The 57,671-nt window shown below is 59.4% G+C and carries 41 protein-coding genes and 1 pseudogene (2 of these 42 only partly in view); 20 read left to right on the forward strand and 22 right to left on the reverse strand.

Going from position 1 to position 57,671, the window contains the following annotated elements; genetic code table 11:
• Positions 1 to 166: the 3' end of a hypothetical protein gene (locus OW493_RS02945; protein ID WP_289863175.1), read on the forward strand. It extends 881 nt beyond the left edge of the window; 166 of the gene's 1,047 nt are visible here — the last part of the coding sequence; its start codon lies beyond the left edge, outside the window; the stop codon is at positions 164 to 166.
• Between the two features lie 392 nt (positions 167 to 558).
• On the opposite strand, the gene OW493_RS02950 is transcribed toward OW493_RS02945, so the two are convergent.
• The 4 genes from OW493_RS02950 to OW493_RS02965 form a co-directional block, all read right to left on the reverse strand.
• Positions 559 to 1,086, reverse strand: a complete 528-nt coding sequence (locus OW493_RS02950; RefSeq protein ID WP_289863176.1) for a flavin reductase family protein — start codon at positions 1,084 to 1,086, stop codon at positions 559 to 561.
• A gap of 273 nt (positions 1,087 to 1,359) precedes the next feature.
• Positions 1,360 to 2,394: a methionine synthase gene (locus OW493_RS02955; RefSeq protein ID WP_107335139.1), complete on the reverse strand. Its 1,035-nt coding sequence runs from the start codon at positions 2,392 to 2,394 to the stop codon at positions 1,360 to 1,362.
• A 97-nt stretch (positions 2,395 to 2,491) separates the two neighbouring features.
• Positions 2,492 to 3,481, reverse strand: a complete 990-nt coding sequence (locus OW493_RS02960) for a DUF1852 domain-containing protein (RefSeq protein ID WP_289863177.1) — start codon at positions 3,479 to 3,481, stop codon at positions 2,492 to 2,494.
• Between the two features lie 549 nt (positions 3,482 to 4,030).
• The gene (locus tag OW493_RS02965) at positions 4,031 to 6,070 is read right to left on the reverse strand and encodes a sigma-54-dependent Fis family transcriptional regulator (RefSeq protein WP_289863178.1); all 2,040 of its coding nucleotides are present in this window, start codon (positions 6,068 to 6,070) and stop codon (positions 4,031 to 4,033) included.
• Positions 6,071 to 6,491: 421 nt separating this feature from the next.
• Here OW493_RS02965 and OW493_RS02970 point away from each other — a divergent pair, with 421 nt between their 5' ends.
• Positions 6,492 to 8,288, forward strand: a complete 1,797-nt coding sequence (locus OW493_RS02970) for an NAD(P)/FAD-dependent oxidoreductase (protein ID WP_289863179.1) — start codon at positions 6,492 to 6,494, stop codon at positions 8,286 to 8,288.
• 84 nt (positions 8,289 to 8,372) lie between these two features.
• A complete protein-coding gene (locus tag OW493_RS02975) occupies positions 8,373 to 9,149 on the forward strand; it encodes an SDR family NAD(P)-dependent oxidoreductase (protein ID WP_289863180.1) in 777 nt (258 codons plus the stop codon).
• A gap of 178 nt (positions 9,150 to 9,327) precedes the next feature.
• Here the strand turns inward: OW493_RS02975 and OW493_RS02980 are convergent, their stop codons facing one another.
• Complete coding sequence (locus tag OW493_RS02980; RefSeq protein ID WP_289863181.1) at positions 9,328 to 9,837, reverse strand: META domain-containing protein; 510 nt, start codon at positions 9,835 to 9,837, stop codon at positions 9,328 to 9,330.
• Positions 9,838 to 10,210: 373 nt separating this feature from the next.
• Here OW493_RS02980 and OW493_RS02985 point away from each other — a divergent pair, with 373 nt between their 5' ends.
• The 10 genes from OW493_RS02985 to OW493_RS03030 all read left to right on the forward strand — a co-directional run bounded on the left by OW493_RS02985 (position 10,211) and on the right by OW493_RS03030 (position 21,516).
• Entirely contained in the window at positions 10,211 to 11,227 is a 1,017-nt protein-coding gene (locus OW493_RS02985; protein ID WP_289863182.1) for a LacI family DNA-binding transcriptional regulator, read from the forward strand.
• 323 nt (positions 11,228 to 11,550) lie between these two features.
• On the forward strand, positions 11,551 to 13,158 hold the full coding sequence (locus tag OW493_RS02990) for a sodium/solute symporter (RefSeq protein ID WP_289863183.1): 1,608 nt from the start codon (positions 11,551 to 11,553) through the stop codon (positions 13,156 to 13,158).
• Positions 13,159 to 13,357: 199 nt separating this feature from the next.
• Positions 13,358 to 14,668 carry a histidinol dehydrogenase gene (gene hisD, locus OW493_RS02995; RefSeq protein WP_289863184.1) on the forward strand — a complete coding sequence of 437 codons (1,311 nt, stop codon included), beginning with the start codon at positions 13,358 to 13,360 and terminating at the stop codon, positions 14,666 to 14,668.
• A gap of 24 nt (positions 14,669 to 14,692) precedes the next feature.
• A complete protein-coding gene (locus OW493_RS03000) occupies positions 14,693 to 15,445 on the forward strand; it encodes an SDR family NAD(P)-dependent oxidoreductase (RefSeq protein WP_289863185.1) in 753 nt (250 codons plus the stop codon).
• Positions 15,446 to 15,465: 20 nt separating this feature from the next.
• The gene (locus tag OW493_RS03005) at positions 15,466 to 16,434 is read left to right on the forward strand and encodes an ester cyclase (RefSeq protein ID WP_289863186.1); all 969 of its coding nucleotides are present in this window, start codon (positions 15,466 to 15,468) and stop codon (positions 16,432 to 16,434) included.
• Positions 16,435 to 16,781: 347 nt separating this feature from the next.
• Positions 16,782 to 17,792 (forward strand): ester cyclase, encoded by a 1,011-nt coding sequence (locus OW493_RS03010; RefSeq protein ID WP_289863187.1) that lies wholly within the window; start codon positions 16,782 to 16,784, stop codon positions 17,790 to 17,792.
• A 147-nt stretch (positions 17,793 to 17,939) separates the two neighbouring features.
• Entirely contained in the window at positions 17,940 to 18,953 is a 1,014-nt protein-coding gene (locus OW493_RS03015) for a cupin domain-containing protein (RefSeq protein ID WP_289863188.1), read from the forward strand.
• 19 nt (positions 18,954 to 18,972) lie between these two features.
• Complete coding sequence (locus tag OW493_RS03020) at positions 18,973 to 19,701, forward strand: alpha/beta fold hydrolase (RefSeq protein WP_289863189.1); 729 nt, start codon at positions 18,973 to 18,975, stop codon at positions 19,699 to 19,701.
• 14 nt (positions 19,702 to 19,715) lie between these two features.
• Positions 19,716 to 20,417, forward strand: a complete 702-nt coding sequence (locus tag OW493_RS03025) for an RraA family protein (RefSeq protein WP_289863190.1) — start codon at positions 19,716 to 19,718, stop codon at positions 20,415 to 20,417.
• A gap of 82 nt (positions 20,418 to 20,499) precedes the next feature.
• Complete coding sequence (locus tag OW493_RS03030) at positions 20,500 to 21,516, forward strand: nuclear transport factor 2 family protein (RefSeq protein ID WP_289863191.1); 1,017 nt, start codon at positions 20,500 to 20,502, stop codon at positions 21,514 to 21,516.
• Here the strand turns inward: OW493_RS03030 and OW493_RS03035 are convergent.
• Positions 21,507 to 21,779, reverse strand: a complete 273-nt coding sequence (locus tag OW493_RS03035; protein WP_354670122.1) for a cupin domain-containing protein — start codon at positions 21,777 to 21,779, stop codon at positions 21,507 to 21,509. The genes OW493_RS03030 and OW493_RS03035 overlap by 10 nt on opposite strands.
• Positions 21,780 to 22,235: 456 nt before the next feature.
• Positions 22,236 to 23,078 carry an AraC family transcriptional regulator gene (locus tag OW493_RS03040; RefSeq protein ID WP_289863192.1) on the reverse strand — a complete coding sequence of 281 codons (843 nt, stop codon included), beginning with the start codon at positions 23,076 to 23,078 and terminating at the stop codon, positions 22,236 to 22,238.
• 191 nt (positions 23,079 to 23,269) lie between these two features.
• Between OW493_RS03040 and OW493_RS03045 the strand changes: the two genes are divergently transcribed.
• The 5 genes from OW493_RS03045 to OW493_RS03065 all read left to right on the forward strand — a co-directional run bounded on the left by OW493_RS03045 (position 23,270) and on the right by OW493_RS03065 (position 28,805).
• Positions 23,270 to 23,806, forward strand: coding sequence for an ester cyclase (locus OW493_RS03045; RefSeq protein WP_289863193.1), 537 nt, complete (start codon positions 23,270 to 23,272; stop codon positions 23,804 to 23,806).
• A 1,081-nt stretch (positions 23,807 to 24,887) separates the two neighbouring features.
• Positions 24,888 to 25,883: an ion transporter gene (locus OW493_RS03050; RefSeq protein WP_289863194.1), complete on the forward strand. Its 996-nt coding sequence runs from the start codon at positions 24,888 to 24,890 to the stop codon at positions 25,881 to 25,883.
• A gap of 143 nt (positions 25,884 to 26,026) precedes the next feature.
• Positions 26,027 to 27,346: an ergothioneine biosynthesis protein EgtB gene (gene egtB / locus OW493_RS03055; RefSeq protein ID WP_289863195.1), complete on the forward strand. Its 1,320-nt coding sequence runs from the start codon at positions 26,027 to 26,029 to the stop codon at positions 27,344 to 27,346.
• Positions 27,347 to 27,437: 91 nt separating this feature from the next.
• Positions 27,438 to 27,779, forward strand: coding sequence for a DUF427 domain-containing protein (locus tag OW493_RS03060; protein ID WP_289863196.1), 342 nt, complete (start codon positions 27,438 to 27,440; stop codon positions 27,777 to 27,779).
• 288 nt (positions 27,780 to 28,067) lie between these two features.
• Positions 28,068 to 28,805, forward strand: a complete 738-nt coding sequence (locus OW493_RS03065; RefSeq protein ID WP_289863197.1) for an NERD domain-containing protein — start codon at positions 28,068 to 28,070, stop codon at positions 28,803 to 28,805.
• A 59-nt stretch (positions 28,806 to 28,864) separates the two neighbouring features.
• Here OW493_RS03065 and OW493_RS03070 read toward each other — a convergent pair whose 3' ends face one another.
• From OW493_RS03070 to OW493_RS03130, 13 genes and pseudogenes are all read right to left on the reverse strand, one after another.
• On the reverse strand, positions 28,865 to 30,157 hold the full coding sequence (locus tag OW493_RS03070) for a type II toxin-antitoxin system HipA family toxin (RefSeq protein WP_289863198.1): 1,293 nt from the start codon (positions 30,155 to 30,157) through the stop codon (positions 28,865 to 28,867).
• Complete coding sequence (locus tag OW493_RS03075) at positions 30,154 to 30,396, reverse strand: helix-turn-helix domain-containing protein (RefSeq protein ID WP_213115137.1); 243 nt, start codon at positions 30,394 to 30,396, stop codon at positions 30,154 to 30,156. The genes OW493_RS03070 and OW493_RS03075 overlap by 4 nt, the downstream gene beginning before the upstream one ends.
• 446 nt (positions 30,397 to 30,842) lie before the next feature.
• Positions 30,843 to 33,455 carry a site-specific integrase gene (locus OW493_RS03080; protein WP_289863199.1) on the reverse strand — a complete coding sequence of 871 codons (2,613 nt, stop codon included), beginning with the start codon at positions 33,453 to 33,455 and terminating at the stop codon, positions 30,843 to 30,845.
• Entirely contained in the window at positions 33,452 to 36,049 is a 2,598-nt protein-coding gene (locus tag OW493_RS03085; RefSeq protein ID WP_289863200.1) for a hypothetical protein, read from the reverse strand. Before OW493_RS03085 ends, OW493_RS03080 begins: the two co-directional genes overlap by 4 nt.
• A gap of 26 nt (positions 36,050 to 36,075) precedes the next feature.
• Positions 36,076 to 36,900 carry a hypothetical protein gene (locus OW493_RS03090; RefSeq protein ID WP_289863201.1) on the reverse strand — a complete coding sequence of 275 codons (825 nt, stop codon included), beginning with the start codon at positions 36,898 to 36,900 and terminating at the stop codon, positions 36,076 to 36,078.
• Between the two features lie 364 nt (positions 36,901 to 37,264).
• Positions 37,265 to 38,212, reverse strand: coding sequence for a site-specific integrase (locus OW493_RS03095; RefSeq protein ID WP_289863202.1), 948 nt, complete (start codon positions 38,210 to 38,212; stop codon positions 37,265 to 37,267).
• A gap of 334 nt (positions 38,213 to 38,546) precedes the next feature.
• Positions 38,547 to 40,112, reverse strand: coding sequence for a DEAD/DEAH box helicase family protein (locus OW493_RS03100; RefSeq protein WP_289863203.1), 1,566 nt, complete (start codon positions 40,110 to 40,112; stop codon positions 38,547 to 38,549).
• Complete coding sequence (locus tag OW493_RS03105; protein WP_289863204.1) at positions 40,109 to 40,654, reverse strand: hypothetical protein; 546 nt, start codon at positions 40,652 to 40,654, stop codon at positions 40,109 to 40,111. The genes OW493_RS03100 and OW493_RS03105 overlap by 4 nt, the downstream gene beginning before the upstream one ends.
• Positions 40,655 to 41,516: 862 nt before the next feature.
• A pseudogene (locus OW493_RS17200) lies at positions 41,517 to 42,174 on the reverse strand (FAD-dependent oxidoreductase).
• A gap of 164 nt (positions 42,175 to 42,338) precedes the next feature.
• Positions 42,339 to 42,698 carry a hypothetical protein gene (locus OW493_RS03115; protein ID WP_084208949.1) on the reverse strand — a complete coding sequence of 120 codons (360 nt, stop codon included), beginning with the start codon at positions 42,696 to 42,698 and terminating at the stop codon, positions 42,339 to 42,341.
• A gap of 45 nt (positions 42,699 to 42,743) precedes the next feature.
• Positions 42,744 to 51,332 (reverse strand): glucoamylase family protein, encoded by an 8,589-nt coding sequence (locus tag OW493_RS03120; protein ID WP_289863206.1) that lies wholly within the window; start codon positions 51,330 to 51,332, stop codon positions 42,744 to 42,746.
• A gap of 168 nt (positions 51,333 to 51,500) precedes the next feature.
• Complete coding sequence (locus OW493_RS03125) at positions 51,501 to 52,259, reverse strand: Crp/Fnr family transcriptional regulator (RefSeq protein WP_289863207.1); 759 nt, start codon at positions 52,257 to 52,259, stop codon at positions 51,501 to 51,503.
• A 170-nt stretch (positions 52,260 to 52,429) separates the two neighbouring features.
• Positions 52,430 to 53,428, reverse strand: a complete 999-nt coding sequence (locus OW493_RS03130; RefSeq protein ID WP_289863208.1) for a helix-turn-helix domain-containing protein — start codon at positions 53,426 to 53,428, stop codon at positions 52,430 to 52,432.
• A 291-nt stretch (positions 53,429 to 53,719) separates the two neighbouring features.
• Here OW493_RS03130 and OW493_RS03135 point away from each other — a divergent pair, with 291 nt between their 5' ends.
• Positions 53,720 to 54,793 (forward strand): phosphotransferase, encoded by a 1,074-nt coding sequence (locus tag OW493_RS03135; RefSeq protein ID WP_289863209.1) that lies wholly within the window; start codon positions 53,720 to 53,722, stop codon positions 54,791 to 54,793.
• Entirely contained in the window at positions 54,793 to 56,127 is a 1,335-nt protein-coding gene (locus tag OW493_RS03140) for an aspartate aminotransferase family protein (RefSeq protein ID WP_289863210.1), read from the forward strand. The genes OW493_RS03135 and OW493_RS03140 overlap by 1 nt, the downstream gene beginning before the upstream one ends.
• 190 nt (positions 56,128 to 56,317) lie before the next feature.
• Here the strand turns inward: OW493_RS03140 and OW493_RS03145 are convergent, their stop codons facing one another.
• The gene (locus tag OW493_RS03145; protein ID WP_084208943.1) at positions 56,318 to 57,310 is read right to left on the reverse strand and encodes a nucleoid-associated protein; all 993 of its coding nucleotides are present in this window, start codon (positions 57,308 to 57,310) and stop codon (positions 56,318 to 56,320) included.
• Between the two features lie 80 nt (positions 57,311 to 57,390).
• Positions 57,391 to 57,671: the 3' end of a LacI family DNA-binding transcriptional regulator gene (locus OW493_RS03150; RefSeq protein ID WP_289863211.1), read on the reverse strand. 775 nt of this gene lie beyond the right edge of the window; only the last 281 of its 1,056 coding nucleotides appear in the window; the start codon falls outside the window, past its right edge — the gene reads right to left on this strand; the stop codon is at positions 57,391 to 57,393.

Below are 57,671 nucleotides of genomic sequence, written 5' to 3' on the forward strand. Positions count from 1 at the left end.
TGTTAAAGATGAGTACCAAGATATTTTTATGACTGAAGTAGTAGGTGTCTTATACGGCAATATGTTGGACTATTATGGTCTTGATGAAAAAGCAAGATCAATTAGATTAGAGATACCTGCCCCTAACATAAGCGATTTTATTTATAGAAGTAATGTGGCTCGATAATGACAGCTTGGCCGAAGGTTCTGAGCGCAATACCTTACAGAGAAACTCAGGTGTTGCACTCAGAACCTTCGGCCAAGGGCAAAATATTATTGGGTGCGTTCTAGATAGTGGTATTTATCGAACGCGTTGCGATATAACTCACGAACAACATATCCTAAGTGATATAGCGCTCTTGCATCGGCTCAATCCTACATTACGATGCGCATGAATCTGGTATCGTTGCGTCTGGGCCAGTTGTTGGGAGCTCCTGCTCTGCTGCACTTTGGTCAGTAAAGTAAGAGGGTATCGGTGTTGGTCCTCTCGCTTCTAGCGGACGAACCAAAGTGTTTTGCTTTTTCTATGAATCCAAGATATAGACCTAGTTTAGGGTGCACACTGAATTCTATAAAATGTCACTCTATTACAGCTAAATCCCCGTACTTCCCTTTGAAATACAACAATGGCTGCGCCGTCCCCGCAACATCCAGATTCAGTCCTTTCACTTCCCCGATCACGATCAGGTGATCACCAGCGGGGTGCTCTGCGTGAATCTTGCAGTCGAGCCAGTGCAGGCTGTCATTGATGACCGGGTTGCCGAGGGGGGAGAGCTGCCAGTCGATGCCTTGCCATTTATCCGCGCCGCGCATGGCGAACTGGTTGGAGATATGGCTTTGTTCGCTGGAGAGGATGTTGACGGCGAAGCGCTCTGCCTGGCGGATCTTCGGGTAGCTGAACGAGCTTGCCTTGACGCTGAAGGAGACCAGCGGCGGATTCATCGAGACGCTGTAGAACGACTGGCAGGTGAAGCCGATCGGTTCGTCGTCGACCTGGGTGGTGATGATCGTGATGCCGGAGGCGAAGTGGCCGAGGGCTTCACGGAAACTGGCGGGGTCGATAGGTGTGTCTGAATGGATGTCAGCTTTGGTGTCGGGGAGTGACATGGCAAATCCTGGGAGAGTGGGGAGGTGGTAATGATCAGCCGTCGGGTAGGGGCTGCAGCGATAGCGCGGAACTGGGTGCTTGAGTGACAAAGGTGAGAGTGATGAAAAAATGGCCGTCGTGAATCCTTCACGATGGCCATTTTTGTTTGCGGCGATATCAGCCGCAGCTGCTTTTACTCTTGAGCACTATCGTCGGGCCAACTCGGTTCGGAACTAGCCTGGCGCTATCTGTCAGTGCTGTGTCCTAGCCCGTGCTCTGTCTCGGCCAAGCGATCAGCGCTGCGCTTCGAGTTCCTTGCGCACGATGGCGGCGCCGGCGCTGAGTGCCTGCAGCTTGCCGCGGGCGACTTCACGGGAGAGCGGGGCCATGCCGCAGTTGGTGCAGGGGTAGAGCTTGTCGGCATCCACGAACTGCAGCGCCTTGCGCAGGGTCTCGGCGACTTCTTCCGGTGTCTCGATGGTGTTGTTGGCAACGTCGATGGCACCGACCATGACCTTCTTGCCACGGATCAGCTCGATCAGCTCCATCGGCACGTGAGAGTTATGACACTCCAGCGAGACGATATCGATGTTGGATTGCTGGAGCTTGGGGAAGGCTTCTTCGTACTGACGCCATTCGGAGCCCAGGGTGTTCTTCCAGTCGGTGTTGGCCTTGATGCCGTAGCCGTAACAGATGTGGATGGCGGTCTCGCACTTGAGGCCTTCGATCGCGCGCTCCAGCGTGGCGATGCCCCACTCATTCACTTCATCGAAGAACACGTTGAAGGCCGGTTCATCGAACTGGATGATGTCGACGCCCGCCGCTTCAAGTTCCTTGGCTTCCTCGTTGAGGATCTTGGCGAATTCCCATGCCAGCTTCTCGCGGCTCTTGTAATGGCCATCGAAGAGGGTGTCGACCATGGTCATCGGCCCCGGCAGTGCCCACTTGATCGGTTGGTCGGTCTGCGAGCGCAGGAACTTGGCATCTTCGACGAACACCGGCTTCTGGCGGGAGACCGGGCCGACCACGGACGGCACGCTGGCCTCGTAACGATCACGGATCTTGACGGTTTCGCGCTTCTCGAAATCCACACCATTCAGGTGCTCGATGAAGGTGGTGACGAAGTGCTGACGCGATTGCTCGCCATCGCTGACGATGTCGATCCCGGCGTGTTGCTGCTCCTGCAGGGAGACGCGCAGGGCATCCTGCTTGCCCGCGACCAGTGCCTCACCTTCGAGCTTCCAGGGGGACCAGAGGACCTCCGGTTCGGCGAGCCAGGACGGTTTCGGCAGGCTGCCAGCGGTGGAGGTCGGGAGTAATCTCGTCATGATGAATAACCTTGTCCTTGGAATGGTTCAGATAGTGAATGTCGTTCGTCGATCAGCGCGCGCTGTTTGCGGATCAGTGAGCTGACCAATGATGAATTTATCGGTTGGCGGACCAGTTGGCTGACCACTGCTCGAGCAGGTTCTGGTAAGGCTTGATGAAGCTCTCTTCCACGAACTTGCCCTGCTCGATAGCCAGCTGACTGCGCTCTTCGCGGTCGTACACGATGCGCGTCAGTGAATGGTCCTGCTGCTTAAGGCTCGCCTGATAGGATTTGCCGGCCACGGAGTTGGCGTTGTAGACCTCGGGACGATAGATCTTCTGGAAGGTATCCATGGTGCTGATGGTGCTGATCAGTTCCAGATTGCTGTAATCGTTGAGCAGGTCGCCGGTGTGATAGAAGGCCAGCGGCGCAACGCTGCCCGGCGGCATGAAGTAGCGCACCTTCAGGCCCATCTTGCTGAAGTAGGCATCGGTCAGGGAATAATCGTCCTGGCGATATTCCACCCCGAGGATCGGGTGCACGTTCTCGGTCTGCTGATAGGTCTTGGTGGTGGAGACGCTGATGCAGATGACCGGCGGCTTCTTGAAGCATTCCTTGTAGGTGGGGGAACCCACGAAGGCCTGGAACAGATTGCCGTGCAGTACGCCGAATTGCTCCGGCACGCTGAAGGACTCCTTGCCCTTGTTGTGCTCCAGCAGACGCACGCTGAAGTCATAATCGCGCACATAGGACGAGAAGTTGTTGCCGGTCACGCCGTTAATGCGCTGATTCGTCTGGTGGTCGACGATGGTGGTCTGCAGGATCTCGATGATCGGCAGGGCGTTGTCGGAACGCGCGGCATCGAGATTCAGCTCGACGGAGATGATGTCCAGCTCGACGGAGTAACGATCGCCCTTGGGGTTGTCCCAGTTGGCCAGCGCATTGAATCGGTTGTTGATCATGTTCAGCGTGCTGCGCAGGTTCTGCTGACGGCTCTCACCACGCGCCAGGTTGGCGAAGTTGGTGGTCAGGCGGGTGTTTTCCGCCGGAACGTAGTTCTCGTCGAAGCGCAGACTCTTGATGCTGAAACCGAATTCGTTGCTCATGGCCGTTCACCTTGATCCTGAGAGAGAAAAATTCACTGTGTCGTCGACATCTTCCCGTGATCTTTCAGGCGTCTCTCGAGCGGGTTGCTCTCTGTGAGAATGCATCCATGCCGGGAGAGGCACGCTGCTCGCCATCACGTTCCGTGTGAAGGCTCTGGCGGCGGTGAAGTGCAGCGCCATGGGAAGTCTTCATCAACGATCTGATGCAGGTGAGTATCCATTTCCCAGCTCCATGAGACAAACTGGATTTTTTAATGTTCAAGTTGAGTGAAATTCATGGTGGTGGCGGGCGTCATGTTTGCCGCTGAAAAACAGGCGAATCGAGCGGGGTAGGCGAGCTCAGTACGTGAGTAACGTGAGCCGCAGAGACGTTGACGTGAGGAGTGGGTAAGAAGGGAAAGAGGGGTAAGAGGGGAAAGAATGGAAAGCACAAGCTAGCCCAAACTTCCGCTCGGGCCAGCGTGTGTGGCAGGTACCTGACGCTTCAGAGCACGACATCCTCATGCACTCTTCATGCTCTTCACACTCGGCTATTAAGATGCAGTGGGTTCATGAGGCGAGCGGCTGATGATTAGGTGACACCAGGCCATGGCGGCGCATGCGGCGGTAGATAGTAGGCCGCGAGACGCCGAGTTGGCGGGCGACCTGGCTGACGTTCCAATCCGTGTGGCGCAACAGCTCGAGCAATTCGCCTGCCTCTGTCCCAGCCTCCGCAGATGCGAACGTTGGAGAGCCAGTGCTTGAGGAACCGCTGGATGCAACGGGGGAGAAAGCGGCAAGTGGACTGGTTGTCCCGCGGGCGCTGCCGGTGTTGGCCTGGCAGGCCTCCGGCAGATCATGCAGGGTAATTTCATCGCCTTCCGCGGTGGCCATCGCAAAGGCAATTGCATTGCGCAGTTGGCGTATGTTGCCCGGCCAGTGATGACTCAACAGCGCACTGATGGCATCGGCGCGGAGATGGAGTGCTTGGTCACGTTCAGCTTGCAGCTCCGCATGCAGCTTGCGAATGAGGTAGTGGCGGTCGGCGCGCTCACGTAGCGCGGGCAGCAGGAGTTCGGCGCCGTTGAGTCGGTAGTAGAGGTCTTCGCGGAATTGCCCGCTGGCGATCAGCTCCATGACATCACGATGCGTGGCAGTGATGACGCGAATATCCACCTTGATGGGCGTCTCGGCCCCCAGTGGCGACACCTCCCGCTCGGCGAGGACGCGCAGCAGGCGTGATTGGAGCGGCAGCGGCATGTCACCGATCTCATCCAGGAACAGTGTGCCACCGTCGGCCTGTTGGATCAGGCCACGCATGCCCTTGGGCCTTCCTCCCGTGAAGGCGCCCGGCAGATAGCCGAAGAGTTCACTTTCAATCAGCGATTCCGGAATGGCAGCGCAGTTCACCGCCACGAAGGGCGCCTTGGCGCGTGGCCCACTGTCATGCAGTGCCCGCGCCAACACTTCCTTACCGGTCCCCGTCTCACCACGAATCAGGATGCTCACATTCTCATGGCGCATGCGCCGCGCCAGCTTGAGCAGCCGGTGCATGGAAGGGTCATCTCCCGCGAGCTGGTCTAGCTCGGGCACCGGGTCATCCTGCTGACTGACGGTGGGGAGGGCCCGCACCGGATAGCCGCGTGGCTCGATCAGCGTCACGAAGACGATGGCGTCATCCGCCCGCAGACGGAAGGCGCGAATCTGATCCAGGCTGGCGTGCGGAATGCTCAACAGCTCATTGAGCTCCCCATCGAACAGTTGCGTGACGGCGGGCAGGGTAGAAACCGTCCACGGTGGCCAGCGCGCCAGATGCGCATCGATCAGGCGTCGGCCTTCGTGATTGGCAGCGATTACCTTGCCATCTTCCTGAATGGCAAACAGGCCACGACCATTCAGGTGCACGAATTCCCGCGCCGTGTCGAAGCGCAGGATCAGGCAATCCCGATAGCGATGCAGGAAGTAGGCATCCTCGATCATGCGGGCATGCAGGGTGACCAGGGAGAGGGCAAAGGTCTGGCTCTCTTGCGGGCGGGGCGACTTCAGCGCCGAGATGTCGAGGGCAGCGATTACACGCCCCTGGGGATCGGTGATGGGGGCCGCCGTACAGGTCAGGTCGATGTGGGTAGCATCGAAGTGCTCACGCTGATGGCAGGTGACGGCTGCGCCATCGTGCAGACAGGTGCCCGCCGCCGAGGTGCCGGCATAGCGCTCGTTCCAGTCCGAGCCGAGGTAGAGACCGGCGCGCCGCAGATCACTCAATTGATCACGCTGACCGCGAAAATCCACCGCGATACCGCGTTGATCCGTGAGGATCAGCGCATAGCCATGTTGTGCGATCTGGCTATAGAGCCGCTCCACCCCGGCACGCGCCACGTGCAGCAGCTCATCCGCCGATTCCTGGTGATCGCGCAGTGCCTGCTGAGTAAGAACACGGACCGGGCGAGGGCGGCTGGGGTCGAGCTGATATTTCTCCAGACAGCGCTGCCAGGAGCGACGGATGACATCTCGCTGAGCCTTGGGGAATACGTCGCGGCCTTCGCCCAGTTGCATCAGGGTCTGGATATGCTGCCGCTTGTCGGACGGCATCGTGTCGAGTTGGCGGATCATGGCTGCCTCGGCGCTGGCCGTCTCGAGACGGCTCTTTTGGTTGTGGCGATGGCGCTTGTGAAAGTGACTATGGCGCTTGTGAAAGTGGCAAGCGCAGTTGTCACGACAGGGACCATAGCAAAAGCGGCGTGTGCTCCTTCAAGCGTATGCGGTGTGGCGGGAGCGTCAATCGCCCTATCCTGCATCCTTGGTCGGGGCGTTACAGGTGTAACGCGACGTGTCAGGCGTACGGCGTCCAGTTGTCACGAAGAAGGTAAAACGCCCAGCGAGACGATGAGGGTGGTGATGCGGTAGTGGCGAATATTTGTCATGCACGACAGGTGCTTACGAGCATTGTCTGTCGTGCATGACAAAGCTGGCATGCTTGATGCCTTGGATGGAGGGCGTGACTACAACATCCAACAACACGCGGAGAGACGCCATGACCGCACGCACGCCAACTCAGATCGCTCAGCAATGGCTCGATGATTTCGAGTCCTCCCTGACTCAGCGCGATATCGCCCGGGTTCTCTCGTTGTTTGGCGAGGAATGCTACTGGCGCGATTTGATCGCCTTCACCTGGAATCTCAAAACGTCGGAGGGCAAGGACGAGATCCAGTCGATGCTCGCGGCAACCCTCGAGCATGTCGCTCCCTCCCGCTGGCAACTAGATGGTGAGGCCAGTGAGGCCGGCGGCATCGTCGAAGCCTGGTTCACCTTCGAGACCGCCGATGCACGCGGCAAGGGCTTGTTGCGCCTGAAGGAAGGGCGCTGTTGGACGCTGTTGACCGCCATGCGCGAACTCAAGGAATTCCCTGAGCCGCTGGGCATGCAACGCCCCAAGGGCGCCGAGCATGGAGCCAACAAGCAGCGTGAGACCTGGCTTGAGTCGCGTCAGCGCGAAGAGGCTGAACTGGGCTACGAGCGCCAGCCGTATTGCGTGATCATCGGTGGTGGTCAGGGCGGCATCGGGCTGGCGGCAAGGCTTCGACAGATGGATGTGCCGACCATCGTGATCGACAAGAATCCGCGTGCGGGCGATGCCTGGCGCAATCGCTACAAGTCCCTGTGTCTGCATGATCCGGTGTGGTACGACCACATGCCTTACATCCCCTTCCCGGCAAACTGGCCGGTCTTCGCGCCCAAGGACAAGGTCGCGGACTGGCTGGAGATGTACACCAAGATCATGGAGCTCAATTACTGGAACTCCACGGCCTGTGAGAGTGCGCATTTCGATGAGGCGAGCGGCGAGTGGGTGGTCGAGGTGGTGCGCGACGGCAAGCCCGTGACTTTGCGGCCCAAACAGTTGGTACTGGCCACGGGCATGTCGGGCATGCCCAACGTGCCGCACTTCCCGGGGGCCGAAACCTTCGAAGGCGAGCAGCAACATTCCAGCCAGCACCCGGGACCGGATGCCTATCGTGGCAAGAAGGTGGTCGTGGTGGGGGCCAACAATTCCGCTCACGATATCTGCGCCGCGCTGTGGGAGCACGACGCGGACGTGACCATGCTGCAGCGCTCCTCCACGCATGTGGTGAAGTCCAACTCGCTGATGGAAGAGGCGCTGGGGCCGCTCTATTCCGAGCAGGCGGTGCAAAACGGCATCGACCACCACAAGGCGGACCTGATCTTTGCCTCGATTCCCTACCGGATACTGCCCGACTTCCAGCGCCCGATCTTCGAGGCGATCCGCAAGCGCGACGCCGACTACTACCGCCGGTTGGAGGCGGCGGGGTTCCTGCTCGATTTCGGCGATGACGACTCGGGCCTGTTCCTGAAATACCTGCGCCGCGGCTCCGGCTACTACATCGATGTGGGCGCCTGTGATCTGGTCGCCAATGGTGACATCAAGTTGCGCAGTGGCGTCGTCATCGAGCGCATCAATCCGCGCTCGGTCACTCTGACCGATGGCTCGGAATTGCCCGCCGATCTGATTGTCTATGCCACCGGCTACGGCTCGATGAATGGCTGGGCGGCAAGAATCATTTCGCAGGAGGTTGCTGACAAGGTCGGCAAATGCTGGGGCATGGGCTCCGATACGCTCAAGGACCCCGGTCCCTGGGAGGGGGAGCTGCGCAACATGTGGAAGCCGACCCAGCAGCAGGCATTGTGGTTCCACGGCGGCAACCTGCACCAGTCCCGCCACTATTCCCAGTATCTGGCGCTGCAGCTCAAGGCGCGGCTCGAGGGTATCCCGACGCCGGTCTACGGCCTTCAGGAAGTCCACCACCTGAGCTGAGGCCGGTGGCGCTGGGTAGTGTTCCAGCGTCATGGCAGTGGCGCAGTATTTGCAGAATTCAGTGAGAGATTCAGGAGACGACTCATGCAGCTGAACGACAAAATTGCACTGGTGACAGGGGGTGGGCGCGGTATCGGTCAGGGGATCGCCCTGGCATTGGCCAAGGCGGGGGCGGACATAGTGGTGGCGGATCTGGATCTCGCCATCGCCCGCGAGACGGCGGCGAAAGTGGAGGCACTGGGTAGACGGTGTCTGGCGCTACAGGTCGATGTCGCGGATGCGGCGTCCGTGCGGCGCTTGATTGAAGAGGCCGAAGCCGGACTCGGCCCGCTCGATATCGCCGTCAACAATGCCGGCATCATCGGCATCCATTCCATCGATGCGCTGACGGTGGAGGAGTGGGGCCGCGTCATGGACGTCAACGCCCGAGGTACCTTCCTGTGCACTCAAGCCGAGGTCGCCGTGATGCGCGAACGCCGCGTCGGGCGGATCATCAACGTGGCCTCGATGGCCGGCAAGGTCGGCTTCCCTGATCTGTCTCACTATTGCGCTTCGAAGTTCGCGGTCATCGGCTTTACCAATGCCGTTGCCAAGGAAGTTGCGGCGGAAGGCATCACCGTCAATGCGATCTGCCCAGGCGTGGTGGGCACCGGCATGTGGCGGGGCGAGAGCGGGCTCTCTGCACGCTGGAGCGAAGAAGGCGAAAGCGAGCCCGCTGCATGGGAGCGCCTGCAGAAGAGCCTGCTACCCCAAGGAGTCGCCCAGACCCCTGAGGACATGGGGCAGCTGGTGGTCTACCTCGCCCAGGCCGAACACGTGACAGGGCAGGCCATCGCCGTCGATGGTGGCTTCACGCTGTGAGTCAGCAATGAGCCAGCATTGAGTCAGCACAGAGAGCAAGGTTGAGTTCAGTGGCTGACGGCAAGGGATCATCGCATCACACAGCGCCGCCCTCCGGCAACGGAAGGCGGCGCTGTGGTGTCTTCTGTGCAGTGCCTTCAGGCCCACTCACCCTGCGCTGAGCGGCCAGTGATAGGAATCAATAAAGGTGAACGGCCTCCAGGCGGGCGAGCGATGCCCCTTGTTCATCCATCAGCGTCAATGTTTTGCCTTCTATCTGCCACCCCGACACGTCATTGAGTGTCGCGAGGAAATCGCGTTCGAGCGTTGCTACTTCACCGGGGCACGCCATGCGCGTGGTGGCTAGACGGTCGAAGCCGAGTTCTTGCTCGTCATGGTGATATTCACCCATCAGGCGATTGCAGCCGGTGGAACCGGCCACTCGCGAGTTCTGTGTCGAAGCGTCAGGGGTATGCAAGACGATATGGGCTTCACGCTTGCCATCCACCACGGGTGTTGGCTGGTCCTCGAGTGCCACCAGCTTCCAGTAGGTGTTCTCCAGCGGCTCGTCGACGGCTTGAGAGTCGGCGGAGGATTGAGCGCCTGCGCAGCCGCTCAAGGTGAATACTGCGCTCATCACGGCGGCCCATGTCATCACTTGCGCTTGTTTCATGCGAGAGTGCCCTTCATGGATGTTAGGGTTGTTCAAGCTCTTGGTGCGGGGTTGTTGAAACAGATACTGATATGATGCTTCAGGAGCACATCGGGTGCTTGGCGCTCGAATCATGGATGATGTGAGTCGTGATGCTAGGGGTATTGAGCAGAATCTCATATCTATACGATCTCTTGCGGTCATGGGAGAAAGTCTCGACTTGGTCAGTGCAAGCATAGTCTTAATGGACCAGTACAATCTTTGCTTTTCCGGTGCGTGTGCCCATGAAACATGGCTACCGCCATCTCATCGCTGAAGGCCGACCCTGTCTGCCCTCGAAAAGCGGGAAGGGGGGGCTCGAGTAGAGCTTGGCGAAAGGCGTACTGGTAACTGATATGATTGATTACGTATTCCTTGTGAGTTGACGCCTATGAAGAGAAAGCCTGCCATCACATCGCGGGATGTTGCCGAACGTGCTGGAGTATCGCAATCTGCGGTTAGCCGCTGTTTTTCGACCAATGCTAGCATTTCAGAGAAGACCAAGCTGAAAGTATTACAGGCTGCCAAGGAACTTGGTTATCGCCCCAACAGCATCGCACGTTCCTTAATCACTCGTTCATCACGGACGATTGCTCTTGTACTCTCGCATTTGGACAATATGTTTTATCCATTGGTACTGGAGAAAGCCTCGTTGCGCTTCCAGGCTGAGGATTATCACTTACTGTTATTTGTGGTGCCGGAAGAGGGGGACTTCATTGGAGTTATGGACAGGATTCTGCAAAGTCAGGTCGATGGCATTCTAATGATGTCTGCCTCGCTAACATCATCGTTAGCGCAAGAATGTGTCGATACAGGCATCCCCGTAGTATTGATCAACCGCAATGTTGATTTTGCAGGAGTCAGTCAAGTTTATAGTGACAATTATCATGGAGGGTACTGGGTCGGTAGTTATCTGGCCATGGGTGGCCATGAACAGATAGCCTACCTGGCTGGGCTAAAAAGTTCGTCCACTAGTCGCCACCGCTACCAAGGATTAGTTGATGGGCTGGCTTCATTAGGAAAACAATGCCAAGTGATTGTGCAAGGCGATTACGACTTTGAGCAGGCCAGGTCGGCGACACTACAACTATTTTCGGAGCCACCTTATCCTGATGCCATCTTCGCTGCTAGCGATCACATGGCTATCGCAGTGATAGAAACATTGCGACATGATTTGGGTCGACGAGTCCCGGAGGATGTTTCGGTAGTAGGCTTCGACGACACTCCAATAGCTGCTTGGCCGAGTTACCGACTGACTACCGTGCGTCAATCGGTAGATCAAATGGTAGAGGAGGCCACTACATTATTGATCAAGCAGATTCGCCAAGGTGACTTTCGTGCTGTGAGCAGGATGCTGCCGGTAACCCCCATATTGCGAGATAGCGTCCGTCAATTCACTCATGAATAGATCAACGGCCCAGTCTATCGAGGCACCAAACCATCCAGAGGGTCTTGCGGTGAGTCAAAGGTATATTGGGCTGCAATGATTCTGCGTGATAGGCAACAGCTATTGTAGGTCATTCCCGTCTTTCGGGTTAGCCTTTGGTCGAATGATATTGAGTGGTGGTCCTATATAAAACAATGCTAATTTTATGAATGTAAAGTGTTTTTTGGGTTCTGCCCAAACATTTCGATGCTTATTGATATTTCTTCCTTGCTTTGCAAACGTATGCATCGTGTGCCACTTTCTACACATTGCCAATCGACGATAATGACAATGAGGCACTCCGTATGGATGATTTTGGATTACTCAACTGGACGATTTTGATCGTCTATCTCCTTGGTAACCTCTTAATGGGCTCGTTGCTGAGCAAGAAGGTCGACAGCGCTGAAGACTACTACTTGGGCAGCAAGACTATCCCTTGGTGGGCTATTGGCTTGTCGGTGATGGCAACCTATGTCAGTGCGATGTCATTTCTTGGTGGTCCGGCTTGGTCGTACGGTAACGGACTTGGCGTGATGATGATCCAGGTCAACTACCCACTGGTAGTGTTTCTGGTGATCACTCTATTTTTGCCTTTCTTTTACAATAGCGGCGTAGCCTCCATCTACGAGTATCAGGAGCGTCGCTTCGGTCGTAAGGCTCGAGGTGTAATGTCGGTTATCTTCATGATGAGCCAGACATTGTCCTCGGCGGCAGTGCTCTACGCGACGGCGCTGGTGCTGAGCTTCATCACTGGCGTGGATGTCGTCACCGCGATCCTGGTAATCACTTTGATCGCACTGGTTTATACCCTGATGGGGGGAATCAGTGCAGTGATCTGGACCGATGTGCTGCAGGCTGTGATCCTGCTGGTGGGCGCTGCGATCATATTCTATGCATTACTTGATCGCATGCCGGAGTCGCTAGTGACAACGCTAGGTGAGCTTAAAGCCCAAGGTAAAATGAATATCCTGGACTTCACCTTTGACACCCATGTCGAGGCTACCGTCTGGTCTGGAGTCATTGCCATGGTTCTCTACCATGTCACCGTCTATGGCGCCAACCAGATGGTGGTGCAGCGGGCGTTGGCAGCAAGAAATATTGGTGATGCCAAAAAATCCTTTCTTTTCATGGGGTTTACGGCATTTTTCATCTATTTCCTGTTTCTGCTGATGGGCGTGCTCTTCTACAGCTATTACGGCGGTCGCGAATTCGAGAACAGCAACACTATTGTGTTGCAGTTCGCTGCCGACTATGGACTGCCAGGGCTATTGGGAGTTGTCGCTTCTGCGGTAGTGGCTGCTTCGATGTCTAGCCTGGACTCAGCACTTAACTCTTTGGCGACAGTGACCACCCTCGACTTTTACGAGAAGTACTTCAAAAAGGGTGCTTCATCGGCGCACTACCTGAAGGCTTCTCGCTGGTTTACCGTGGTTTGGGCGGTATTGATCATCGTGCCGGCTATCCTTTTCGCTCAAACGGAGGGGTCAGTACTGCAACTACTCACAAAAGTCGGCTCCTATTTTGTCGGTGCCAAGCTGAGCATGTATGCCTTGGGCTTCTTCTCTCGGCATACTACCGAGCGGGGACTGTTGATCGGAGTTGCGGCTGGATTCATGGCAGTCTGGTATGCGGCCACTCAGACTGACGTGGCTTGGCCTTGGTTCTGTGCCATTGGCGCGGTGGTCAATATGCCGGTCGCCATTGTCGCTAGTCTGCTGCTGGATGGCCGTCAGGAAAAGCTCTCGGCTTATACCATTCAGGGCCAGAAGACAATGTTCCGAGAGCAGAGTCTACCAACCAAGGATGGGGGCTGGTACTTGATTCCAGGAAAGGTAGATCGTGTCAGCTGGCTACTTGTAGGGTTCTTTTTGGCCACGTTGCTGTTCCTCTATCTGTTTTCAGTCCTGATCTGACTCTACGTCTGGCCTGCTTGAGAGGGCGGCGGGCCAGATAGATACAAAGAAGTATGCGGGTAGGAGAAAACGTTGTTGCATTCGTATGCATAAAGTGGGTGTTGTAAATGACACCACACCAATAGAGCTGATGCCGATACAGGCTGCGCTAGTGTCGATACCTGTGAACCCCAAATCCTGTTACTTCCGAGGTGAATTCATGATCCGTTATCTCAAGTCCGGTGCCACCATGGATGTTCGTTCTGAGGCCGACCGCAAGGTACGCGATGTCGTCGAGACCACTCTGGCCGATATCGAGGCCCGCGGCGACAGTGCAGTGCGCGAGCTCTCCGAGCGATTCGATGACTGGTCACCGGCGAGCTTTCGTCTGAGCCAGGAGGAAATTGACCAAGCGATTGCCGAGGTCTCGCCTCAGGCGATGGAGGATATCCGTTTCGCCCAGGCTCAAGTGCGTCGCTTCGCCGAGGCCCAGCTCGCGTCCATGCAGACAGTCGAGATCGAGAACAGCCCTGGTGTGATCCTCGGGCACAAGCACGTGCCGATCGAGGCGGTGGGTTGCTACATCCCGGGTGGGGGGTATCCGATGGTGGCCTCGGCTCATATGAGCGTGCTGACCGCCAAGGTCGCCGGTGTCAAGCGGGTAGTCGCCGCCGCACCACCTTACAAAGGAAAGGCACATCCGGCGATCGTCGCTGCCATGCACCTGGCCGGCGCTGACGAGATCCTGGTGCTGGGTGGCGTTCAGGCAGTCGGCGCCATGGCCATCGGCACCGAGAGCATTGACGGTGTCGACATGCTGGTCGGCCCGGGCAATGCCTTCGTCGCCGAGGCCAAGCGTCAGCTGTTCGGTCGTGTCGGCATCGACCTGTTCGCCGGCCCCACCGAGACCCTGGTGATCGCCGATGACAGCGTCGATGGCCTGCTGTGTGCCACCGACCTGCTGGGTCAGGCCGAGCACGGCACCAACTCGCCCTGTGCGCTGCTGACTAATTCCGAGGCCCTGGCCCGCGATACCGAGGCCGCTATCGCCGAGTTGCTCGAGAAGCTACCCACCGCCGATGCCGCCCGTCAGTCCTGGGAGACCTACGGCGAGGTCATCGTCTGCGACAGCCATGAGGAAATGCTTCAGGTCGCCAACGACATGGCCTACGAACATGTCCAGATCATGACCGAGAACGTCGACTGGTACCTCGACAACATGGTCAACTACGGCGCGTTGTTCCTAGGGCCGCGTACCAACGTCGCTTACGGTGACAAGGTGATCGGTACCAACCACACCCTGCCCACCAAGAAGGCAGCGCGTTACACCGGTGGCCTGTGGGTCGGCAAGTTCCTCAAGACCTGCACCTACCAGCGCGTGCTCACCGACGAGGCCTCCGCCCGCATCGGCAGCTACTGCTCGCGGCTCTGTGCCCTCGAAGGCTTCGCCGGTCACGGCGAGCAGGCCAACGAGCGCGTGCGCCGCTACGGCCAGCGCGACGTGCCCTATGCCGGCCAGGTGGAAGCCTGAGGTGGTCCGGTTGAGGAGCCAATCATGACGCTACCCCAGACACCGAGCCAGCGGCTGGATGGCCGCACCGCACTGATCACTGGGGCCAGCAAGGGCCTAGGGCTGGCGGCGGCCTGCGCCCTGGCCCAGGTCGGCGCCAAGGTGATCCTGGTGGCCCGTGACCCCGCGGTCCTCGAGGAAGCGGTGGCGGCGCTGACCGCCGCCGGCTACTCGGCCGAGGCGCTGGTCCTGGATGTCACCGATACCGCGGCGGTGCGCGAGGCGCTCAGCGGCCGACGCATCGATATTCTGGTCAACAATGCCGGCACCAATCGGCCCAAGCCGATCGACGAGATCAGCGAGGGTGACTACGCGGCGGTGATGGACATCAATGTGCGGGCCGCCTACTTCCTGGCCCAGACCGTGATCGCCTCGATGCCGGAGGGCGGCTCAATCATCAACATGTCGTCCCAGATGGGCCACGTGGGCGCCGCCGATCGCAGCCTCTACTGCGCGTCCAAGTCGGCGGTGGAGGGCATGACCCGGGCCATGGCCGTGGAACTCGGCCCCCGTGGCATCCGCGTCAACAGCGTCTGCCCGACCTTCGTCGAGACGCCGATGACCCGGCCGTTCTTCGAGCAGCCGGGCTTTCGCGAGGCGGTGCTGGCGAAGATACCGCTGGGGCGTCTCGGCCGGATCGAGGACATCATGGGCTCGGTGGCCTTCCTCGCCTCGGACGCCGCCGCCCTGGTGACCGGCAGCGCGCTGATGGTCGACGGCGGCTGGACGGCCCACTGAAACCCACAAGGAGACATGGCATGAGCTTGACCGGTTTCGACGCGCAGTTCGTCGATCTGCGTGACTACATCTTCAAGATCACCGAGTGGATCTGGGAGGGGCGCGGCATCGACCTGATCCGCGACTACTACGCCGAGGACTGCCCGGTGAAGACCCCGGGAGGCGCCTTCAGCGGCGTCGAAGGAGTGATCCGCGGTACCCTGGAGACCCTCCAGGAGTTCCCCGACCGCAGCCTGCTCGGTGAGGACGTCATCGACAGCGAGGATGCCCCGGGCACCTACTATTCCTCGCACCGCATCTTCTCCCATATGACCCATGCGGGGGAGGGCGCCTTCGGTGCGCCCACCGGCATGCGGGCCGGCGTCATGACCATCGCCGACTGCCTGTGCCGGGAGAACCGCATCGTCGATGAATGGCTGGTCCGCGACCAGGCCGGCCTGGCCCGGCAGCTGGGGCATTCCCCCGCGGCGCTCGGCGAGGCTCTGGCGGCCAAGGCCGCGCTGCCCGACGCCGAGGCCCTGGTGGAACGCTGGCGGGGCCCCGAGGGGGACCTGGACATCGATGCCCTGGGACCGGTGGCCGTGCGCTATCGGGATCTCTGGCAGCACGCTCGCCTCGAGCGGCTGCGCGACGGCTACGACCGGGCCATCGACGCCAAGGTGCCGGGAGCGCGCACCCTGCGCGGCCACGACGACCTGGAGCGCTTCTGGTTCGGCTACAAGGGCGCCTTCCCCGCGGGGCAGTTCCGCATCCATCACTGGATCGACCGCGAGGACGCTGGCGAGCCGCGCCGGGTGGCGCTGCGCTGGTCGCTCTCGACCACCCATCAGGGCGGCGGCGTCTTCGGGCCGGCCAGCGGCGCCCCGGTGGTGCTGCTCGGCATCACTCATGCCGAACTGCGCGGCGACACCGTGGTGCGCGAATGGCACCAGCTCGACGAGATCGCCATCCACGCCCAGATCGCCCAGCACCGTCAACAAAAGGTCTGATGTCAGGGGCGGTCGGCTAGTGCGACCGCCGGACTAGCGCTGGATGCCGCTGGTGTCTTTACCTCTCACCAGGGGCGATCGCATCGCTCCTGGCCCATCTCGACGTGAGGTGGGTCGTGGTGAGTGGCGGGTCATAAGGCGGCCTCAACTGATTTCGTATTCAACAGGAATTCTGGCGCCAGGTTGTTCTGTTCCCATTACCGAGTATCGGTATAGAGAGCGTGATGGGTGCTCCAGACCGCGAGGGTTGGCGAGAAAACCAGGCTTGGCGGCAAGAATGTGTGCAATGGAGAGGTTGCAGAATGACAACGGATACTCATACCCGGAATAAATCGCTGATTGCCCCGATGCGGGAAGCGATGCGCGATTTTAGCGAGGAAGGCGTGCGGACCGCGCTGGAGGGACTGATCGCCCCGGACGCGGTGGTGCACATGTGCCACCCCTTCGGCGATCTGGCCGGTCCGAAGGCGCTTTACGACAGCTGCTATGCGCCGCTGTTCGATTCCATGCCCGACCTGGAGCGCCGTGACTGGATCGTCATGGGCGGGCGCACCGAACATGGTGGTGACTGGATCGGTTGCGGGGGCCATTACTATGGCACCTTCGTGAAGCCTTGGTTGGATATTCCACCGACCGGCCATTTGACGCACATGCGCTTCCATGAATTTTATCGCTTCGAGGAAGGCCGGGTCGTCGAGATCCAGACCATCTGGGATATCCCGGAGGTAATGATGCAGGCAAAGGCCTGGCCGCTGGCGCCTTCGCTCGGTCTCGAATTCTGCATCCCCGGGCCGGCAACGATGGATGGCGTTGTGCCGGGTCCCTGGGACGAGGAGAAGTCACAGGCCTCCTGCCGTCACATCGTAGAGATGCTGGACCACATGACGAAACACCCCGGCCAGGGCGGGCCGGAAGTGATGGAGATGCCCAGGTTCTGGCATGAGCGGATGAACTGGTACGGGCCGGCCGGCATCGGCACGGGCCGTGGCATCGCCGGTTTTCGAAACTGGCACCAGATTCCCTTCCTGAGCGGCATGCCCGATCGCGGTCAGTATCTGGACGAGATCAACTATCACTTCTTCGGCGATGGCGATTACGCGGCGGTCACCGGCTGGCCCAACATGATGCAGACCGTGACCGACGACGGCTGGTTGGGCATCGCGCCCTCGGGCAAGAAGATCGCCATGCGATCGCTGGATTTCTGGCGATTGGAAGACGGCAAGATCCGGGAAAACTGGGTGACGGTCGATCTGCTGGATGCCTATCGCCAGCTGGGCGTGAACGTCTTCGCGCGTCTGCGCGAATTCAACAAGGCTCGCGTGGTGGGAGAGATCCCCTTCCCCGTAGGCGAGGCCTGACATGACCACTTACCTCGGCACCTCCCGGTGCCGCCTTCATCACTGGGTCGACCTCGAAGGCGTCAGGGTGGCGCCACGCGAATGGCGTCATCTCGACGAGATCGCTATCCACGCCCAGATCGCCCAACACCGACAGCAGGAGGCCTCATGACCTGGACCCTCGACACGCTGCGCCAGCGCCGGGTGCGTTACGACGACCTGGTGCCCTGCCGCAATGCCTTCATCGATACCCGCTCGCCGGGCTCCGATCGCAAGGAAAACTTCACCATCATCGGCCCGGGGGTGGCTGAGAGTTCCGACCAGCACGTGCATATCTCCGAGCCCCACGGCTTCAACGTCGGCGGCGCCCGCCAGCCCGATGGCTGCCTGAACTCCCAGCACTCCCACGAGGGTGCCGAGGTGTTCGTGGTGCACACCGGGCGCTGGCGGCTGTTCTTCGGCCCGGAGCGGGAGGAGGGCACCCTGGACATCGCCCCGGGCGACGTGGTCAGCGTGCCGACCCAGATGTTCCGCGGCTTCGAGAAGCTCGATGCCGGGACCGGCTTCCTGTGGGTGGTGCTGGGCGGTGACGACCCGGGGCGGGTGCGCTGGGCGCCCAGCGTCTTCGACCTGGCCGAGCATCATGGGCTGGTGCTGCTCAAGAGCGGGCGCCTGGTGGACCGTGCTGCCGGCGAGACCATCCCCGAGGACGAGGAGATCGAGACCGCCCCCGACGCCGAAGAGATCGCGCGGCTGGTGACGCCTTCGCCGGAGCGCCTCGCCGAATGCATGGTGCGCCACGAGGCCTTGCGCGGCAACGCTGACGCCGTGCTCGCCGCCCCCGGCGTCGAGGAGTGCGGCGTCATCGCCCCGGCGGCCAGTGGCGACGGCTTCGGGCCGGGGCCGATCAGCGGCTGGTGGCCCCATGGTTTCCAGCTGCGCGTGCTGCGCGTCGCCGAAGGGGCTGTGACCCCGGACTACCACTGCGACGAACCGGAGGTGCTGTTCGTGCAGTCCGGCGGCGTGCGTCTGGTCAGCGAGGCCGGCGAGCTGGCGCTGGGCACCGGCGATACCTTCACCTCGCCCCAAGGCTGGACGCATCGCCTCGAGGCCGATGCCGACGCCGAGGTGGTCGTAGTGCGTGGCGGGGATGCGCCCACCGGCCCGCGTCGCGCTGCCTGAAGAGCAAAGAGGACTACGTATGCATAATGTGACCCGGCGACAGCCGCTGCTGCTGATCCCCGGCACCCTCTGCGACGAGCGGCTGTGGGCACCCCAGGTCGAGGCCCTGGAAGGGCGGGCCGATATTCGGGTGCCGCGCCTCGATGCCAGTGACGATCTGGAAGCCCTGGCCCGAGACATCCTCGATCAGGTGCCCTGGCCACGCTTCAGCGTCGCCGGCCTGTCGATGGGCGGTATCCTGGCACTGGCGCTGATGCGCCTGGCACCGGAGCGCATCGAACGGCTGGCATTGCTCGATACCAACCCCTTCGCCGAGGCTCCCGAGCGCCGGGCACAGCGGGTCGACGACATCGCCCAAGCCGAGGCTCTGGGCATGGCCCGTTATGCCGGCGAGGTGCTGGCGCCGTTGTATCCCGCCGAGGGCGCCGCCGTGGACCCCGAGCACAGTGCTCTGGTGGTGGCCATGGCCGAGCGCGGTGGTCTCGAGACCTTCCGACGCCAGGCCATCGCCCTGCGCGATCGTCCCGACGGCAGCGCCGCGCTTGCGTCCATTTCCGTGCCGACCCTGGTGCTGTGTGGCGACGGCGACCGGCTGTGCCCGGTATCCCGGCACACTTATCTGGCCGATCATATCCCCGGAGCTGAGCTGGTGATCCTTGAGGGGGTCGGCCATCTGAGTACTCTGCAGGCCCCCGAGGCCGTCACCCAGGCGCTGGCGCACTGGCTCGAGCGCTCATCTACCCCCTAGACCCGGAGAGACCCATGGCCCTGAGCCCGGAACTGCTGAACGAACTGCGGCGCTTCGACACTCCCACGGTGGCCAATGCCCTCGACCTGGTGCGTGGCACTCGCAGTGCCGAGGGCTTCAGTCGGCTGCCGCTGGTGGCCGCCGACCCCGGCGCCGCGCCCCTGGTCGGCTATGCTCGCTGTGCGAAGATCCGCGCCCTGACGCCTCCCGAGGAAGACGCCGCGGTCATCCGCGAGCGGCGCCTCGCCTATTACCGCTATGTCGCCGACAGCCCAGCCGATTCGCTGATGGTGATCGAGGACGAGGATGGCGAGGAAGCCGTGGGCGCCTACTGGGGCGAGGTCAACACCTGCCTGCACAAGCGCCTGGGCGTCGATGGCGTGCTCACCAATGGGGTGATTCGTGACCTCGACGACCTGGAACCGGATTTCACCGTGCTGGGCGGCCGAGTCGGCCCCTCTCATGCCTATGTGCGGGTCACCGCCGTCGATGTGCCGGTCAGGGTCTTCGGCCTAGATATCGCCCCCGGCGATCTGATTCATGCCGACAAGCATGGCGCGGTGCGGCTGACCTCGGACGAAGCCCAAACGCTGCCCGAGGCCATCGCCACGATCATTGGCGCCGAACAGGAATTGCTGGATAGCGCCAGAGTGCCCGGCTTCGATTTTGATGCCCTGTTGGAGGCCTGGGAGGCCTTCGAGAAGCGTCGCGTTTAGGCCTCTTCCTCGTCCCTGGCCGCGCTCGGTGGCGCCGATACCGGGTGCGGCCGTCGACTGTTTCCCGATCCCGGAGAATGTCATGACCAACCATCAAGCCAACAAGGCCCTGATTCTCGAGTTCTATCGCGAGCTCGAGGGGGCCGATGCCGAGACGGTCGGCGGCATCGTCGATCGTTATACCTCCGCCGACTACCAATGGCACGGCGTCCATCCCTTCGAGGAGCAGCATGGCGCCGAGGCCGTCACCGATGCCTTCTGGCGGCCTTTCCTCGCCGCCTGGTCGTCGGTTCAGCGGCGCCAGGATGTGTTCTTCGCCGGTACCAACACCCGGGACGGTACCGACTGGGTGGTCAGCATGGGCCACTTCATGGGGCTCAGGGATCGCCCCTGGCTGGGTATCCCGGCGACCCGCAGGATCGGCTTCCTGCGCTATGCAGATTTCCATTGCATCCGTGATGGCAGGATCGTTCGCAGCGGCTTCTTCTGCGACATCATCGACGTGATGCATCAGGCCGGCATCAATCCGCTGCCGCCCCAGACCGGCGCTTCCTTCGTCTACCCCGGCCCGCGGACACATGATGGCCTGTTGTTCGAGGCCCAGGACCCGGCGGCGGGGGAGAAGACCCTGGCGCTGGTCAACCGCATGGTCGACGACCTGACCGCCCTCAACCTGAGCGGCGATGACCTGCCGCCACCGGAGCTGCTGGCGCGCAGCTGGCACGATGACATGATCTGGTATGGCCCCGCGGGCATCGGCGCGACCTACACGATTCCCCGTTACCAGGAACAGCACCAGCTACCGTTTCGCACCGGGCTGACCGGCAAGGTCTTCAATGGCCACGTGACGCGCTTCGCCGAGGGTGACTACGCCGGTTTCTTTGGCTGGCCGAACCTGACCAATACGCCTGTCGGTGGCTTCCTGGGGCTGCCCGGCAGCGACGTTCGCGCCGACATGCGGGTGGTGGACATCTACCGCCGCGAGGGCGACAAGCTGGCCGAGAACTGGGTGCTGATCGACCTGCCATACTGGTTGAAGCAGCAAGGCCTCGACATCCTCGAGCGCACCGCAGGGCTGGTGGGCACCGACTACTCGTAGGTCACCACCAGGAAGGCCAGCAGTTCCTCCTCGCTGTCGTTCTCGATGGTGTGCTCCTGGCCGGCGTGGTAGTGGGCCGAGTCGCCCACGCCCAGTTGGCATTCGTTGTCGCCGGCGATCACTCGGGCGCTTCCCCGAGTGATCGTCAGTTGTTCCCGGGTGCCCTCGAAGTGGGGGGCGCTATATAGCTGCGCCCGGGGCGCGATGCGTAGCTCGTAGAATTCGACGCTTTTCTCCAGCTGCAGTGGTGAAAGGGTGCGAATCCGGCACTCGCGGTCGTGGTGGCCTTGAGTCGCTAGGGCCTGGAGGCGGCTTTGGCGGCCTTCGAAAGGGGCAAGGTGAGGGGAGGGTTAGGTCTTAGCCATCATCTCGAGCAATCCAGGATCTTGACCTAAAGTCTTGTGTCGCCACTCGGTGACAAGTGAGCCGCTAATTGTCTCGGCGGCTTCCTTACCATGCATTCGGAAATCTCGAGTTCTGATCTTTGCCACCCAGGGTTACGGTTAATATTCTCGGCGATGGCAGCATTTAAGGCCACGGCGGCTGAGGCCACTTTGACGCGCCGGCCAAGACTTTGGTCTACATCATGGGGTTGTCCCATGTTCACATGGTCGATGGCCGGGTTACCCAGGAATGGATCACCGTCGACGAGAGGGCAGTCTGGAAGCAGCTGCTGGCTCACGAGATAATCCGGGGCGCCTGAGAGTCGGTCGCCGGCGTCAGCGCAACAGGGTCTGCCGCACCTGGCGTCGGTAGTCGCTGGGGCTCTCGCCAGTCAGCTGCTTGAAGCGCTTGCTGAAGTGGAAAGGGTCGCAGAATCCCAGGCCGGTGGCGATCTCGGCGACGGCCTGATCGCTGTGGACCAGCAACGACATGGCTCTGCGCAGGCGCTGCTGGTCGAGGTACTGCTTCGGACTCTGGCCTAGGGTAGCCTTGAACAGCTCAGTGAAGCGATTGCGGGACAGCGCGCAGCGGGCGGCGAGCTCCTCGACCGTCGGTACCCGATCGACATGCCTGTCGATCAGCGCCAGGGCAGCCTCGAGCCGTTTGAGGGCGGCGAGATGATGCCGGCGTTCCGGGCGTTCCCGAGACACGGCAAGCACTTGCGCGAGGAAGCCGTAGGCTGCGGCCTGGCGGGCCGCTGCCACCTGCAGAGCATCGGTGCCCTGATTCGCTAGAAGGGCGGTTAGAGACGCAGTAGCCCGGGCCACTCCGGTGGCCTCGTCGGAGATGACGGTTGGCACCGTATGGCCGGAAAACACATCGACGGCGTGATGCAGGCTGAAGCTGATATGTAGGCCGTCGGTGACCGTGCCTGCCTCGAAAGACAGGGCGTGGCGCGCCCCAGCGGGCACCAGTAGTACCCTCCCAGGCCTCGCACTGACGCCGCCTCCCTCAGCCCATTCACAGTGATAGGCGCCCTCCACCACATGCAGGACCACCCAGTAGGGAAGCACCCGCCAACCGGTGTTGACGCAATGATCGCTGCGATGGGTCGACCAGTCGATGCGACAGCGCAGGGCGTCGGTCAGGTCAGAAAGGGGCGCTTGGAAGCAGAGCATGGTAGTGGATCTCCTGTCGCGGGCGGGTAGCGGCGAGGCGTCTCGGTTTGGAGCTTTTACCCTAGAATATCAGCCAGTAGGTGCAAAAACACATGCAAGGTGGGCGGCGGGACATGGTGGGCTGGGAAGGGAGTGGGTAAGTTGTTCGGGTTGCTTCGCACTTTATCAATTCATGACCCAAAGGTGTTTTCATGCCCGGCGCACGTCCTCAACAGGCCGCCCTGACGCGGCACAATGACCTCTCCAAAACCGATGAGACTCTAGCCACCATCGATGCCATGGTCGATGGCCTCAACGACCACGACATTGACAACATGGGACGTTTCTTCAGCGATGCCTTCCGCTGGATGGGCAATGCCGGTTGCGGTTTCAAGCTAGGACTGGAAGAGTTTCAGTCCCATTGGCAGCGACCCTTCCAAGCGGCTTTCTCCGACAAGGTGTGCATCGACGAGGCGCGCTTGGCCCAGGGGGAATGGTGTGCCGCCTTCGGTCGCCAAGAGGCTGTGCACAGTGGCGAATTCATGGGCATTGCCCCCACCGGCAAGAGAGTGGTGATCCGCTATATGGATTTTTGGAAGGTGGTGGACGGCAAGATTGTCGATAACTGGGTAATGGTCGATTTTCCGTCGGTCATGCAGCAGCTCGGCGTCGACCCCTTCGGTGGGCACGGCTGGGAGGCGATGGACAGTGCCGCTCGTCCCGAGCGATACGGCGATGAGCTTCTCTGAAGCTGTCCCCGTCTGGGGCCAAGTATTGCCTGGATTGCTGGCCGAGTGGATGGCATATAGTACCTCGCTCGGCATTCCTGCCGGTGGACCGACGGCCCCGTCGCTTTGCGAGTAGGCAAGGTCCCATCCTCACGAGGGTCTACGGCACATGTCATCGTGCCCGGCTCATCGGCGAAGCTGGCCTGGCCGTTAGTGTCTCTACCATGGCGACATGGTCGACTGGAGGCCATACCACAGGCCGTCGGCAGGCCCCCCTCTCATGAAGGGGCGCATCGCGACGAGCGACGAAATCCGCACCTCGCTCGTCCGCCGTACGCCCGCCGGAAGGCGGGTTTTTCTGCCGGGTTGCGCCTCAGGCCCTTGTAGCTTGGGTCCTGCCCCTAGAAAAAATCCTTTTACTACCACCTGAGTTCAGTGCGAGTTCTGGTGAGGAGCGATTTTCACTCTGGGGGCCTCTACGCGTCATGAATCCGAGAGAGTCGTCGTGAATAGCGGGCGCTGCCGACGTAGTAATGAGACGACTTCATGAGCGATACCACGGCAGTGGATATCGCTGACCGGCCGGGCAGTGATCTTGCCGCCGAGAATTTCACTAGGAGCGAGACGCGCCGCCAAGCGTCCTCGATTGATATGTAGGGCCTGCATAGGCGCTTAGGGTATGCCACTATGGCCCTAGATGGCGTAAGTCTAACCATCTGTGCCTGCGAGTTCTTCACCCAGTTGGAGCGGATCCGGCTGCGGCAAGAAGCCCCTACTGAGGATCCTCGCCGGCCTGAAGGCGACCGGTGTTGGCGCTTACGGTAGGCGGGCTTGCCAAGCACATCGGCGGCGCATCTTGGCACGCCTTGATTGCAAAACTGTAATACAAGACCAAGTAGCAGAGCATACACCTAGTCAAGATCGATCAGTTATTCGTAAGTTCCAAGAACTGCCAGCTTAGTTGGCACAATATGGACACCATACCGCTGAACATCCGGCTGTGGGGTCGCTCGTTCCGTGTAACATCTCATACGCTAGGCTGAAAGTGTACCGATGCCAATTGGGTCGGAAGAGTCAACACGAGAGCCCGCAAGGAGTTGTCATGCCAGCCACCCGCACGCCCTCGTCCGCCAGGGAGCGGATACATCTGTGGTGGGATCTATTCATCATCGTGCTCGTGATCGCCAATCTGGCATTGCTGCTGTTCGATAGCCTCTACCTGATTTCCCCGCTGAACACGGCCTTCGAGGCTGTGACACCCGGGTTGCATGCGGCCTATGAGCAGAATATCCACGCCAATTTCCTCTCCATCGACCTAGCGTTCGTCGCCGTCTTCCTGCTCGATGTGCTGGCGGGGTGGGCACTGGCCATCGCGGAGCGGCGCTACCACCGCTGGTTCTTCTATCCCTTCGTACACTGGTATGACGTGCTGGGGTGTATCCCGCTGAGCGGATTCCGCCTGTTGCGTGTGTTGCGTGTGGTCTCGCTGCTGTTCCGTCTGCAACGCCTGGGCTTGATCGATGTTCGCCGCTGGTACCTCTACGGCGTGGCGGCCAAGTATCTCGATATCCTGCTGGAGGAGCTGACGGATCGTATCTCCCTGCGCATGCTCGATAACGTGCAGCAGCAGTTGCGCGACAGCGATAACCTCTCATCCTCGGTGATCGAGCGCGTCGTGGAGCCTCGCAAGCAGGCCTTGATCCAGGAGATCAGTCAGCGCCTCGAGACCATGGCGGGGGATATCTATACCCAGAACCGCGACGATACCCTGCGCTATGTGCGAGGGCTGGTCAGTCGCACCCTGGCCGAGAGCCCGGAGCTCCAGCGGGTGTCACGCCTGCCCATGGGCACCCAGCTGACGAAAGGGCTCGAAAGTTCGCTGTCGGATCTGGCGTGTCACCTTGTCGATGAAGCACTGGTCGGCCTGCGCTCCAAGGAGTTCTCGGCATTGGTGGGGCACCTGGCAGAGAGTGGTTTCGATGCCTGGTCGCGCACTGATCCCAGGACGGAGCAGATCACCGAGCAGGTGCTGATCGACATGTTGGAGCTACTCAAGGAGCGCATCGCCGTGAAGAGCTGGCAGAAGAAATACGAGTGAAGCCAGGTGTGCCTGCATAGCCATATCGCGACTGGCCAGCGTGCATGACAACTCTGTGCGCGGGGCAGCCCTTGAAAGTCGGCCACGACCTCCCGACATCAGTATCTCGGCAATGGATTTGCAACACCCAAAAGGACGTCTCGATGTCATATGCACCGCAACCCTTGAGCGATACTCACGACCTTGCGCAGGCGAAGGCGTGGCTACGTACCTACCAGCGAGTGCGAGCTGCTACCGAGGCGATCTGTGCGCCGCTGCACAAGGAAGACTACATGGTGCAGAGCATGGCGGATGTCAGCCCGCCCAAGTGGCACATCGCCCATGTCAGCTGGTTTTTCGAGGCCTTCATCCTGAAGCCGTTTCAGCCCGGCTATCAGGCGCTCGATCCCGCCTATGATCACCTCTTCAACTCCTACTACGAGACCCATGGCGTGCCGTTCCCGCGCGCCGAGCGTGGCGCAATCTCGCGCCCGACCGTCGACGATGTCTATCGTTATCGCGCACACGTCGATAAGGCCATGCAAGCGCTGCTGGAGAATCCGCCTGAGGAACATCTGCCGGAGATTTTGCGTCGCCTGGAGTTGGGCCTACCGCATGAGCAGCAGCATCAGGAGCTGCTGTTGATGGACATCAAGCACATCCTGGCGCAGAACCCGCTGTGTCCGGCCTATCGGGATGACCTGGCGCCTGGCTTGGCACCGACACCTGAGCAGGAGGTGCCGCCGCTGGGCTGGCTGGCCTATCCAGCCGGGATTCGCGAGATCGGCCATGATGCCTCTAGAGGCGGCTTCGCCTACGACAACGAGATGGGCCGCCACCGTCAGTTTGTCGAAGCGTTCCAAATGGCGGATCGTCCAGTGACCAACGGCGAGTTTCTTGCCTTCATGCATGACGGCGGATACGCCACTCCCGAGCACTGGCTGGCGGATGGCTGGGCGACGGTCAAGGCGGAAGGTTGGCGGGCACCGCTTTACTGGGTCGAGCGTGACGGCGTTTGGCATCACTACACCCTCGGCGGCCTGGTGCCGGTGGATCTGAGCGCGCCGGTCTGCCACGTCAGCTTCTTCGAGGCCGACGCCTACGCCCAGTGGGCGGGCGCGCGTCTGCCGACTGAAGCCGAGTGGGAGACAGTCGCTCAGGATGTCCCCCTGACGGGTAACTTTGTCGATCAGGATCATCTGCAACCAGTCGCCGCCGCGAAAGCCGACGGCATGCTGGGTCAGATGTTCGGCGATGTCTGGGAGTGGACGGGCAGCGCCTATCGTCCGTATCCGGGCTTTCGCAAGTTGCTGGGCAGCCTGGGAGAGTACAACGGCAAGTTCATGTCCGGTCAGATGGTGCTGCGCGGAGGCTGCTGTGCCACGCCGGCAGACCACATCCGCGCGACCTATCGCAACTTCTTCCCGCCCGAGGCGCGCTGGGCATTCTCCGGCTTCCGGCTCGCCAGGGACAGTGGGGCATGATGGGCTGACGCCCTGCATGACGCGCCTCCGAGCACCTTCATCTGCTGCTTTCATCTGCCGCTTCTATCTTCCAACCCGTAAAGGAGTGTTCATGGCCGACAATCCCGAACCGCGTATTACCTTGCACCCGCTATCCTCGCGGGTGCGAATCCTGGTCGGTGAGACAGTGATCGCCGACACTGGCGACGCGCTGGAATTGCGCGAGAAGGGCTATCCGCCGAGGCTCTACTTGCCGCGCGACGATGTGGCGATGGCGAAGCTCTCGGTCTCTCACACCGTCACCCATTGCCCCTTCAAGGGCGACAGCACCTATTACTCCTTGCCCGATCTTCCTGATATCGCCTGGAGTTACGACCAGCCTATCGAGGATATGCAGGTGATCGCCGGGCGATTGGCGTTCGATGCTGACAAGGTCACGTTGGAGATGGAGTGATTCAGGTGAATGAATCGCGGCCAACGTGATTCTCTTGTCGGCGCATAAGGTCCCACCGCGCTCTGCTTCAGAGATAAACCGATAGAGAACAGTGGCTTGGCGTTTGTCAGATAGTTAGAATCCTGCAGTTTGCTGCACCGCGCTCAGCCATCGGGTGCGGTGCAGCCTTATCTTTCCCTTATCCAGACTCAGTACTCCGGTTGGACGAATCACCTCGCTTGATTCCTTTCCGTACAGGCTGCACCAGGAGTCAAGACAGTGGTTGTCCCTTCGAACATTGCGCCAGTGATGAGTGTACTGCTATGCCTCGTGCTGGCCTCCTGCATCAGTCGTTACCTCAAGTCCCCCCGCATGAAAGGCCGCATCGGCGAGTGGCGAGTGCGCTGGATGGCGCGCCGACTCGGCAAGCAGGGCTATCGGGCCTTGCACAATGTCACCCTCAAGACCGCGAACGGCACCACCCAGATCGATCATGTGCTGCTATCGCGTTTCGGCTGCTTCGTGCTGGAAACCAAGAACATGAAAGGCTGGATCTTCGGCAGTGAGCACGAGGCGCACTGGACCCAACAGTTTCCTCGCCAGTCGTTCAGCTTCCAGAACCCGCTACGCCAGAACTACCGGCACCTCAAGGCGCTGGAGACGACGCTTGGCGTGCCATTCGAGCACCTGCATTCGGTGATCATCTTCATCGGCAGGGCCAGGCTCAAAGGTGAGATGCCGTCCAACGTGACGCGCGGCACTGACTTCGTTCCCTTCGTACAGTCGTTCAAGACCCCCGTCTTCAGCGAGGCGCAGGTCGAGGCCATGCATGAGGCGTTGCTGACAGGGCGTCTGGTACCGACTCGGGCGACGCAGCGTGCCCATGTACAGCATCTCAAGCAGCGCAATGATCCACAGGCGAGACGTGAATGCCCGAAATGCGGCAGCCGGATGGTGCTGCGCACTGTCAAATCCGGTGTGCGCGAGGGCCAGCAGTTCTGGGGATGCTCGGCCTATCCGGAGTGTCGTGCTACACAGACGGTGTGATGACTGCCTTCACGGCTCCGAACGAGGCAACATCCAAACTTGAATTTCGCTGACAGGCACTACCATCGCTCGGCACGGCGGCACTGCTTTTGAATGTGTTGACGTTGCTGCTGCAACCTCGTCCAGCCTTTGCCTTCGAGACCGGCTTGCTGTAGCTGCTCCTTGAGGATGACTGAGTCGGATAGATCAGCGAGCGTGGTAACCATCTGTTGAATTTGGCGCTTCACAAACGGATAACTGAATCGGCACTCATCCGAAAAGGTCTGCCAATCGCGCGGTAGCAGCTGCATCGAATTGAACTCCCCGCCGAGGGAGAAGGCCATGTCTGAATCGTAACCGAGCACTATGGTGCCAACGAGGTCATAGGCTGGGGCGATCTGCCAACGACCTCGGGAGTCCTGTAACAAAGACACGTTCTTGGCATGGCCGTCACTGTTGCCAACCAGCACATTGAATATTTGCCAGCGAAGCAGCTGCTGAATGGATGCCGCTGAGGGTCGGCAGGCTTCGCGGACTGTTTGCACGATTTCTCCGAAACGTGGCCCACCGTAAGCCTGGTATTTCTGATTCCGCGACACGCCCATGGCCTGACACAGATCCTCCTGATGCAAACGCTCGACGTGTCCGCTTTCAATACCCAAGCGGTCGTAGCGTTCGACCATCAAGTAAGGATGTCGGCCGGCATAGACCATCGTGGTCCTCGGGCAGGCTATCCCCCCCAAGCGTGCCAGATTGTTCAGATACAGCTCATTCAGAATGACTTGCTCACGCCCTTCGACGGCAAATTTCAGAATATGGGTAGAGGGTTCGATTCCGATAGGTAAGTAGAGTGTATCGTTCCACAGTCGCACAGGAATCTTGTCCTGCGCGCCGGCCAGCGAGAGACGAGGGCGTTTGGCCAGAGCTCCTTCGTTCATCAGGGCATACCGCTCGCGAGCACCTGCCCATTGCGCAAGTCGATCGAGCGGCAACTCGCGGTAGTTGTCATCGAGGGATGACGGTAGGGCGCTTGACGGCGGCATGTGATCGCTCGGAAGGATCGTCAGCGCACCAGCACAATCGCCGCCGATGGTCGCCAGTAGCGAGAAGTCGTCGTCTGGTATACCCAGGCGCTTGATCAGCGCCGCCCGGGCTTGCTCTTCAGGCAGCAAATTTGCGAACCAGTGATGCGCCAGAAGGTCTTGGGGCTGCCAAGCCTTTTGGCTTAGTGGCAAGCTGTACGAAATGGCATGCCCGTTCTGTCGCCAGGTATCGTTGTATTCGAAGCCCATCAGTCGGCCATCCGTGCCGCGCCACAACGTCCCTACATGCTGCGTGTCGCGCCATACGTTCAACGAATCCGGCAATATCATGATTCGGATCCCTCCGGTGGAACAGCGGACAGCTCGATGCCTAGCGTATCAAGTACGATCAATATGCGACCCAACCCGCAGCTGTCACGGCCGTTTTCCAACTCACTCAGAAAGCGAATGCTCAACCCGCAAAGACCTGCGAGGGTTTCAAGATTTAGCCCTTGCTGCTTGCGAGAGCGGCGAATCAACTTGCCAAGCGTTGCGGCATCATGAATGGGAACTGCTAGCGATAGAGGCATGCTAAGACCTTTCACGATAAGAAAGCGGGTTGTTGCAAACAATTTAGTATACTTAAAAATTTCCCTATAGGGATAATTAGTTAGGTATACCGGAGTAGGCCTTAATTTTTCCCTATAGGGAAAATAGTTGGTGTGCGGGTTGCAAGTGCTGCAATTTTTCCCTCTCAGGACAATTGAGGGCGATCAGGTTGTCAAAGTATCAAGGAGATCATCGCACCACGCATGAACTGCTAATGCTCCATCCGTGTGTACAGACTCGGACGGCCCACTGCACCTCCTGATTCATCCCGACCGCCGGGCGTGAGATGGCGCAGGTGGACTCTGAAGTGCAACACCGCAAATGATGGAGGGTGATGCATCGGGGTTGGGCTATCTCTAGCCCGCCGTCCACCTGCGCTTCGGCTTCGATAGGCGACAGCCAGTATGCGAGTATGCGGCCTTCGCCTTCAGCGTCGCTTCATCAGCTCCAGAAGTACCTCACCATGTATCTCACCCAGCACGTGCGTGTAGTGATGTGTCAGTGTTTGAGAGTTGCGGTGCCCGATCAACTTGGCGAGTAACTCGAGACGGTGACCTCGTGCCTTGGCATCTTTTTCCAGTACGTCGTAGACCGCTCGGCGGCAGTTCGCCAGGGCTGGGGGAGTGAAGGACCAATGCCCTCGGCAGGCGGAGGAAAGACGATCCAGGAGCTGAGGGTAGTCGTCGCTGTAGAGGCGAAGTACGAGCCACGAGATCGCGTTGTGCCTCAAGAGGTGAAAATCGAAGTGGATGTCCTCCAGCTTCATTCCGGGCGTGAGTGCACCTCGGAGAGACTGCCGGGCCCATGCCATGAGCGGGGTCAGCAAGCTCTCTCTTGAATAGCCCAGCGGAGAGCTTTCTGGCCCCAGCAAGGCAATGTTCTTCAAACGATGCTGACCAGCAAAGGACTCTCGGCGCCTATCAATCCATTCTTTCACCAGCGTCATCAGTTCTGGAGATATCAGAAGGTGAAGAGGAACGCTGCGACGAGCATTTGCGGTCTTCCCAGCATGGATTTCTACGTAACAGTAGGTGGGGCCGTTATCTCCCGGCTGATTGATGATGACGTCATGCAGTGTCAATGCCATGACTTCTCCAGCTCGCAGGCCCCCGTAGTAGCCAAGGAGGAAGGCGATCAGCCAGCTGCGCCGCAATCCACTCCGTCTTCGAGAGAGCGCCCGGGTCAGATGTTCCGCCTCGTGCGGCATGATCAGATGTGTACGCAATGTACTGATGAAGCGACCTCCCTCACCCTGCACGGGGGGAATACCCGTTAATCGATCGTTACCTTGGCAGAAGCTGATGAACTGATTGAACGTCTGGAAGAAGTTGTGGGACGTCGAAGTGTCCCAGCCTTTCTGAGTCGGTAGCTGTTCGCTGATCGCCTCCATCAGTTCTCCATCCCAGAGCGTCAACCATGGGATATCGGGCAACATCATCAAGGAGGTGGGCGTCAGTCGACTCAGGTAAGTCCTGAGCGTGCTGGCTTTGTTGCCTTGAGTGCTCGATTGATAAGACAGCCATAGCAGTATCCAGAGTGGGTAGCTGTCTTCGCCCAGCATGTGTATCAGCTTCTTCGCGTAGCGAGACGTAATGGCGTCATGCCGCTGGATCGCAGATTCCCCTTTGGGGGTTATCAGACCTTCATGCTCCAGTTCGGTGATATACGCATATAGCTGGTTGCCTGCTTTCACATACCAGTCTGTTGATAGTTGATCCTGCCGGTATCGGGAAGAGGTAGATGGTGACGATTCGTTGCTCCTGTCGCCTCCTCCCATAAGAAGTTCAGGGGTGTGAAGATCGGTCTCGATGTCTTCCGGTTCAGAGACATCCATGGCGCCGGAAGCGCTTGACGTACCGGAGGTAGGGAGGGATGCCGCCGATAAAAAGAGGCTTTCGTCATGCTGCCAAGGAGAACGCCAGCTACACACCGGCAGGGGATAGCGCCGAAGCAGCTGTGACCAGATGGGCGCAGGGCCCAACAATGTCGTGCACCGAAAGGCATGACGAAGCAATGATCGAACACGCTTCAGCGAAGCGGAGGAACCAGTCCTGCGTGGTGCCTGGCTATCTAGTAGCTGTGACAGACCGGTGACCAAGAGCTGATCCAGATGGGCGGCTCGTGCTTCTAATGGACTGTTCAGATCCAGCGTAGCATCCGAGGAGAACCACCATGCATCTGCTCGCTGGGAGGAGGGGGCTGGTGATGGGGCATGGGACTGACGGCAAGCCCTGAGTAGCCTCCTGAGATGATTCGGGATTTTTAGCCGGTAATGGGCTGGATGTGTTCGAGATAGCCCTGGCAGACAGCCGATGAACCAATGGTGGGGGCCGCGCTTGGTGTTCAGGCGTGGCAGATGCTCTGGGCTCAAGTTCAGCAAAGTATGGCGAATCACTTCTTCCTCCATCCCTAGCAGGGTACCCATGCTCAGGGCCAGGAAGAGAAGAGACTGCTCTGGCGTACATTGGTTGGCGGGAATGCTCTGCAGGGCGCGTACCGAATCCAGCACCCGTTGCTGAACCTTGATATCCCGTGATGAGGTAGCCGCGGATGAGGGTCTGACCGGGCGTTTGATACTGGTCGGAATCGTAGCTTCGAAGTCAGGCTCTCGGTTGAGGTGAGTCAGTACAAGCGCGACTTCTTTGGTTGCCTTTCGGGAGCTGAAGTCGAGTTCAGCTTCCTTGGCAAGCTGGATGGCGTTGCGAATCAAGGCTTGTACATCTCGCTGGTTCAAGCGTGTGATATTGTGCCGAGCGCGAGACGGCTTGGTGGAGGACGCACTTTGCGCTCTGGCTTGTGCCCTGGTTACCTTTTTCTTATGCCGTCGCCAAGCGTAGCGTGCGACATTCTTGCGGAAATGTCTGAGCTCTTCAGAAGAGGAGAAAAGGCGATGACCTGGATCATCCCAGCGACGGAATATCCTACCCAGTGTTTTCGAAAGCTCGATCGGAGACAGCTTCGGAGTTGTAAGCTCTTGGTGCGTGGCCTGGGCAGGTACATCGGTTTTCTTCCGAAGGTCAATGGGGGTAACAGCGCTCATCCTCTATCTCCTTGAATGGCTGGTCCGGCGTGCTCAATGGGCCATGGGAGGTCGTCTCTGTGAAGCAGATCCGGTGTCAAGCCGCATAGTCTGGCGATATCGGTTAGTGCGCTTCGTGTCGCCGATTGAATCAGGCTCCGATCACTGGCCGGGGATTGGAGTGAGTGCCCCTGGGTGGTGTGCCCAGCGAGTGCGCTAAATTCAGCGTGAGAAAGTCGCGATTGGAGCGCGGTGAGCATGCTGTGGCGCGTGATATTGGAAGGCTGGTGGCCCCACTGGCTCAATTCAGTTGCCAAAGGCGAAGGCATGAATGTTGGAAGATCCTTGAGCCACTGTCGCCAGTCAGCATGCTGCATGCGTTGCTGCGTCAACATCATTGTCGAGGCACTGAACTTCCATTGAACGGGGTAGGCGACTTGTTCATGCCTAAGAAAGTCTGCTTTGCCACCGTGGCGTTTCCACCATCGTTGCCATTCCTCCCGCCACTCATGCTGAAGCCGGAGCAATGCGCCAAGGGCAGGGACAAGTGGAATTTGGCGGCTTTCCTGTGCCCGAGCCGAATCCTTGTCGCGTAGCCAGAGCGTATTTTCCAGCTGCTCACATTGGGTTTTGGATCCAATTGGGCGAGCCAAGGTGCAGAGCTGCCATGCAAGTAAGGTCAGCGCTCCCAGTATCTGACCTTGCCGGGCAATGGCTTCGCCGACTGCCCGTAAGTCGCTACTACGATTCCCTTGTGAGGTAATCAATGAGGTAACCAGCATGGCGTGATTTTTGGTAAGTTGCGTCAGCAAAAAAAGCGGCCGTTTGAAATAGCTCGGCTCCTGGGCTTTTGTGGATCCCACGGTGTGATCTTCGCGAGGTGTACGACAGTCTTCTTCTAACAAAGGGAATAGGCCAAGCGCAGCTTGAGCCGAGAGAAAAGCCTTCTGAATCTTGTGCAGAGGTATCGTTCGATACGTTGCCGGGGCAGAGAGCGAAAGCGGGAGCTCGCCTCGCAACCAGGTCGCGATCACTTCATCTTCACAGGCAGGTATCACCCAATGATGATGACTGGCGGACACGCGTCTCAACGTCAGAGTACTTCCGGGACGGTTATCCCCCCAGCGCTTGAGTTTTTTCTCGATTATTGATTTCAGTGCTTTGAAAGGCTGGGCGCCGGGGAGCCATACCTTTTCGGCCATGAGTGAGTGATTGAGAGCGTTGGGCAAGGGCAACGTGATGATGGTTTCGGTAGGTGCCTTGTTGACAGAGTAGTGGAGTAGCCCCTCCTCCGGTGACCAGCTGGGAATTTGATCCAGCGTCTGGCAGATGATCCACTCACGATTGCTGTCGCTATTGAGGGGCAGCTTGGGGGATCGGGAGATTACCGTCGTCTGCAGCAAGCGCTCAGGTGCTATTCCACTGCAAAGTAGAATGCTAAGAAATGCCAAGGCTTGTCGGTTTGCAATGGCACTCTCAGATTCTATGAGAAATTCCTCATCTTTCGGTGGTTGGAAGATACGTAAAGCTGCTAGAACCTCTTCTTGTGGGCGTAGGCTGATGTCTGCAGATGTCTTGAGACTGCGGGCCTGTTGCAAGAGCTGTACGCTCTCAAGGTGAAGCGCCTGATCGCCTTGTGAAAGCAGCGTGTTATGGAATAGCTCTTTCACTGGGTCGAGGGGTGAGATACTGCTTTGGTTCAGATCATTAGATGATGATTCATTCTGATGTTCATTGTCATCCGTGAGCTCTTCATCATCCTCTATTAAGGCATGGTCAAGTGCTTGGATTGACCTGTCAAGGGAGCGATAGTCGGTATATTCAGCATGAATTTTGTAAGATTTGTCACTGGCCCAAAGTGGCGAATCACGAAGAATGGTATCGACATGTTGACGTCTTTTTTGATTTTCATTGCGAGCTCTATGCTGTTTTCTTATTGGGCTACGAGTGAGCTGGCTCGACTGATAAATTTCGTCAAGCAAAGCGCGTGTCGCTTTCTTATTGCGCAGATGGTTGGGATGCTCCGATGGACGATCAGTTGCTGTATCATAGGCATGAAGAAACTGTTCGAGCAGCTCCAAATCAGCATCGGAAAAATGCTCCGGAGGAGGAACTAACTGCTCTCCCAGGGTAGGGGAAATGGGTCTGGGGAAACTGTTTTGAATATCATCCAGGTCGCCCCAGTTAAGTAGCCGCTTAAGCGTCTTTCTAAGCTCAAGTATCTGGGTGTAATATTTGATGGCAGAGCCACGTCTTACAGTACGACGAGGCTGACAAAAAATCAGTCTAAGCAGCTTTCGGATACTGCTTACGCGAGGATCAGTGAGCGATGTAAATCGGTAGTTCACCGTGTAATGAAGGCAGTGAGACATTCTATGATTTCGATGTGACTCATCTTCCATAAAAAATTGGCTTTCTAGAAACTCTTCTACTTGGGGCACAAGGTCTGGCTCCGAGTAATCGGCGGCAAAGAGGCGAGCACTGAGGCGATATTCTGAGGCAATCAAGGGTGGGAGGCTCCTCTTGAGCCACTCCGGTACAAGGGGCCAGCGGGACCCGATCGCATTGAGGTCGTAATTAGCCAATATTTGGTCAGGTAGTTGGTGTTCACTCACGTGAAAGCCTCCTGTTTATCAGTCAATCAAAGCTCATAAAGCCAATCAATTTGCGAATCTGAGTCGTTTTCCCTCTTATTGTTCGAGTACTTGCTTTTTTCTTTTATATTGCTTTGCTTGTTGGTATCTGATTCCTGCTTCCTATTATCTTTTCTTTTGCTATGGGTGTTCTTCTTACTTGTTTTAGCGACAGTGGCGCCGTTTGCTATATTTCTATCTTTAGATGCATTATTTTGACTTTTATTAGCGCTATCCATTATTGTGTTCATAAACTTTCTAATCGAGTCAATGGAATAGCGATGCTTGAACATTGATGAGATTTGCTTGTGTGTTATTGGCAAGTTTTGTTGAGTGACTACATTGCTCCATGCGTATTGTAATCTTTTATCACTAATGAAGTTTCTGAGTATATAGTTCCATATTTTTTTATCGTTCATGTTGAAATCGCCAGTGGTATGTAGGTTGTGGATATTGATCCATTCCCAGCCAAGCTCGAGCAGAGGCTGTAGCACCTGGTAATAGAATCTCACCACCTGGACTTCATCTTCGTTGAGCTTGCCGATATCGATCTCGATACAAAATACACTTTGTGAGACGGGTACTTTCTGCGTGGATACGATGGCATTGATGACATGAAAATTCACGAACTCCTCGGAAGTGTGAGTCGACTGGACGTTGCTACGGAAGCGGACAGGCGCTAGGGGCAGGCTTTCTGTCGCGACCGATGGTCGAAAAGCATGCTCCTCGTTCATAAGCTCGGCGGTGTCCACCTCGAGTACTCGCTGATGGATGACAAGCGTCTTGTCAGCGCTGATTTTCACCAGTGACGGTGTATAGATAGCATCTGGCATATTGATGACTCCAACGATAGGCAAAGGGGGGCCGAGACGTATGAGAGAATCATTCGTCGAGTTCATGTCTAGGAAACGCGGGTAACTTTGAGTAGTGATAATCAGTCGAGTGATGCACCTGACCTGTAGAACGATATCTCTGGGAGTGCCGCCTCCTAATATATTCAAGCTGATTCAGTGTGTACTAATAGCATAACTCAAGTGGCAAGAATCTACTGCATCAGTTAACCGTCAAAATCGACCGTTTCGCGAGCATTAGGGCTTTTTGGCGTCAATATTGGTAGTAATTTCTTATTATGGCTTTGCATCTGATCGCTTTTTTCAATTCATCGTTTATTGAACGGTAATGCACTGCTCATGTTTATCAAAAGTCATTGGCGCTGTTTTCGAAGGGGTCTGCGACCCGAATGTACTCCGTCAAGGTGCTGAGATGTCTGTGACCTGTCACGCGTTGAATCTGCTCCAGGCTCTTCCCCCGTAGATGAGCTTCAGTGATCAGGCCAGCACGCATGCTATGTGTGCTGAATCCGCGTGAGGCCAGGTTTGACCGCTCAAGACCTCTGACCAAGGCATTCTGAAATGCAGTCCGAGAGAGTTTCGAGCCTCCCGGCCTGCCGCCCAGCGAGACGCTGCGAAATACCGCACCTCTTTGGATATGGGCGGCTTCCAGCCAGCGATACAGGAGATTGACGGGGCAGTAGGGGAGCGAGGTATCCGCATGGTGAATAGCTTTGACTTCATGTCGTCCTTCTTGATTGGTCTTGCTGCGGGCGAGCCTGACCAGCACGCCTCGTGTATCCCATGTGAGGTGCTCGACACGAAGATTGAGGACTTCGCTGTAACGAAATGCTCCATAGAACGTCAGGCAAAACATGGCGGCATCGCGTAGATCTCGTAACTCGCTCAAATCCAGGCTATTCAGCAGCTGATGCAGATCGTCTCTCATCAAGGCTGGTGCACGTTTCACCGGCACTTCATTGAGGCGTGCACAGCCGCGCATGACCCCCTTGATCATTTGCTCATTGCCCAGGGTGGGGCAATTCATGACAAGGTGCCAACGCCGTAACGAGCACAGCTGCCGTTTGAGCGTATTCGGTTTATAGCCGTCCTCGAAACACCGGGTGAGATAGTTGGCAATCTCCGTGTCGGTGCTGGGGAGGATACCGCCACGTCTGAGAAACATCCGTATGTCGCTTTGGAAGGCTCGGATGGTACTCGGTGCAAGGCTTGCCATGATCAGCTTTCGTGCCGAGACCGTCAGGCAAAGTCCCGGCAGAGAGTCCTGGTTTCCCTGATAGGGGATCACTTGCATTGCCTGATGTCTTCGTCTTTGAGGCGGGTGAATGCCTGTCGGTGGTCTGGACACCATGAGGGATCTCCATCGATGTCGAAAAGTTGGAATGATGGCCGACATGCGCTTGTGAGGCGGCCAACCAATTTCACGCTATCACCCTTAGTAAATCAGCCAACCCGAAATGCATGCCTCAGAAGGCATGGAAAGTCGAGAGTCACGCATGCTTAGGGTTATTGGAGGGATACCACTAGCAAGTGCATGATATGTGAGTGTTATCTCTGGGGTGGGGTTGAAGAAAAGTGAAATCATCTGCCTAGTCGTGCAGGCGGTGCAGCCGAATCGCTGCCTGTGGTCAGAGCGATACCAGGCGCGCCAAGAAGGCGTTGGAGAACGCCACATCATTTGCCAGATCGAGAGTTATCTCTCGTATTCCCTCTGACAGGCTCACGCACTCACTCATGGGGGCCTGAGCATGTAGCGCGCCATGCATGTCAATCGTGGGGAGTTCTCCGCTTGTGCCAGGATCGTTGGAGCCTATCGAATCATTGGCTGGATAGACGTTTGGGGCGGGTACTGTCGGGTAAGAGAAGGGATCCAGTTGGATCGCAGCATGCTCGTCGGGCAAGTCGTCAAACAGCCGGTAGGCGTAGTGCCGTAACGTGCTTTCGTTGAGCGCATAGAAATAGCACGCATCATCCTGTGCATGTCGACGCCGAATGATTCGGCCCAGTACCTGGCGAAAATACTGCTCGGTTCTGACGTGGCTGAGGTAGCAACATACTTGCAGGCGGGGAATGTCGATCCCTTCACTGACCATGTTGACAGAGACAACCCACGAGGTATGGCCGTAGCGAAACGCCTCAAGTCGTGCGTGCGCTCCTTCCGTCTGGCTGGTTACTAGGCACACCGTCTGACCCATCTGTTTCAGACAATCGGCGATGTCTTCTGCATGAGAAATATTGGATGCCACCACCAATCCTGCGGCGGTCGGGTCTTTCTCCTGAAGCTGTCGCAAGCGTTGGCAGCTGATGTCCAGCAAATGCTGCTGAGGCCCCGGGTGACGCAGCAAGGCGGCGTAATGCACCCCGGGATGACGTAACAAGGCCGGGATGCTTTGGTAATACAGTGTCTCACGCTGCGCCTGCTGTTCTGCCACCAGACGTATGTCGTCGTTATCTATCAGGTATATCTGGGGAGTACGGCAGACATCATCCTGGATGGCATCACGCAGGGTATAAGTGAAGTCTGGGATCAGCGCGAGGCGGTCACTGTCAGCCGATGTCAGTGTTGGCACCGCTTGCTCGGATGTCGTGGCGACTTCATGACTCGGCGCCAGATAACGCAGCATGGGAAGACAGCTGCCATCAGTGCGCCAAGGAGTGCCTGACAAGGCGAGCGTAAAGCGAACATCGCGCTCCAATGCCAAGAGCGCCAATCCCCACTGATTGGCGCCAGTGGGTGCCGAGTTGGTGTAGGCGTTTTTTGCGGCGCATGCTGTCGCGCCGGCGGCATGGTGGCTTTCGTCCCAGACCAGCAGGACACGTCCTTGGCGACAGAGTTGCTTGAGTTCCTCCAGGCGGAAGCTAAGCGCTTGATAGGTCAGCGCGATACCGACATCCCCCAGCCTGCCCTGCATGGGGCGCCCCAGAATCTGCGAAAACGTCTCACGCGCACGCTCTACCACGGCGGAGGTGGGGCCCAGATAGATGACGTGATCAATGCTCCCGTTGAGAATCAGTTCCTCAGTCAGGACGGCTGCCATCAGCATCTTGCCCGCACCCGGGGTGGCCTGGCACAGGAAATGGGGCTGCTGATCCGAAAGGCGTTGAAGCGCTGTCTCAATACAACGCGCTTGCCAGGCTCTGAGTGTCGGGCTTGTCAGAGAGGGCAGTAATCGATTGATCTGACGCGGCGTCATGAGGCACCTCCAGCATGGCGTTTTGCAGAGAGCGCCAGCACGGCGGCCAGTTGTCCCTGGAGTTCGCAAGCGCGCTGAATCGCATCTTCCTGAAGCAAAGCGATGTCTGGTTTCGCCTCCGGATAGTCCTTTGCCAGCTGATAGAGGTGCTCGGCTTCCGCCTTCGCGGCCCGCATGGATTTTTTCAAGGCTCGACGTTGTTCCTGCAGTGCTTCATCGAGCGGTAGATGCGATGTGCTGTCGGTTTTCGACGTGGGAAGATCCTGACGATTGCTCGGCAGTGGGATATCCGGTGAGCGCTCCGAAGTGCTATCGATGAGTTGATAGACGCGGCGACGCTTGCCGATGGTGTCGGATTGCACAACGTGACCATCAATGACCAGGCGATCGATCAGGTCACCGACACGCTGCAGGACAATAATGGGTTTATAGCCCGCCAACTCTGGATGTTTCATCAGCTCGTTGCGGCAGCTGACTTTTGTGAAATGGGTCGGCTTATCCTTCAGTGCTTTCAGCCACTGCTGGAAGTGCTGTTTGATCAACTGTCCTCGCCGATAAGCTGCCGCAGTCGAGGAGTCTTGGAATGTGGGAGTGCTTGAGGTGTGAGGGGGAGGAGAGTGACGTTGGTTCTCTGAGGTGATGGTAGATGATGAGTCGTATGACACCGAAGTCTCAGGCGTCTTGGTAGACCCGGCTATTGTCTTGCCCGTAACAGAGGGCACATGAGGAGTAGATGAAGGTGTTGGTATGGTGTGAGAAGAATTTGAGGTCATGACAGCACCTCACTGCAGTCGTCAACAACGCGTGCGCGACAGTCTTGGGAAGGGGGATCGGGATAGCCGCCATAGGGGGTGGGCAGATCGGGGCTACGCGGAGATGCCGTAGTCTGAATGACCATGGTTGAAGCTCCTAGAGTTGAGGAGCCGCTCCCGCTGTCGCCAAACAGTGATGGGGGCGGCCGTACGCAGGTTGGCGAACCGGCACTCTAGGAAACCGGCAGACCCGAGGGTCTCCCACGCACGACCGCCATAACGCATGGCAGGCACAAAAAAAGCGCCTATCATGGTCTGGGGCGCTGATGCGCCTAGAGGTATTCGAGTCGCCAAACCCGACCGAGGATTTTGCCTCGATAATCCAAATCTAGCAGATGGCCGGGGTTAGGTAAATATCATTTGTGGAGATGTTTCGTTGCCATCATTTATTAGTGTTGTCTGGGTAAAGACCATGGGCTATTGAGGGGGCATTTATGCGCCATATGGAAACTGGGGAAGAAAAGCACGCATCCGTCATGCGAGCTCTAAAAGCTTCATATCGTGGCCTCGAGCCATAATACAGCGGTGCCACTTTGGGGAGGGCAGTCTAGCGAGGAGAGTGATATCGACTATCCAGACAGCGAAATTTTCGCTAGTGGGCAGTCGATATCTGTTCGACACCACGGCGTGCGGCATCAATGGCCTTCGCGACATGGCTTGGAAATTGTGGCAACCATTCACTGGCAATGACGAACAGGTGTTGATGCAAAGGACCTTCATTCGCTTCCGGTGGCGAGATCGAGACATGGGATGCCACGCCTTCCAGGTCTGCCGGGCTCGCGATGAACGGTGAGGTTGCCCAATCCTTGAGAACATCGCTTTGGGGGCTGGCCGCCTGAGGGCCGAATAAGCGACCCAGATGTGCGCGGCAGTGCTGACGTAATGCGTCCGGCATGATCTGACATCGTTGACCAGCTGGTACCCCCCACGAATCCGAAGAGTGCACCGAGGCCTTCGATTGGACTGGCATCGTGAATCTCCACCATTGGGCCACGCGCGCTGCGTGCGGTGCTGGACAAGCCGGCCTCGCGCCAGAAAGGACGATCGTAGATGGCGGTATTCTTGGCATGGAGTGCCATCCAGGTCGCGTTTTGCTGCCACTGTGCCGTCAAGGCGCTCGGGAGTGCCGGCGTGAATTGGATATGCTGGAGTGCCTGACGTGACGGAACAGCCAACAAGACCTGCTCCACCTCACAGCTCATGCGTTGCCCGCTGCCATCCTCGACGCTCAGCGCAATCCTGTCTGGCAAGCGCTCGAGATGACGGACGACCTGTCCAGTCAGTACCTTGTCCGCGTGAATATCGCGACGCAGCTGCTAGATCAGCGTTTCGGTTCCGCCGGTAAGATGCTGGGCGTCATCCCGCTCAAGCAGATTTCGAGAGGGCCGGATTGCACCCGCACACAAGGTGAGGCTCAGCTTGTCGCCGACAGGGGAATGGTGCCGAAGTCTTTCGAGAGTGCGGCGATTTCACGGCCATCCTTGTGCAGCAATCGGTCGACGCTGACGTGGCAGCTCACTTCGCAGACCCCACTTTCGGCATCGACGTAACTCCTTATGCTTTTCTTCATGGCACCTTCAATGATGACTTGCTTGAGTTCTCCCTCAAGCAGAAGCGAGATGGGCAGTCGAAGGGTCGCGCCATCGTGAGGGATATCCTGCGTGCTCGCGATGGGGAACCAGTGTGAGTAGGGGGGGCTGCCTTCGGGAACATACTTCATGAGGTTCTGATAGACAGTGCCGCCCGATAACAGGAAATCAAGAAAGTACTTCATGGTGTCCCTCCCGGGAGATGTGCATCGATTCGAGGTGATGAAGGCTCATGACACTGGTTCCTTTAGCATGTCGGGGGAAGGGCGGGCCGGTATCATCAGCTTCAGGTGGTGATGTCCGCCATCCAGCGGCAAGTGGACTTCGCCTGCTTCACACAGGGTGGTGTCCCCATTGAGGTGTGCCTCTGTCAGGGTGAGGTCTTCCAGAGTGGAGTGCTTGATTTCCACGGTGTAATGAGTCGATAGCATGCTGATGGTGGCCGTGAATCCCGGCCAGCTGGCAGGCAGGTTCGGGGCAATGATCAGCACGTCCCCTTCGCGACGGATGCCCAGGATGCCTTCCAGTCCCGCCCGATACATCCAGCCAGCGGATCCCGTATACCAGGTCCAGCCGCCACGACCCTCATGGGGGGCGATGGAATACACATCGGCAGCCACGACGTAGGGTTCTACCTTGTAACGCGCCGTGTCCTGTCGAGACAGCGCATGATTGATGGGGTTGAGCAGCGAGAACAACCGAACGGCGTTATCGCCCTGTCCCAGCTGTGCATAGGCCAGAATGGCCCACATCGAGGCGTGGCTGTACTGGCTGCCGTTTTCCCGCAGTCCAGGGGGGTATCCGCTGATGTATCCCGGATCTCGCTCGGGATGATCGAAGGGCGGCCAGAACAGCAGTGCCAACCCGGGGTCGTGGCGAATCAGCTCTTCATCCAGTGATTGCATGGCCTGCAGGGCATGGCGTGGGTCAGCGGCCCCGGACAGGACTGCCCAGGACTGGGCTATCGAGTCGATACGACACTCCTCACTCTCCCGAGTGCCAAGCCAGCTTCCGTCGTCGTAGGTCGCGCGCCGGTACCATGCTCCGTCCCAGGCATGCTGTTCGATGGCCTCACGCACCGAGACGGCATGGGCACGCCAGCGTGCCGCTCGACTCGCTTCCCCCTCACGGCGTTCCGCATGAGGGGCGAAGAGGTCCAGGGTGCGAATCAGCAACCATCCCAGCCAGACGCTTTCTCCCTTGCCGGCTTCTCCCACTCGATTCATGCCATCGTTCCAGTCCCCGCCGCCGATCAATGGCAGGCCGTGCTCCCCCGTCAGTGTCAGGCATTGATCAAGGCCACGCGCACAGTGTTCATACAGCGTCGCCGCCGTATCCGCGATCATGGGCTGGAAGAAGGCGTCGTGTTCATCACTGCCCAGCAGGGGGCCTTCCAGGAAATTGACGGACTCATCCAGCACCTCGATATCCCCTGATGTCAGGACATACTGGGCGCAGGCATGCGCCAGCCATACGCGGTCGTCGGATATGCGGGTGCGGACGCCCTGACCTGAATGCGGCAACCACCAGTGCTGCACATCACCCTGCACGAACTGGCGTGATGCGGCCCGCAGCAGGTGATGGCGTGTGGTGTCTGGACTGGCGAAGGACAGCGCCATGCCATCCTGCAGCTGATCACGGAACCCATAGGCGCCACTGGCCTGATAGAAGGCAGAGCGAGCCATGATCCGGCAGGCCAGGGTCTGATAGAGCAACCAGCCGTTGAGCATGATGTCCATGGCGCGATCCGGGGTGGAGACCTGCACGGCTTCCAGTCGATCCTGCCAATACGCGGTGACGGCGGCGAGCTCGGCATCAAGATCAGCCTGTCGATACTGATGTATGAGGTGCCTGGCGTCTTCACGTGAATGACTCTGCCCCAGCAACGAGACGATCTCGACACTTTCTCCGGGGGCCAGTTCGATCAGGCACTGGAGTGCCGCACAGGGATCCCAGCCAGCCCCGATGGCACCGGACAGGGGAGTGTTCCCGGTGAGAGCGGCGGGAGCGGCGTGGTGCCCCCCATGCCCCAGGAACTCGCAGCGGTCTGTCGTGAATGACGTCTGCAGGCCACAGAGGTCAGCGAAGGCGATGCGTCCGGCAAAGTTCATGCTCCAGGGATTGCTGGTTAGCAGTGCGCCAGTGTCATCATCCTTGCACGAGACGACGAAGGGAGCGGATGTGCCGCGGGCGAGTCCCAGTGCCCATTCGGCATAGGCGGTGACAGAGAGTCTGCGCGGCCGATCAGAGCGGTTCTCCAGTGTCATGCGCGAGATGCGGACGGGGTCGTTCAGCGGGACGAAATGTATCAGGTCCAGGGCAATACCCTGTGCTTCGTGTTCGAAGCGGCTATGACCAAACCCGTGGCGCGCGACGTAACGTCCGTTGTCGTTGATCGGCGAGGCCGTTGCCGTCCACACCGCCAGGCTGTCTTCATCGCGTAGATAGATGGCATCACCGCAAGGATTCATCACGGGGTCATTGGACCAGGGCGTGAGGGGGTTCTCGCGGCTGTTGTCCGCCCATGTGTAGCCCGCCCCTTCTGCCGATACCTGAAAACCGAAGCCTTCATTGGCGATGACGTTGAGCCACGGAGCGGGTGTGGTGCATCCCTGCTCCAGAATCGTCACGTATTCCTTGCCGTGCTTGTCGAAGCCGCCCAGGCCATTGAAGTACTCAAGCGCTGCGGACTCGTCCTGTCGGGTGGCGGTGTGCTGCGCGGTGGGAGGCGTGGCCACCTCGGGGGATGCCGGGACGGGCGCGGGAAGCTGTATCGGCGGTATCAAGGCCAGTTGATCGGCGAGCGGCCCACGCTGAGCCAGCAGCATCACTCTGGCCACGGATTGCAGCAACAGGCGGGAGGCAAGGTTCATCAGGTCCGCACGCAGGACGATGACGGAGCCTTGATCGTGCCCTTCATGGATGCGCGGGCGTGTCTGGCTACTGTTGACGGCCGCCTCGATCGCTTGCTGGAGATCCTGGACGTAGGAAGAGGCACGCTCATTGACGATCACCAGATCGACCCCGAGACGCTTCATTCGCCAGTACTCATGAGCGCGCAGCAGCTGACGCACCTGTGCCATGTCGTCGATGGCATCGATGCGCACCAGCACGATTGGCAGGTCTCCGGAAATGGCCAATGGCCAGAGTGCGGATTGTGGCCCTGCTCCGCGGGCCATGGTGTCTCGTGAGGCCCTGAAGCGCGCGTCGGCATACAGGATCGGCGCGGTCAGGCGCTGGAAGTCCGTCGCTTCTTCCGGCGTGATGCCCAGGTGATGGAGCTGAACCTGAGCCTGGGTCCAAGCCAGTGTCTTGGCTCGTTCATAGGCACTGCGGTCATGGTGCTTGTCGATGAGATCCAGCAAGGCCTCACGGGTGTCCGCGACCACCGTCCAGAACGCGATCCGGGTGATCTTGCCCGGCGGGACCTTCAGACAATGTCGCAGGGAGAATACCGGGTCCAGCACGGTGCCCGTGGTGTTGGTCAGGGGGTGCTCGGCCTGCAGAGCGGTCGCTGTGCGTACCGTGCGACCCCTGCCGATGAAATGCGCCCGGTCCGTCTCGTACTGGAGGTCGCTGAGGGTCTCGCCTTCCACGACCGCGAAGTGCGCCGCCCAGATTTCATCATCATCCGGACTGCGACGGCGACGTGTCGCGACCAGCGCCGCGTATTCTTCCAGGTACTCGGTAACCACGAACAACTTGGCAAACGCCGGATGGGCGTTCTCGGTCGCGGGCGCCGTCAGGACCAGCTCCGCATAGGAGGTTACGTCAATCTCGCGGGCCGTTCGCCCGCTGTTGATGAGCGAGATGCGCCGGACTTCGCTGTCATCCTCGCCAGAAACGAGGATATCCAGATGCGTGGTCAGGCTGTCCTGGCGATGGGTATAGCGAACGTAATCCTCGGCAAAGGTGGCTTCGTGATCTGCCGGGGCGAGCGCCTCCTCATTTGCCTTGTCCGGCAGTGAGTCACTAGCCGTCCAGAGGGCTTTCGTCTTGCGGTCGCGCAGGAAGACGAAACTGCCCAGATGATCGCAGGTGGCATCCTCCAGCCAGCGACTGATGGCGATATGCTGCCAGCGGCTATAGCCCGCTCCGCTGGCCGTCAGCATGATGCAATAGCGCCCATTGGAGAGGAGGTGGGTGAGATGCGCGCCCACCAGACGTTGTGTGACATGACGGATGGCACGGCTTTCACCCAGCGTCTCGTTCGGGGCCGACGCGACCTCCTCGGCGCGAGGGTGGGTGATCGACATGTCGCGCGGGACACGCTCCTGCAGCAGCAATTCGCAGGCCTGGATGATCGGTTCTCGATGGAAGCGTTCGCGCATGTTCCCGTCGTGAAGCGCGTTGGCAATGGCGACGATCGTCATGCCTTGATGGTGGGCCATGTAACTGCGAATGATCGCGAAGCGCTCGCCTGCGGAGACGTGGGTGAGAGTGAAATCGAGCGCCTCATAGAACCCGTGTCGTCCCTGGGCGCCCATTTCCTGCAGCGACAGGAAGTTCCGGTATGCCCCGACAGGGTCCACCATCGCGGCGAGGGCAGTGGCATAGGGCGCGATGACCAGATTGGCGGACAGCCCCCGTTTCAGCCCCAGGCCCGGGACGCCGAAGTTGGTGTACTGATAGGTGAAGTGGCCATCGCGTACGTTGTACGCCGATTCGGAAATCCCCCATGGCACCTTCAATGCGCTGGCATAGGCGACCTGTCTGGCGACGGCCAGACGGTTGCTCTGTTCCAGAAGGCTGCCTGCCGGCGCGCGCATCACCAGCGACGGCATCAGATATTCGAACATCGAACCCGACCAGGAGATCAGTGCCGAGCCATTTTCCAGCGGAGTGGCCGTGCGCCCGAGGCGGAACCAGTGACGTGTCGGGGCATCCCCCTTGGCGATCACGAACAGACTGGCGAGACGGGCTTCAGACGCGAGCAGGTCGTAGCAGCTGGTGTCGAGGATGTTGCCCTCTACCGAGTATCCGATTGACAGCAACTGACGTTCCGGTGCGAGCAGGAACGTGAAATCCATCTCCAGCGCCATGTGTCTGGCAGTGGAGGCAATCTCGTGGAAACGTGCCATCAGGCGTTCACGAGGGTCGGGATGGTGGATCATTCTTGCATCATGGCAATGTTCGGCAATCGAGGTGCGCATGGCACCGATCCAGTACAGCAGGTCCTCGGCCCAGGGGGCGTGGACGTGTCGCAGCACCTCATGAGCCAGGTGGGTGGCGTGATCCGCAAGAGGATGCAAGGCGGGCAGCTGTTCCATGAATCCTTCGGAGGAGGTCGCCTGCAAGTGGGCTTCCATCGCGGCGATGCCGGGGCGCAGGCGCGTCATCTGCTGAGCATGGGCCGAGGGGGCCTGTGCGAGGCATTCATGTACCAGACTCAAGTGGTCCATGATGCCCTGGTGAAGATTCTCCGATGGCAAGGTCTTCGCCCAGACGTCGCAGGCATTGGCGACGACCAGCAGATGTCCGGCCAGATTGCCGCTATCGACCGATGAGACATATTTCGGGTCCAGCGGCCTGAGATCTCGAGTGTCATACCAGTTGAAGAGGTGTCCGCGATGCTTTGCCAGCGACTGCATCACCTTCAACGAGGTGTCCAGGCGTTCCGCACTCTTGTTGGCCCCCAGCCAGCCGAAATCCCGGGCGGCCAGAATGGAGATGAGATACAGGCCCATGTTGGTAGGCGAGGTGCGGTGCGCGATGACGGGCTGAGGCGTTTCCTGGAAATTGTCCGGCGGAAGCCAGTTGTCGCGCGCGGTGACGAAGGTTTCAAAGAAGCGCCAGGTTCGGCGAGCGATCAAGCGTAGCTCGCGGTTTTCCTCAAAGGACAAGGCGGCCTGCGGGGCAAGACTTCTTGAGCCGCTGACCCATTGCGCTATCGCCGGGGCGGCGAGCCACAAGGCGGCGAACATCACCACCACCGGCCAGGTCTCTAGGGACTGGCTGAGTACACCGGCAGCGGCGCACAGCGCAAGCAATGTCCCAGGTGCCATGCTGCGATAAGCGCCACCCAGTGACAGTCGCGGCTGCCCGGAAGTCTGAGCTGCGGTGGTCCACTCGAGAAGGTGGCGGCGAGTGATCGTCAGACGCAGCAAGGTGCGCCCGATGGCATCCAGCATTCGCCAGGCCTGGTCTGGCAGGAAGGCAATCCACAGCAGTGTCTGGGAGGCGGCAAGCGTCAGGTCATTGCCCCATTGCTGGAAATAGTGCCGCAGATTGATGCCGGAGCGCATTGGCACAAGCGACAGCACGAGAGGGATCAGCGGCGGGGCGGCGATCACGATCATCACACACAGCGTGCCCAGCAGAGCGGCGGAGAGAGGCAATCCCCAACTGACGACCAGAAACGACAGCAGTAGCGGCGCCAGCAGTGAGCGCCGCAGGTTGTCCATGAGCTTCAGTCGTCCGGTCCATGGCATCTTGCGTGACACGATCCATGGCAGCAGCTGCCAGTCACCACGGGTCCAGCGGTGGGTGCGCTTGGCCGAGACCTCATAGCGGCACGGGAAGTCCTCGATGACCTCGATATCTGACGCAAGACCGGCGCGCGCGAAGACCCCTTCAAACAGATCATGACTGAGCACGCGGTTGTTCGGGACGCGCCCCTTGAGGGCTGCCTCGAACGCATCGATCTGATAGATACCCTTGCCGGCGAAGGACCCCTCGCCCAACAGATCCTGATAAAGATCCGAGGTGGCGGCCGCATAAGGGTCTACCCCGCCGGGTGCCGAGAACAGGCGCTGGAAGAGGGAGCCCTGTCTGCCCATCGGCAGGGACGGCGTGACACGGGGCTGAAGGATGCCATACCCCTCCACGATGCATTGGCGGTGCTTGTCGAACCGGGGATGATTCAGAGGATGCGCCATCTTGGCGATCAGCTTGCTTGCGGCCCCGCGAGGGAGGCGAGTGTCCGCATCCAGCGTGATCACATAGCGTACCCCGGCCGGTATGCGTTCAGTGGGCAGGAAGGTGGTGTCGTCTGCACCGCGCAGCAGGCGATTGAGCTCATGTAGCTTGCCGCGCTTGCGCTCCCACCCCATCCAGCAGTGTTCGCTGTCGTTGAAGACCCGGCGACGATGCAAGACGAGAAAGCGGGGAAATCCCTCATTGTCGCCATGGCGCAGATTCAGGTCCGCAATGGCCGCGTTGGCGAACGATAGCAGTCGAGTGTCTTCTGGCATGACGTCATGCGCCGCATCCACGCCATCGGTCAACAGGGCATAGAAGATCGAGCCTCCACCGCTGGCCAGATAGTGCACTTCCAGGCGCTCTATCTGCTCCTGGAGATCAGCCTCACGGGTCAGCAGGGTCGGCACGGCGATCAGGGTGCGCAAGTCAGGTGGTACGCCCTCGGACAGGTCGAGACTGGGCAATGGCTGCGGTCCGACACAGAAGATGATGAGACGACTGACCAGCAAGGTCGCAAGCTCAGTGGCAGGCAGCAGCCCCAGCAGGCCGAGCAGCCACATCCATCCAGCGCTGAATGCCTCCGAGGACAGTGACGCGATGCCCTGCAAGGCCATCCACAGCAGCGCCGTGGTGGTCAGGACGATCAGGCCGACATAGCCACTGATGCCTCCTGCGATGCACCAGTGGCGAAGGTGTTGGCGCCCTGTACGTCGATATCCGAGGGTGTCTTCAAATGCCTTGCGTCCCGCCGCGATCAGTACATACCCCGGGTCACCTCGTCGCGCTGACTCATTGGCATCCTCGGTGGCGCTTGCCGCCTCGCGAGCCGCCACCAGCGCGCATTGGGTGATGTGAAGCTCACTGTGCTCAGAGCCACGTGCCAATTGCTCGATGGCACTTCGATAGCTGTTGCGGGTCGGGAAGTCGAGCGTGGAGAAACGCGGAGCGTCCATGAGGCGAGCATTGACCAGGCTGAGGCTTTCAAAGACATCGGCCCAGTCAATGCTCGAGACGAAGTGCATGCTGGTAATGATATTGCGGACGGTGACGTTGGCGGCGCCCTGACGCTGCTGAGCCCGTTGTACCAGCTCATCGATGGAGGAGCCCTGCAGACGGACTCGACGCTCCAGCCAGCTCATCATGGGATGAGTGCGCGTATCGATACCGCGCAAGCGCTTGGCCAGCTGGGCGACGAAAGGTGCCGTCAGCGGTGTCTTGCCCTGAGGCAGGGTGGTGGGGTCCAGGGTGTGATGCTGGCTTTCGGGAATCAACCACTGACTTGCCAGGGTGTCGGCGTCATTGCGTGCCGTCTGTTCATTGACGATCTGCTCGGCAAGCCGGCGAAGGTTCTCGATCAGTACGATGCGCAGCGTGATGGCCACCGCCCATAGCTCACCGATCGTCAGGGGTTGAACACGCTGGTAGGCCTGGATGAAGCCATGAAGTGTGTCGAGGTCGAGATGGCTGTCAGTGTGGACCACAAAGGCCCAGGCAATCCCGAAGACACGGGGGTATCCCGTGAAAGGGCCCTCGGCCAGCTTGGGCAGCTGGCGATAATAGCCGGGTGGCAGGTCATCGCGGATCTCACGTACCTGCGCCTCGATCAGATGATAATTGTCGAGTAGCCAGGTGGCGGCAGGGACGATATCGCGGTCTTCCGCTACTTCCTTTGCACTGGCGCGATACGCTTTCAACAGTACCTTGGCGTTGTCTTCAAGGCGTCTCGACAGTGGCAGGACGCGAGAGGGGGGTTCCGTCACGTTCTGTGCCAGCGCAAGGCTTGAGGCGTGCTGTTCAAGACGCTCGATGCTGAACAGCTCGCCTCGCACCGGAGCAGTGTCATGCCAGGGGGATGTCGGGGGATAAGCGCGGAATATCCTGCCTGAAAGAAGGGTCACGAGCGCTGTCCTGGTCGATGCGCGAGTCCCGGTAGGGCGCGCCGAAATCCATCACCAGACAGTATGCGATAGCCTTGTGCTTTCGTCGGTTCGCTAGCGCACACAACCCCGGGCCCGGGCCCGGTTCCGGTCTCGGTCTCGGCCAGCCGTTGCATGAGAGCGCAGTGCTCACAGGGAAGGGGTGTCGTCTCCTGAAGAGTCTGTCATCGGCAGTGTCATGGAATAGGGCATCAGACGATCACTTTCCTTCTTTACCACCGCGTAGCACTCGCAGCAGAGCTGCTCCAGCCTGGGGCGGTCGAGTACCGTGATATGCCCTCGGTGGTATTCGATGACACCTTGCCTGTGCAGTTTTCCTGCGGCTTCCGTGACCCCCTCACGGCGCACCCCGAGCATGTTGGCGATCAATTCCTGCGTCATGTCCAGCTGATCGCCTGGCAGACGGTCCAGCGACAGCAATAACCAGCGACACAGCTGTTGATCGATCGAATGGTGTCGGTTGCAGACGGCCGTCTGGGACATCTGGGTGATGAGGGATTGCGTGTAGCGCAGCAGGAGGTGAAGCATTTCTCCATGCCGGTTGAATTCCGCCTTCAGGTGATGCACCGGCAGTCGCAGCGCCTTGCCTGCGCTTTGCACGATGGCACGGCTGGTAGTGCTTTCGCCGCCCATGAACACCGCAATTCCCACCAGGCCTTCGTTGCCGACGACTGCGATCTCGGCGGATGCGCCATTCTCGGTCACGTAAAGCAGTGACACGATGGTATCAATCGGGAAGTACACGTGGCTCAAGGCACTCCCTGCGGTATACAGCACCTGGCCAAGCGACAGATGGATCGGCTCCAGATGCGCTGCCAGGCGTTGGGTCGTCTCGGCGGACAATCCCGCTAGCAGATGATTCTGTTCATGCGACAACTGATCCGTCATGCATTTTCCTCCCCGAGGAAACCTGTCCCTGATGTGGGCAGGTGTTGGGGGATGGGCAGGGCACGTCTCCCTGTGCCACCCGCGTCTGTCACCTATGGCAGCCTCCTTCTTCGGCTACCTTGTGCTGCTGTCTTCTGCTGATGTCTTCTGCTGCGATCGCCCGTTGCTGCCTACCTCTTGCGTCGATGACGCGACAGGGTGTGCGAGGGGCTCTCGCCAAACAGGCGGCGATAGTCCTGCGCGAACTGGCCCAGATGATAGAAGCCCCAGTCGCTGGCGATCTGTCCTATCGTACTCGTTGCCTGAGGTTCACACAGCCGTCGCCGCACCTGGTTGAGGCGATTCAGGCGGATGAACTGCATCGGGCTGATACCGAGAATGCTGGTGAAACTGTTGTGCAGCGTTCGCTGGCTGACATGAGCGATGCCGCAGAGCATGTCGATGCTGATCGGGGCAGGCGCTGCGCCGTTCACATGCTCTCGCACCCGCTCTACGACCTGTCGTCGGTGGTGGTAGCTGGGATAGCGGTCGGTGAGGGGTATCCTTTCCTCGAGGATGGCGGTCACGGCCAGTGACAGGATGCCCTGATGCACCTGAACTTCGAACCCCTGACGCTGCCGCTTGAGCAGTCTTTCCATCAGAAAGGTGACCGCTCGGCGAGTCTTCTGCGATACCCCGAGGCGCATCGTGTGTTGCGGGTCACTCTCCAGCAGTGTCAGCGCCGATTCCCCCACCACCGTGAGCAGCCAGTCACGCCGCAGCACGAGACAGTGGATCGCGAAAGTGTCCGGCGTGGTCAGCGCGAAATCCTGCCCACCCGGCTGACACATGATGTCGCCTTTCTCAAGCGCGTAGCCATTGATCCGGCAGGGCTGTCGCTCGGCGGGAATACCGATCCACAGCGAATCCGGCCAGACATGACATTGCTGATCCAATGCCTGGCTGGTGTATTCCTTGAATACCTGCATTCCCGGCAGATGGAGTTCATCGATACGTCCGTAGAAGGCGCCCTGACCGTACTGATCGTAGTGTTGCGACCAGTCGGTCAGGTTATGCGCCTGTTCATTGACGTCCCATGCCTCCCGTGTGCACTTGCCTGGTGCATGCTCGAAAATCCCGTGCTGCCAGGTGGCATCACTGTCGTCCGTTCGTGATACATCTTCGTGCATTGATCAATCAACTCATTGTTCTTGTTGGTGTTTTCAGCTTTGCCGGATGCTGATAACGCATCACCTCGCGCTGTCGTTAGTCTGAGTCATGCAACTTTCGCGCACAGAGTCATGCCGTGAGCCAGATCGTGGGTCGTGAGATTGGCCACTGGCTTCTGGCCGCAGACGAAGTGTGACACCGAGACCGCAAGATCCCCGGTCTCCCCATGTCAGCGAGGTGGTGAGATGTATACGGAAACTCTGATAAATCAAACAAGACACGAGTTGGTTACTTGCCTGGAAAAATGGCACATGGCGGAAACCTCGCGGATCTCGCTGCTGACCATGTCAGAGAACGCGACCTTTCTGGCCGAGGATGACGAGGCGGGACGCAGGATCATCATTCGGGTTCACCGCCCGGACTATCACTGCCGGGAGGAGATCGAGTCCGAGCTGGCCTGGATCGATGATCTGCGCACGACGGCACGGATCAATACGCCGGCCCCGGTCATGACCACGACAGGCAGCCCTGTGTTGAGCATCTCCGCCGGCGGGCAATCCCTGCACGTGGTGGCCTTCGAGCATGTGGTCGGCAGTGAGCCGGATATCGGCGATGACTTGCCGCAGTGGTTTGAACGGCTGGGCGCGATGAATGCCACGCTGCACGAACACAGCCGTCGCTGGCAGCCCCCCGAAGGCTTCGTGCGCAAGCGTTGGGACCTGGAGAGCATGATCTCGCCCCGTGGGCTCTGGGGCGATTGGCGAAATGCGCCGGGCATGACGGTGGAAGAGGCCCAGGCCATCAATGCTGCCATCCCCTATCTCAAGTCGGAGATTGCCCTGTATGGCACGGCGCCACAGCAGTTCGGTCTGGTCCATGCCGACCTGCGCTTGACCAACCTGCTGGTGTCACGGGACAGCATGGCGATCATCGACTTCGATGACTGCGGCTTCTGCTGGTATGCCTATGACTTCGCTGCGGCGATCAGCTTCCACGAGACGGATCCGTGCGTCCCGCAGCTGCGCGATGCCTGGATCAAGGGGTACCGCTCGGTGGCCGAGTTCTCGTCGGCAGATGAGGCAATGCTGGATACCTTCATCATGCTGCGTCGCATTCTGCTGTGTGCCTGGCTGGCCACGCATCAGGAAAGCAAGGAAGGCAAGACATTGAGTGATGGTTTCAGCCGGGATACGGCCATCATGGCGCGGCGCTATGTTCAGCAACGAGGGGGCCAGTCACGAGAGGGCCAGCAAGGTGTCGTGCAGACACTGGGCGTGCAGACACCGGGCATGCAGGAACACGACGATCAGGCGGATGTTGATCGGACGAGTACTGTTCGGACAGGTACAGATCGGACAATCAATGACAAGGTGAGGATGGCGTGATGGAAAAGGTACGCGGGATTCTGGATCAGAACGCCTTCAGCATGGCGCACATCGACAAGGCAGATGCGCGAATCGGCGCACTGGTGCGCAAGCGGCTGGAAACGGTAGGGCCGACGTCCATGCTCTTCTATGAGGAGCCGCTGCACATCGTACGAGGGGAACGGGTCTGGTTGTTCGATGATCAAGGCAAGCGCTACCTGGATGTCTACAACAATGTGCCGTCCATCGGCCACTGCCATCCTCGCGTGGTCCAGGCGGTCGCCGAACAGATGGGGACCCTCAACGTGCACAACCGCTATCTGCACGAAGGCATCCATCGCTATGCCGAGCGCCTGCTGGACACCCTGCCGGGCGCGCTCAATCGACTGGTGATGATGTGTACCGGCAGTGAAAGCAACGACATGGCGCTGAGGCTGGCGCGTGGCTGGACGGGCCGGCAGGGGATCATCGTCACCGAGGCGGCCTACCACGGCAACACGGCCGCCGTGACGGAAGTCTCACCGTCTTCCTACAAGCAGGGAACGCCACCGGATCACGTGCATATCCTGCCGATCTCCCGGATGAGTGAGCAGGCAGATCCGGCCGCCTGGTTCACCGAGCAGGTGCGGTACGGCATCGAACAGCTGGAGGCCCGTGGTCATGGATGCGCGGCGCTGCTGGTCGACTCCATCTTCTCGAGCGATGGCATCTATGCCGACCCCGCAGGTTTCCTGAAGCCCGCGGTCGAACTCCTGCAGTCCCGGGGCGGCCTGTTCATCTCAGATGAGGTCCAGCCCGGCTTCGGGCGCACGGGGCAGGGGATGTGGGGCTTCTCGCGCCACGGCGTGACGCCGGATGTGGTGACCATGGGCAAACCGATGGGCAACGGCTTCCCGATGTCCGGGCTGGCGGCACGCGAGGAGTTGCTGGCGGTCCTGAATACCGATGTGGGCTACTTCAATACCTTCGGCGGCTCACCGGTGGCCGTGGCGGCGGGCACGGCGGTGCTGGACGTGATCGCCGAGGAAGACCTGATGGCCAATGCCACACGTCAAGGCGAGTACTTCAAGCGACAGCTGCAGGACATCCAGGCACGTTTCGAGGAGGTGAGCGATGTGCGAGGCGCCGGGCTGTTCCTGGGGCTGGATCTCTGTGACCCGACGCGTGACGGAGCGCCGGACGCCCAGCGCACCACGGCGTTGATCAACGACCTCAAGCGCAATGGCGTGTTGATCGGCGGGGCCGGCAAGTCCGGCAGTACCTTGAAGATTCGCCCGCCACTGTGCATCGAGCGCTCGGAAGCCGACCTCTTCCTGGACAGGTTCGAGCAATCCCTGAAGGCAACGGCGAAATGAGCCAGACAGCGCGACAGGGTAGCTGATGTCAGTTCGAGTCCGAGTGGCACGGCGCTGTAGGCAGGAACGAGACGATGGGCGCGAATATAGCCCCGCCCGGACGTGATAGCTTCCGTCACTGACGACAAGGCCCCACTGGAGGATTCCGTGGGGCCTTGTCATGTCTGGCGCGAAGTGGAGGGGAAGAACGTCAGCGCTGCTTGAGCTGATCGCGCAGGCCGGTCGGGACCTGTTTGATGATCAGACGATCGCTGGCCTCATCGTATTCCACTGAGTCGCCCAGCAGGTGCGAGTCAAAGCTGATCGAGACGCCCGCGGCGCGCCCGGTGAAACGCTTGAACTGGTTGAGCGTCTTCTTGTCCGGCGGGATTTCCGGTGACAGCCCATAGTCGCTGTTGCGAATGTGGTCGTAGAAGGCCTGCGGGTGCTCTTCATCGATCAGCTCAGACAGCTGGTCCAGCGTGATCGGCTCGCCGAGCTTGGCCTGGTCGGTGGCGTAATCGACCAGGGTGTCGGTCTTCTGCCGGCTGGCTTCCTCGGCCATGTCTTCCTTCTCGACATAGTCACTGAAGGCCTTGAGCAGGGTGCGGGTTTCCTGGCCGGCATCCCGCTGCTCCTGCGCGCCCAGCGTTTCGGCGAAGGCCTCGGCGAGCTTGGTGCGTCCGCGATCACGTGCCCAGGACAGATAGGGGTGAGAGGTCGAGCTGCCTTGCCATTGACTGATATCCAGTCGCGCGGCCAATGACATCTGGGTCAGGTTGAGCTGGCGGGCAGGCGTCACCGCAAGGGTCTCGTCGATCGCGAAGCCATCACGATGGTGCAGCAACGCCATGAACAGATGACGCGTCTCGCCCTGTTGGTGATCCACCACCAGCAGATGGCCGCCTGTCGGGAGGTTGTCATCGATCAGCGGCATGAGACGACTGGCAAGCGTCTGGGTCAGGCTCGCGAAATCGCTATCACCTGCGAGGAAGGCCGCCAGTTCCGTGGGGAAGGCAGCAGGCGCGTCTTCATTGAAACGGCCCCAGTTCTTGGCCTTGCCGTGGTAGGCATCATTGAGCCCGGACACCAGATCCTCCAGTGCATCGGATGCCGCCAGGGTGGTGGCGGCAGGCACCAGCTGGGCCGGCGTCTCGCTGTTGCCCTTGTCGATACGGTGAATGATGCTGTGCAGGATCGGCATGGGAACCTCCCTCGGCTGCGATGAACGGGCTGGGGATAATACCTGCCAAGTCCCATAGCGTCACTCTCCGCGAGGTCTCTTCACGGACAGGTTTCACCCTGGATCAGCTGGGTAGTGAGCAGGCGAGGCGAGGCGGGTTCCAGCCCCAGAATCATTCGCGCGGCAAGGCGGCCTTTCTCGGTACTGTCCTGCTGGACCGTGGTCAGGCGAGGTGAGCGATATTGCCCTTCCTCGATACCATCAAAGCCGGTGATACGCAGGTCTTCGGGAATCCGGATGCCGCGTTGTTCGGCCAGAGTCACGGCGGTCAACGCGATGCGGTCGGACATGCACAGCAGGAGGTCTGGCCGTTCACTGGGCG

Source organism: Cobetia sp. 14N.309.X.WAT.E.A4, from assembly GCF_030397495.1.
GTDB classification, from domain to species: domain Bacteria; phylum Pseudomonadota; class Gammaproteobacteria; order Pseudomonadales; family Halomonadaceae; genus Cobetia; species Cobetia marina.

Coding starts and splice junctions, on each gene's coding strand:
- OW493_RS03100 (WP_289863203.1), bottom strand. CDS start 40,112: ATGACGCCGCGTCAGATCAATCGATTACTGCCCTCTCTGACAAGCCCG.
- OW493_RS03095 (WP_289863202.1), bottom strand. CDS start 38,212: ATGCAAGTGATCCCCTATCAGGGAAACCAGGACTCTCTGCCGGGACTT.
- OW493_RS03040 (WP_289863192.1), bottom strand. CDS start 23,078: ATGCTCTGCTTCCAAGCGCCCCTTTCTGACCTGACCGACGCCCTGCGC.
- OW493_RS03145 (WP_084208943.1), bottom strand. CDS start 57,310: ATGCCGATCCTGCACAGCATCATTCACCGTATCGACAAGGGCAACAGC.
- hisD (WP_289863184.1), top strand. CDS start 13,358: ATGATCCGTTATCTCAAGTCCGGTGCCACCATGGATGTTCGTTCTGAG.
- OW493_RS03115 (WP_084208949.1), bottom strand. CDS start 42,698: ATGAAGTACTTTCTTGATTTCCTGTTATCGGGCGGCACTGTCTATCAG.
- OW493_RS03050 (WP_289863194.1), top strand. CDS start 24,888: ATGCCAGCCACCCGCACGCCCTCGTCCGCCAGGGAGCGGATACATCTG.
- OW493_RS03135 (WP_289863209.1), top strand. CDS start 53,720: ATGGCGGAAACCTCGCGGATCTCGCTGCTGACCATGTCAGAGAACGCG.
- OW493_RS02965 (WP_289863178.1), bottom strand. CDS start 6,070: ATGATCCGCCAACTCGACACGATGCCGTCCGACAAGCGGCAGCATATC.
- OW493_RS03005 (WP_289863186.1), top strand. CDS start 15,466: ATGAGCTTGACCGGTTTCGACGCGCAGTTCGTCGATCTGCGTGACTAC.
- OW493_RS03080 (WP_289863199.1), bottom strand. CDS start 33,455: ATGAGCGCTGTTACCCCCATTGACCTTCGGAAGAAAACCGATGTACCT.
- OW493_RS03090 (WP_289863201.1), bottom strand. CDS start 36,900: ATGCCAGATGCTATCTATACACCGTCACTGGTGAAAATCAGCGCTGAC.
- OW493_RS02990 (WP_289863183.1), top strand. CDS start 11,551: ATGGATGATTTTGGATTACTCAACTGGACGATTTTGATCGTCTATCTC.
- OW493_RS02960 (WP_289863177.1), bottom strand. CDS start 3,481: ATGAGCAACGAATTCGGTTTCAGCATCAAGAGTCTGCGCTTCGACGAG.
- egtB (WP_289863195.1), top strand. CDS start 26,027: ATGTCATATGCACCGCAACCCTTGAGCGATACTCACGACCTTGCGCAG.
- OW493_RS02970 (WP_289863179.1), top strand. CDS start 6,492: ATGACCGCACGCACGCCAACTCAGATCGCTCAGCAATGGCTCGATGAT.
- OW493_RS03130 (WP_289863208.1), bottom strand. CDS start 53,428: ATGCACGAAGATGTATCACGAACGGACGACAGTGATGCCACCTGGCAG.
- OW493_RS03015 (WP_289863188.1), top strand. CDS start 17,940: ATGACCTGGACCCTCGACACGCTGCGCCAGCGCCGGGTGCGTTACGAC.
- OW493_RS02955 (WP_107335139.1), bottom strand. CDS start 2,394: ATGACGAGATTACTCCCGACCTCCACCGCTGGCAGCCTGCCGAAACCG.
- OW493_RS02950 (WP_289863176.1), bottom strand. CDS start 1,086: ATGTCACTCCCCGACACCAAAGCTGACATCCATTCAGACACACCTATC.
- OW493_RS03075 (WP_213115137.1), bottom strand. CDS start 30,396: ATGCCTCTATCGCTAGCAGTTCCCATTCATGATGCCGCAACGCTTGGC.
- OW493_RS03140 (WP_289863210.1), top strand. CDS start 54,793: ATGGAAAAGGTACGCGGGATTCTGGATCAGAACGCCTTCAGCATGGCG.
- OW493_RS03065 (WP_289863197.1), top strand. CDS start 28,068: ATGAGTGTACTGCTATGCCTCGTGCTGGCCTCCTGCATCAGTCGTTAC.
- OW493_RS02975 (WP_289863180.1), top strand. CDS start 8,373: ATGCAGCTGAACGACAAAATTGCACTGGTGACAGGGGGTGGGCGCGGT.
- OW493_RS03125 (WP_289863207.1), bottom strand. CDS start 52,259: ATGACGGATCAGTTGTCGCATGAACAGAATCATCTGCTAGCGGGATTG.
- OW493_RS02985 (WP_289863182.1), top strand. CDS start 10,211: ATGAAGAGAAAGCCTGCCATCACATCGCGGGATGTTGCCGAACGTGCT.
- OW493_RS03010 (WP_289863187.1), top strand. CDS start 16,782: ATGCGGGAAGCGATGCGCGATTTTAGCGAGGAAGGCGTGCGGACCGCG.
- OW493_RS03070 (WP_289863198.1), bottom strand. CDS start 30,157: ATGATATTGCCGGATTCGTTGAACGTATGGCGCGACACGCAGCATGTA.
- OW493_RS03030 (WP_289863191.1), top strand. CDS start 20,500: ATGACCAACCATCAAGCCAACAAGGCCCTGATTCTCGAGTTCTATCGC.
- OW493_RS03045 (WP_289863193.1), top strand. CDS start 23,270: ATGCCCGGCGCACGTCCTCAACAGGCCGCCCTGACGCGGCACAATGAC.
- OW493_RS03060 (WP_289863196.1), top strand. CDS start 27,438: ATGGCCGACAATCCCGAACCGCGTATTACCTTGCACCCGCTATCCTCG.
- OW493_RS03025 (WP_289863190.1), top strand. CDS start 19,716: ATGGCCCTGAGCCCGGAACTGCTGAACGAACTGCGGCGCTTCGACACT.
- OW493_RS03000 (WP_289863185.1), top strand. CDS start 14,693: ATGACGCTACCCCAGACACCGAGCCAGCGGCTGGATGGCCGCACCGCA.
- OW493_RS03020 (WP_289863189.1), top strand. CDS start 18,973: ATGCATAATGTGACCCGGCGACAGCCGCTGCTGCTGATCCCCGGCACC.